This is a genomic window from Vibrio sp. TRT 29B02 (assembly GCF_050113655.1).
In the GTDB taxonomy this organism is placed as follows: Bacteria; Pseudomonadota; Gammaproteobacteria; order Enterobacterales; family Vibrionaceae; genus Vibrio.
Genome location: NZ_JBNJOJ010000015.1, coordinates 1 through 57,671 on the forward strand (window position 1 = coordinate 1; position 57,671 = coordinate 57,671).

Consider the following 57,671-nt stretch of genomic DNA (forward strand, 5'->3'; position numbering starts at 1 on the left):
GTCTCGATGATGTCAGGCGTGGTCTTATGTTGGAAAATCCGGCTGTTGTGGCGCAGCGAGAGACGTTCCAGCGCAGGCACCAGCGTCAAGGCATAGCGAGTATGGTGATGACCAATGTCGCCCTGCGTGAACGCGCGTGCTATCCCATGTACGCGCTGCACCAACACTTGATTGCGGTACATGCGCAGCTCGACCTGTCGATCCACTACTTGGTCTGCGGTTAAGTCATGCCGACGGCTGGCTAAGGTGATTTGATAACAAAAACCGTAACAAGGTCGATGATGAAACACGCTGGCAGACAAGGACTCTTGCCCATCGAACTGAGTCACAACCAAGGCATCATCGCCGAGTCCTTCTATATTGATGGTATACGCTAAAGTGGCCATTTTTTCTCCTCGGGGAAAAGGGAGAAAGCCATAACGTTAACGTACAGTACCACTCATGGCGGTTAAAGATTAAGGCTTCCTAGATACCCAACTAGCGAGGGGGATGTGTGAGCACTTGCCCTCGATCGCTTGTCATTTGAATCACACTGATTTTTCATCTTTATGCTGTTGATTGAGTATCAGAATTGTTTCAATATCAAACAATTTGATCTTGGTTCTATTGCTTGATGAGAAGATAATGGTCATTTAGTATCGAGGGGTTAACGTAGAAGTTGGTTAACTTACCTTGTTCGGTTGATTAAGGTGCTAATTTTTTACTCTTTAGCACCAGTAAAACGAATATCTTGCAAGTTAAACCCAAGCTCTATATCCGTTTTCAGAGCGGCTATTTGTTTGCATCGGCGCGCTGACTCTATATGTTCATCGAGTTTTTTTCTGTACTTAGCGGGGAGCGCTTCACTGGCGTAAGCTTGTTCGATATCTTCAAATTGATTCAGAATCTCTTTTGCGGCTTTAGGACCAATGCCTGGTACACCCGTTACCTGACTTGAGCTAATCCCAGTTAATCCCCAGTAATCCGCCAATTGCTTAGATTTAACGCCAAACTCATTCTCGATAAATGGTTCATCTAACCAACGATGTTGGAAGTAGTCACGGATTTGCAGAGTCGGTGAGAGTAACTGACAGTAGCCCTTATCTGTCGATACAATAGTGACTTTCTCATTGTGGTTGGCGACTTTCATGGCGAGTGTCGCTACCAGATCGTCAGCTTCATCACCTTCAGAAAGCAACGAATCGATTCCAATCTTCCACCATGCATCTTGGATCGACTCTAACCCTTTTAGTAAAGGCTCTGGCATTGGCTTCCGATTTTGTTTGTATTCTGGAAGTATTTCTGCTCGCCATCCTCGCTCTTGCAAGTGGTGGTCAAACACTGCGATGATATGCGTCGGCTTGGACTCAGACAATATCCTATGCAGGGTACGAGATGTGGTTGATATCGTTCTTGCTATATCGTTGGGATCAGGTTGGGCTGAATGGACTCGGCGGATCAGGTTTAGCGCGTCGATAATAACAAGATGAATAGACATACAAATCAAAAAAATAAGGGCACAGGGCCCTTATTGTATCGGATGAAGCTAAGAATGCCAGTCACTAACTACTGGTCTTAATCTGATAGCAAGGTTCGTATGCGGTGCCCCCTGGCAGTTTCATACGGTCTTGCTCAACGAAGTCTCTAAGCAACTTATCCATTTTTTTCATCAGAGTTGCATCGCCGTCCAATATAAATGGACCATGTCGTTCAATCTCTCGGATCCCTTCTGCTTTTACGTTACCAGCCACGATTCCAGAGAAGGCTTGACGCAAGGCTGCGGCGAGATTTTCTGGGCGTTGATTGAGGTGCAGATCAAGGCTCGACATATTGTCATGCGTTGGGTCAAACGGTAACTGAAACTCTGGCTCAATTTTTAGTGACCAGTTGAAGCTGTAGGCGTCACCTGTGTCTTTACGGTGTTGACGGACTTCTGCCATGCTCTGTTTCATGATTTGAGCGACTTTGGCTGGGTCGTCGACAACAATCTGGTAATGCTTCTGAGCATCTGGACCGAGCGTATCCCCAATGAAGCGGTCAATGGAGTTAAAGTATTCTGCACTCTCTTTAGGCCCTGTTAGCACGATACGTAGAGGTTGATCTGCGTTTTCTGGGTGCATCATGATACCCAAAATGTATAGCAACTCTTCTGCGGTCCCCGCACCTCCAGGGAAGATAACAATACCATGCGCCATTCGCACAAACGCTTCTAAACGTTTTTCGATATCAGGCATGATAACCAGTTCATTCACGATCGGGTTTGGCGGCTCTGCGGCAATGATCGATGGCTCAGTGAGGCCAAGATAGCGTTGTTCATAGTAACGTTGTTTGGCGTGTCCAATTGCCGCGCCTTTCATCGGCCCTTCCATTGCGCCGGGGCCACAACCTGTACAGATATTCAACTCACGTAGACCCAGTTCGTTACCGACTTCACGTGTGTATTGGTACTCTGTTGCATTAATCGAGTGGCCACCCCAGCAGACAACAAGGTTAGGTTCGATACCCGGAGTGAGTGCCCCCGCATTGCGCAAGATACCAAAAACAAGGTTAGTGATATGGCTAGCGTTGGTTAAGTTGAGACGCTGATTGTCCGCAAGGTGCATGTTAACGTAGACGATATCACGTAGAACCGAGAACAGATGTTCTTGGATACCTTTGATGATTTCTCCATCAACGAACGCATGTTCTGGAGCGTTACTTAGCTCTAGTTTGATACCACGCTCACGGCGCACCACGTTTACATCAAATGATTTGTACTTATCCAGCAGCTCTTTTGAGTTGTCAGTATGACTACCTGAGTTGAGTACCGCTAGAGTACAGTTACGGTAGAGTTGGTAAAGATCACTCGAAGCAGTTTTCTTAAGGCGCTCAACTTCAAGTTGAGAGAGTAAGTCCATACTGCCAGCTGGACTGATATGCGTGATCATAGTGACCTCCTTGAACAGTACTCTAGTCGAGTACATTATCGTTGTTATTCTTGTCCTTATGAGTTGCCAACAAGTAGTTATTGTTCAGCAACGGTCTTTTAAGCTTAGCAGGTTTTTGATGATATAAAAGCTAACTGTTTGATATATATAGATCAATCACAGTTTCATTGTGGCAGGAGAGTTGGCGACAGAAGGTTTAACGCCAAACGAGCTGGTTTTTACCGATACTTTTCGCTTCGTTGAGGCACAAGTTGATTCGCTCTAGCACTTCTTCTGGAGTGTCAGAGTCTTTGAAAGCTGTGCTCGCGGCGGAAAGTGTGATGGTTAAATTACGGTCACGGAATTTGAACGGCAGTTTAGAGACCTGAGTCTGTATAGTCTGAATAAGATTAAATGCGTCAGTGTCTGTGACTTCTGGCAGCAAAAGAATGAACTCTTCGCCAGAAAAACGTGCAACCGTGTCGGTATCTTGCAGCTCTTTCTTAATGGTACGAGCAATGATCTTAAGGGCTTTGTCTCCCGCAGCATAACCAAAGCTGTCGTTGATCGACTTAAAGCCATCAATATCCAGCAGCACCACCCGTAAGCAGTGTTGGGCGCGAATCCAACGTCGATACTCGAGTTCTAAACGATCACTGAAGGCGGCACGATTATATACCTTCGTCAGTGGGTCCAATAACATACGCTGAGCCTGATCTTCTAAACGGCGGCGGTAGTCTTGCGTTACGTCGTATAAGGCTTCCAGTTGATTCTTGCCATAGTCCATACGTTCAAGCAAGGCTTGCTCACGTTGTTCGGCATGCTTTAATCGTTCCGTCAAAGAATTGAGTTGAGCAAGTAGCGGTGTTACTTGTGATTTCAGCGACTCCAGATTGGTTGCCGACGTCACTTTTGCTTGAGTATCGCTCAGCAGATCGGTGAGTTCACCGTTCATTTCTTGGCGATGTTCAAAATAACTGTGTGATTGCTGGACGTTTTGCGCTGAACTTTTCAGTGTGGATGACAGAGACGCGTTGACTTGTTCTAGGAACTGTTCAGAGGTCTTACGCTCATAATGGGTGCCATCAATGACCAACTTGAGAGTTTGCAGCGTCATCTCAAGTAATACGTGGCTATTAACGCCAATAAGCAATTTAGCTCGAATATCGGCCAGCAACTCGCCTGATTCACCCTCAAAGTCCAGTTCGGTAATAAGGTGCTGTAACTCTTCAGACAACCTCAGCAGCAATTCACGGTCGGACCTGCTGGAGATCTTATTAATGCTGAAATCAGGATTAGAAGTGATGATTTTAACAGAGCGTTCGTAGAGACTGAGAAGACGCAGAGCTTGTTCTGCTTTTGAGTGCTCAAGACCGCTGGAGTAACTCAGTAGATCACGTAGATCGCGTTTTATCTTAGCGGGCAGCCCAGTAAGACGCAGCAGGGTTTCACCGCTGTGTTTAATTTGCGTGTCTAAGTGCTCTGTCTGTTTTTCCATAGCCAAGCCTTGTTGTTTAAGCAAGCGTTCTAATACCGCGAGTTTCGGTATTAGTGTACTGACGTCTTGTTGTTGCTCTATAGCTTGTTTTAGTTCTATTAGACCCGTCTGAAGTCGCGGGTTTTCACTTTTATAGGCGGCACTAAGCGACGCAATAATGCGTTGGAGTACCTTTTGTTCTCTTTTAAATTTGAACGAGGTATCCCTTTGTGTCAATCGAACCTGTTCCAATTGAGATTTCAGGTTGTGCAGCTGTGACTGAAGATCTTGTTCGAGGACGCCCATGAAAATCTAAACTTAAAGATAGAATCTAATTTATTTATTAATCTGTCGATAATATCAAATAAAACGAGGGCGTCACGACTTACCACGTTTGATTGACGAGCTTTTACTCATCTTTTAGTAGTTTTTTGATGCTGTCCTCATTCTTGAACGAAGAGTGTACTTTTATTAGCCCTTGGTTGATGGAATGCTTGCAAGCCTTGCGGATATTACCAGTGGCTAAACTTGCAGCAGGTGCGTTTTCAATGGCTTTTAAATAGACCCATTGACTTGAATGTTCTTTCATACTCAGTGTGCGAGCGGTACTGGTTGACATCAGTAGTACATCAATTAGTTCCTTATCATTAACCGCAGTATACGCTCTTGGAAGGAATGGATAGTCTGCCATACCAATACGAATGACGCGGTTAAGAATCCGATCAGGCTTGAATTCCATGATCCATTGTTGGATCTTTTCGAACATGGCCTCTGGATCGGTACTGTCTTTACTATTTGGTTCGATATAAAGCAGATTGGCATCGGAAAAATGGTAAATACGCGCAGGGTGCTCCACTTTTTGTTGTAGATAATCGCCAAATGCACGTTCTAATTTGAGTCCTTCCTGATAACCATGTTGAAGGTACATATTGCGCAGGAAAGGGACATCAATCATCACAAAACGTAAACGATCATTAAGTGGCTCATGTATCAGTTCCCCTACATGCCATTTTTCAAACTTGTGGCTGCTTTCTTCTAGTGAAGCTGGCAACTTCGCATTGAGCATCCGTAGGTTTTTCAGCCCTGAACGGGAATGCGTATAAAGATCTTCATTAAGCTCATCGAGCTCTTCTTTCTGGACATTGATTACGTGACCACGGCGCAACAAGAAGATAAACAGTAAGGCGCAGAGAAGAAACAGCGTAAAGGTAATGTTTTGGAACTTGCGATATTCATTGTGCGTCTTCTCCAACTGCTCTTTCTGTCCGTTGAGATGAAGAGTTTGCTCGACGAACTCCTTCTGCTGACGAAATGCGTCTTCGCTGATCAGATCGAGTTGCTGCTGCTCAATGGTCGCCAAGGAGTTGTATTGAACCAGATATTTGAGAGCAAGCTTATACTCTTTATTGAGTTCGTAGCCGAGGTAAAGCAGCTGACACGCTGATTTTTGCGTGCCGATATCCTGCTGCTGTTTGGCAATTTCTAGAGCTTTACGCGCTTTGGTAATTACCTTTTGTGGCTCCTGTTTATGAAGAGCTAAACCGGATTCAAGGAGATACGCATAGGACTTTAACCGTGGAATCTCCGCATAGGCCAGTAACTCTTGTGCTCGGTCTAAATACTGCTCAGCCAATGTGTAGTTGACTAGATGCAAGTAGGTAGCCGCAAGAGAGATGCGAATTTCAATCACGCTCTCAATATTGTTCTGTAGACGTTCATGATCCATTGCGTTGAAGTAATGAACTAATGCGAGATTATATTTTGCCTGCTGGAAATAGATGTCCCCCATGCTTTTGAGAATGGGAGCAAGGGCAGGGGAGTTCTGGTAGTTGTCGAAAAAGTCTGCCGCCTGTGAGTAGTGATCGTTGGCCTTATCTAATACCTTTCGTTCGTAGAAGAGCTGGCCCAGAGTGCGGTTGACCTCAGCGAGCTGTCGAGCTGAGTCTGTTTCTATCGATTTCCAGTAACTGATGAGTAATTCAGAGAGCGCTCGATTGTACTTCTTGTTAGCAAGCAGGTGCTGACCCACAGTTGTGTGATACTCGATCCATGTGTGGATTGACTTCGCACTTTCAACATACGGCTTAGCTGCTAGGTAATACTCATCTGCGATGGCAATTTCACCTTCTTTTGACGCAATGGCGGCTTTGAGCATGATGATGTTGTATTTTAATCCACGAGCGAGCTGTTGTGAATTGCCAATTTGGTCAAACTCTTGTTCGACTTTTGATAGCACGTCTCTTGCTTTGATCGCGTTACCATCAATAAGCCAGTTGAGCCTAAGTTCGTCGAGCTTGGTTTCGATAAGTAAATAGGGTAATCGATAGGTTTGAGCTAAGGTTTTCGCTTCTTGCAGATATTTTAGTGCGCCGGGTACATTACCGATATTAAAATCTGCTTGAGCCAATATTCTTAACGCATCGATAGTGCTACCCGGAGTGCGTGTCCGACTGTCGGTTTCATCTCGAGAAATGCCAGAAGGGCTCTGATCGGTTTTATCAGATAAGGTACGCTGGTTAAGATAATCCGTCGCTAATTGTTTCGCCTGTTTGGGAACAATATTGACCAGACTATTCGCTTCGTTTAGTGATGGTGAAGAATAAATCGTACTCGCCATCAGGGGTGAAGACACCATCAGCATCAAAGCGCAGATGTAGTGTTTCCAGCGTATTCTTATCATTCTGAGTAATTCCTATTGGCGAGCCATACGTTGATTATGATTTGGCTGGCTGTTCACATTTGAACGATATGGGTTGATGTCCAAGCCTCCGCGACGCGTGTAGCGTGCGTAAACGGTCAAGGTTTCAGGCTGACAAAATTCCATTATGTCAGTGAAAATACGTTCAACACACTGTTCATGGAACTCATTGTGTTCACGGAATGAAACGATATAGCGTAGCAGTGCTTCACGATCTATCTGCTTACCCTTGTATTGAATTTCAACGCTGCCCCAGTCTGGCTGGTTGGTGATTAGGCAGTTTGATTTAAGCAGGTGGCTGTGTAGGCTCTCTTCTACCACTTCGCCTGTAGCAGCACCTTGAATCAGTGTTCTGTCGAAGTCATAGCTAGTTATTTCGATGTCCTGCTCATCAATACACTCTCCATCCATAGTGACGATGAGTGAATCAGTGTAGTCGACAACAGAGCGAACCGTGACGGAAACCTCTTCGCCAGCGCATTGAGACAGATCTTTGACCAATACGCGCTCCACCTCGTCCCAAGATGAAAATTGGGTTTGATTGAAACTATTTAGGTAGAGCTTAAAAGATTTGGATTCGATTAGGTTGGCACTGGTCGCAGGGATTGAAACCTCGCCAATCGCAACTTGTGGCAGCCCTTTGTCATTTAACCAAGAGAGTTCGTACAAAGTCCAAATATCACAGCCTTGGAACGGCAGGCTATCGCCAAGCTCAAGATCATCTCGGTTGAGGCTGCGAGGAACCGGTTGCAGTAGGCTCGGGTCATACTGGTTAGAATACTCAGTCTTTTGGCCTAAGGTTAGACCGGCAAGTTCTTTGGCGTCAGAATATTTGCTCATACTTTTGTTCATTTTCTATTAGAATGTCGAGAATTTTACGCAATCCCGCTGTTAAAAGCGAATATTCATGTTGGAGAATCTAATGGCTGATAATGCCTTACAAGCGTTACTCTCATTCAGTGAAAAATATCGTCAGGCACACTTAGATGTATCAGGTCTGTTACCGACGAGTACTGAGTTGGTGGATCTCGTCTCGCCATGCGTTGAGAGAAAGAGCGATGAGGCGGTAGAGTGGCAAGCTTGTCAGCGAGACACTCCTGCGGATTTTACCAATGTTGAAAGCGCGATAGAGCTGAGCCTGCATCAAGATATCAAGACCTTTTACGGTTCTCAATATAGCGCAGATATGGAGGCGACTTGGCAAGGTAACGAACTGACTTTGCTCCAAGTTTGGAGTGACGACGATTTTGTTCGACTACAAGAAAACATCTTAGGGCACCTTGTTACTCAACGCCGCCTAAAACTTAAACCTACGGTATTTATTGCTGCAACGGATGCGGAACTGGACGTGATTTCGATCTGCAACCTTTCGGGTAATGTCATCCTCGAACGCTTAGGGACGGATAAGCGAGATATCTTAGCGCAAGATATCGCTCAGTTTTTAGCGAATCTAGAGCCAGTGGTGTAAGTATGTATGTTGTAGAACTTCAGTTCGAGTGCTTCGATAACACGACCATCTCGGCAGTGGACAAAGCAATTAATGGTTTGATGGATGCGTTTCGTTATAACGGTCAAGTGCTCGGCCGTGAATTTCCAATTGTGATGGGGGATGGCGAGTTTTATGTTCGCGTCGTCTGTCCAGAGCAAGATAGTTTGCACCCTAACTACCACTCTGATTTTGTCAAAGTGTGCCTTAATCGTTTAACTGAAGCTTGTCTGCTGGCACCCAAAATGCGTTTACTTGGGCGCGACCTAAACTCGGAAGAGGCGGCGGAACAAGAAGCGCCAAGCTGGCAAGTTTTGTATACCACGTATGTTCATACATGTTCTCCACTGCGTAGTGGTGAAACCCTGTTACCAATCCCACTTTATCGCAATGATCCGACGCTGAATGGTGACCATAAAGCCGTGATTAAGTGGCAGACAGAGTGGCAGGCATGTGACGAAATCCAGATGGCAGGTGGCTGCCGAGCAGAACATGCCGCTTTGCATGAGATTTGCGATACTGACAGCGTTCTATTTAAGCGTGGTTGGGATTTACGTGGTCGGATTGAGTACATCACTAAGATACCCACGTATTACTACCAATACCGTGTGGGTGGAAAAAGTCTTGCGGATGAGCAAGCGCGTAAGTGTCCAAAGTGTGGTGGAGAATGGCTTTTGGACCAACCCTTACACGATATCTTCTATTTCAAGTGCGACGATTGTCGTATCGTTTCCAATATCTCTTGGGATCACATCAAGTAGTCAGAGACATGATAATAAAAGACCCGCAATTATTGCGGGTCTTTTTCGTTGTGGCTATCGGTTTTACTCTCTGACTCTTTTGTGGAATCAGGCTTCTTGTCCATCTGACCAAACTTCATCTTGGCTGTATATTTTAGTGCGGCAATGTTACCAATGATGACACTCAGAACAATAAAGATGATAACCCAAGGGTTGGTGAGGAGTTCCATCACAATACCTACTGACAAATATTACTAATAAACTGATTGTAGATCGTTTCTAGCTGCGCTAACACCGCTTGCTGACCCAAAATTGGCGTTCTCTCAAGCTGTTGCTTAAGAGTCGAGAGCGTCAATAGTCGCAAGCACTGCTCTGCACTAGAACGATGACTTATGTGCCATGGCTCAAAGGCAACGCCACCAAGGTCTTTTGCATAGGGGAGAAAGAATCCGTGCTGAGCAAGATTCTCTTTCAACCAGAGATAGAACTTAGCTTGATGACCGCTAAGATATTCCCAAGGCTCCAGTTGCAATTGAGTATCGGCTGGCAGGCTGTCTCGGTCAAAAAGATCGAAGTCGGTTCCCCAATGGTGGCGGCTACCCCCTGGCAGGGCAGACCAGCGTAAAATGGCCATGACTTTTTGCTCTTCAGACAGGCCTCCCACCTCTAAAGGTTGGCTGTTACTGTCTAGAATCATGGTGTTTCCCGACATCTTGTTGTTCCAGATGGTTTTCTGACGCTCAAAGTCGCGAAATCCACTGGCGATGTTGAGATTAAAACCAGCCTGAGCAGCCGACGCTTTGAGGGACAACAGATCATGACTCACCTGTGGATGAACCAAAAAAGCTTTTTGCCCCACCATAGTTTCTACTAAATGGGAGCGGGTTTGTCCGGTTAGCTGCTCAGGTGTCATGATCACGCGAGTAAGTTCTCTAGAGTTTTCTGATACATAGCAGTGAGTTTTTCTAAGTCAGCGATTTTGACGCACTCGTTCACTTTGTGAATAGTCGCATTTACCGGACCTAACTCAACGACCTGACCACCCATTCTTGCGATAAAACGGCCATCTGACGTACCGCCTGTTGTTAATAGAGCCGGTTTAGTCTGATTAACGGCGTCTACTGCATCGACGACGGCGTCAAGCAGTGCGCCAGTATCAGTCAGGAATGGGTCGCCGTTGAACGTCCATTTAAGCTGGTAATCCAGATCATGTTTATCCAGAGTCTCAGTCACACGCTCAACGATAATCTCATTGCTAAGTTCAGTACTGAAACGCAAATTAAACTGCACGTTGAATTCACCAGGAATCACATTCGATGCGCCAGTACCGGCGTGTACGTTAGGGATCTGAAAACTGGTTGGCGGGAAATAGGCATTGCCTTGGTCCCACTCAGTGGTCGCCAATTCATGGATAGCCAGTAGTGATTGATGAACTGGGTTGCGCGCCAAGTGTGGGTAAGCAACGTGACCTTGAATCCCTTTAACCGTGAGATCACCAGTAATAGAACCGCGACGACCATTCTTGACCACGTCGCCGACCACTTCAGTACTGGATGGTTCGCCCACGATACACATATCGATGGTTTCGCCACGTTCCATGAGAGCTTCAACAACTCTGACCGTGCCGTTAATAAACGGACCTTCTTCATCTGAGGTGATGAGAAAGCCAATTGAACCTTTGTGATTTGGGTTCTCGGCGATGAATTGTTCTACTGCGATAATCATACTCGCTAACGAACCTTTCATATCCGCAGCACCGCGACCATGCAAAAACTCACCTTTAATGGTGGGCTCAAAAGGTGGCGTATCCCAGTGTTCTAGTTTTCCAGCAGGAACAACGTCTGTATGACCAGCAAAGGCAAAAAGTGGCGCTTCGGTGCCACGGCGAGCCCAAAAGTTAGTGGTGTCTTCAAACACCATCACTTCGATATTAAAGCCAAGAGCCTCAAGACGTTTAATCATTACATCTTGGCAGCCTGCATCTTCTGGTGTTACTGATTGACGGCTAATTAAATCTTTTGCGAGAGCCAGAGTCGGGCTGTCTGTCATCCTTGAAATCCTTTACTTATGTTATGAAAAAATAGCGGCGTACTGGTCGGCTTTAAAACCTAGGTGGTAGGTGCCATTGGCAACCAGAATAGGGCGCTTGATCATTGCCGGTTGTTCTACCAACAGTTCAATCGCACTGTGTTGGTCAAGATTGTCTTTTTGCTCTTGAGAGAGTTGGCGAAAGGTTGTGCCGCGTTTATTGACGATGTTCTCCCAGCCAAGTTGCTGACAGAATGTCTCAACCATCGCTTTGTCGATACCTTGTTTGCGGTAATCGTGAAAATGGTATTCCACTCCCTCTGCCTCAAGCCATTTTTTTGCTTTTTTGATGGTCTCGCAGTTAGGGATGCCATACATGGTGATTGTCATACTAGAACCTTCGAAAGTGACTTTTTTAATATGTTTTCTGCATCCTAGCAGGAACTACACAGCGAGACAAAAGTGTGATGGATATATTTCATTGAGCTAAAAAAAGATGTTTCAAACGATGACGATCGTAGAGTTTTTGATCGAACGCAACACACGCCGAGACAAAACAGAAATAATGACTCTAGAAATTTATAGGAGGTATCAATGGAATTGAGTCCTGTCTTTGCAAGGCGCTTGTATCTTGCACTGCTTGTTGAAAACTTAGAGCGCCCAAATGTGCCCAAGCTGATTGAGCAAACAGGCTGGCCGCGTCGTACCATTCAAGACGTGATTAAAGCATTACCGGGGATTGGCATTGAGCTGATGTTTGTCCAAGATGGGAGGCGTCACAACGATGGCTATTATCAATTATCGGATTGGGGACCGTTCGATAGCCAATGGGTTACCGATCGAAGATCGGATATTGCCGCCAGTTTAGGTTTTAGTGCTTAAACGAGGATTATCAACCTAGCGAGTTAATCGCTAGGTTTTTTTTATTTCTCAGCATTGCTAATCGGGCATATATACGCGTTGCCCATGACGGTGAACGAGGTCACAAAGTCTTGAGGGTGAACTAAGTAAACGGTATTCGCTCCCAGCTCTGAAGCGCGATTTTTGACATCATTTAGCGCTCCTTTAACCATTACGTCATTAGGATAAAACAGGTAACTATACCAGTGCCCTTCGCTGCCAGTGACTTCACCAAGCCAATGACACTCAGCCGCATTGAATTGGCTATCTAGCCTCAAATGCACCGCTGACGCGTCACCATTAATCTGAGTCACTGGCGTTGTACAGCCTGCAAGAAGTAGCGTGGCGAGTGAGGCAAGCAGCCCTTTATTTCTGAGTAACATAAATAAAAAATCCTATCCAACTTACGATGAGTAACAACCACGGAAGTATTGATGATTTAGCCGAAACTGGTTCTTGATCCCGTTGTGGCAATGGCTCTGATTGCTGAGTCGGTTGTTTGGCTTTCTGAACTCTTTTCTTCGCCTTATCTGCCTGACGAGAACGCTCTTTTTGTTGCTTTTTATACTGCGCAATGCCTTTTTCGATCCCTTGAGCAATCAGTTTAGTTTGCTCTTCTAATCTTAAATACGGGAAAATTATCAATTGAGTGAGTGTTTAAGTGTAATCTTTTTCAAATACAGTCACTTACAGGTTTTGAAAAATGTTTCCTTTACAAAATTAAGAGCGCTATGTAATGCTTTGATTGATTTGCCTCATTGTTGTGTAAAAACGACGTAAAAATTCTTTACAAAAAATAGGCGTCATTTCAAGGCACTTGTTAGTATTTTTAGCTCTTTTTTTTAGGGATATTTAGGTATCGCTAATTTCCCACAATTCCCAAGAGCGGATGTGAACCATGCAATGAAAACGACTAATGTCCAATCGAACAACCTTAGAATATCTGAAATAGATATGTTCGTATACTTGCTCTACTACGGTTTCGTCCATCAATATATCAGGCTGATATGGTTTGACTGTAAAGCTAAGCTTTTACAATTCCCAAAGCTTTAAGTGGCATTAGTCGTCTTCTCGATTTGCATTTTATACAACTTAGCATTCTTTTATTTTAATATGCCCTTGTTCAACCAATAAAATGAACCGCTCAAAATCATGCTGATAGGCATAAACAGGATGTGGTGCAGCTGAACCAGCTAAAAACTCTTCGAAAGCCAATCTATAGGTGATAGGTAGTTCACTTGGGTCAATGACTTTGAATGGAACATTGGGCAAATTAAAAGGGGTTAGTGTCGGGTATAACGTTGATTTGTTTGTTGTCATAGAGTTCTTCCTTTCCTTTCTTTTTGTTAGGTTACTATGTTACGTAGCACTAATCACAGTCGTGCATCAACATTTAGGTGACTATTTGTTGTTCTCAATGATAGACGGGACTCAACGCAACCTTAGGAGTTTGTTATGAATCAGAAAACTCGACTGCGCAATTTAGGCGGTGGGATCAATATTCTTTCCGATTTTTCGCGGCAAGACATTGATGTTGGTTTTTGGCAGGAGTGCTGTGCTGAAATTAAAGTTTATGCCGTTTTACGAACGAAAGGTGGGAGTGGTGAGCGTCATATTGTGCGAGTTCTACAGAAAGAATTAATGCAGCGTGGAGAACGCCCCCTTATTGTAAGAATATTTGGAACTCGCAAGGACGAGTATGGACCATACTTTGACTCATTAACTCGGTTAGAAGGTCCTGATAAATTGACAGGTTCTATCATATGGGATTGGAGCGAGAGTCACTGCAACTATCAGCTAGCTCTGATTCTACTCAAATCATCATTCACGAGCGTAATTTTAACTCAAGGGGGAAGCTCTGGAGTTGACTATAAAGATGTCATAAAAGCAGCCGAATTGGCTCGACATACATATTTAAGTGTCAATGTTGACTGTGATTCGTCTGTAGAATCTCAAAAAAACGTAGTGGAAGAGCTGAAAAACTCGATGCTAAATTTGGAATGTGTTTCTTCTGTGTTATGGAAGGGAAATCGACGGGATGAGCCACATTATGAGCTTATGAACCTGTCTAATGTAGGTGTCGAACACCCTTTGTCAGCTCAAAACTAAGCTCTCAATCTTTTCTCTGACTTCTTGCAAATCAGATAGGCGTCCTGAAGCGATGATACTAGTTGGGCTTCGTCCATTGAAGAAGGTGTTGTTGTTTGTATGACTCATAAAGCCATATACATTGTCTTCATTGCTAAATATTGCCCTTAAAGCGGTATGGATATTTAAAATGTGGCTGATTCTAATTTCAAGATTACCCTCTTCAGTTGGTAGAATAACTTGTATCTGTCCATGGGTAGCTCCCCATTTTAACAACAATGTTTCGGCGTATTTTAGCCCGATGGCTAGCTTTTGATTCATCAAAACTTATCCCTAATCTATTATCGTTATATTAAATATTAATGTATTTTCGCCAGTTTCTGCATCGAATAAAGCCTTAATGTGCAGAGCATTGGTGGTAGCACGTTGAGAGAAGGCATGTCCAATATATGATTTCATTTTCAACAGAACTGAGACGTAGAATCGACATATTGTCGATCTTATGTCTATCAAATTAAGGTTAGTGGAGCGACATAGAATCAACAAAATGTCGATTCTATGTCTATTGTCATGTGAGTAACAGCGTCGTTCTATATCTGTACTGTGAGTGTTATGTCTAGGCTGTATCGTGACGTAGAGTAGTTTGGGAGAATAATAAAATCGCAAGGAGCTACAGTTAACCTTCGTTATTCGAACACGTTTTTCTGCGACAACCAACTTGAAAAGCATCGATACTACTAACGATGCTCCAGTAACTGACATCGCTGTCAGAGCCCAATATAGTTTGAGTAATTCCAATTAAAATTGAATAATTACAATATAGTTTGATCATTTTCGACCTTTAAAGGTGTGACTTGCGAGACATAAGCTACCTCATAAATGCCCCAAACTGCGTTAGATTAACTATTCATTACATTTCGATGATGCACTCTTTGACCAACTTGGAGTAATGCTTCTATGGATAAATTTGTCTAGTAGAGCGGTGGTAGTTCACTGTTCTGTGGGACTTGACCTTCTCTCAATGGTTAAACAGTGCTACCTAAATGTAAACGAATATCAAAATTAGAACCTGTTCTTATGAAGCTGACAATAAAATTCCTATTTTATTATGATATTACTAGTTATCTTTATTTTATAATCGTTATTACAATTTTGTGTTTTTGGGACCTGGATGTAATAAAAATACGTTATGGTGACACCGTTATATCTTGATGTCGCTGTATACCGTTTTTCTTTGGCAGGGATGTTGAGTGTGTAAATAGTCATCAATATGGATTTAGAGATATCAAATGAACACAAATAATCATGCTCCGATTGCTCGTTATTTAGTTGATGAAATGCGTTACGAGTCTATGCCATATAGACTGTGCGGAAACAGTGGTTTACTTCTGCCAGCACTGTCACTTGGGCTATGGCATAATTTTGGTGAGTATGACTCGTATGCAAATGCGCGTTTTATTCTTCGTAAGGCATTTGATTTGGGAGTCACTCATTTTGACTTGGCGAATAACTACGGACCGCCGTATGGTTCTGCTGAAGAAACACTTGGCCGGATCCTGAGTCAGGATTTAGCCAGCTATCGTGATGAACTTATCATTTCCACTAAAGCTGGATATGATATGTGGCCAGGGCCTTATGGTGTTGGTGGGTCTCGTAAGTATCTTGTGGCGAGCATTGATCAATCTCTAAAGCGCATGAAACTTGATTATGTTGATATTTTTTATCATCACACTCCTGATCCTGACACCCCTCTGGAGGAAACGATATCTGCGCTAGATATTTTAGTTCGCCAGGGGAAAGCATTGTATGTGGGTATTTCGAATTACTCACCATAGCAAACTGATCAAGCACTGAAATTATTTGAGCAACTGGGTACACCGTGCCTTGTCCATCAAGCAAGATATTCAATGTTTGAGCGTCAGGTAGAAGATGGCCTGCTAGAAACACTAAATCACGCAGGCGTAGGTATGGTCGCTTTTTCTCCTTTAGCGCAAGGACTACTAACTGAGAAATATTTGCACGGCATCCCGCAGGGATCTAGAGCAGATAATCAGCGTTCTTATCTAGAAGCCAACTTAGTTGAACATTATCTACCAAATATTAAAGCCCTGTCGAATATTGCGAGCGAGCGAGGAGAATCTCTTGCACAAATGGCACTTGCTTGGCTTCTTAGTGATAAACGCGTTTCTTCTGTTTTGATTGGTGCAAGCTCACCGGGCCAACTGTGTGAAAATGTAGCCGCTGTGAGGCATTTGGAGTTTTCAGAATCAGAGAAAGAACAGATTCAAGGTATCCTTTTCTGAAATGACAATATCAGTATTTATTGCGGCTATAGATACGTATTAATTCAAACTATAGCTTCGTTCGCTCTTTTTGATTGTACCCCTCTAACCATAGAGGGGCTTGGAAAATACTCTGCTTTGAGTTATTCAAGAAAAGCGTCAAGAGCTTGAGTAGGCTGGCGCGTATTTGGATCCCATGCACCTAAAGTATAACCTTGCCAACTATATGCCTGTGGCTCCCAGTAGAAAATCCCAATGCCTTTATCTTGATTAACACTACGTACTTTTTGGATCATATCGGCAACGATAGTCTTTGCTTGAGGCTCATCCCAAGGCACACCAATTTCAGTGATCATCACTTCCGTTCCGTAGCGCTCGACCATATCATTGAGATTAGAGAGGCATTGATTGTTTGCTTCTTGCCAAGTAAGGCCAGTAGCATTCTTGGGATAGGAAGATGCGCCAATAACATCCCACCAAGCACTGTTGGATTGTAAGCCATCAAGAATCCACCGGAAATTAGCATTGTCGTGACAGTTGGCTAAATGGACGATGACCTTAGCGTCTGGGAATACTTCTTTGGCTGCGTTGCGTCCGCTATTAAACAACCATGCATAGTTACGCATGTTGCTTGAAGCCATTCCTTCATTCCATAGCATTCCGTTGTTGGTTTCATTACCGACTTGAATCCATTTTGGTGTGATACCTGCAGCTTTTAAGGTGTTGAGTGAGTCTCTAGTGTAAGACCATACTTGTCCCATTAAATCTTCGAAGCTCAGTTGTTGCCATGCTGCGGGTTTCCACTGGTTACCTGGATCGGCCCAAGTGTCGCTATAGTGGAAGTCAATCATCACATCCATATTCGCGTCTTTGGCCCACTGCGCTTTGACAATTACATCATTCAGTGAGCTGTAATAACCATCACTGGGGTTAACCCAGACACGAAGACGCACTGCGTTCATGCCATGGTCTCGTAATATTGAAAGGACATCTTGTCGATAGCCCCAATCGTTGTAGAACTCGTAGCCACTGTCTTCCATCTGAGTTATCCAACTAATATCCGCACCTTTAATAAAAGCGTGAGAATAGTTTGAGGCCACTAATGAGCCGAAGATGGCTAGTGTTTTTAGGGTATTGTTCATCGTTTCACCGTTTTTATATATTCACGTTTTAATTGTTTTTAAACGTAAATAATATAGCAAAGGATTTTAGTGTTGAGGTGATGTATAAAAGTGTTAGTGATTATTTTTATAAGGTGATTTATGTAGTTGTGATTGTGGGTAAATTATCTAAGTAAATTTACTTAGATAATTGTGATTATGATCCATCTACAAATTTATTAAGTCAATTTTATCATCCGTGATGTTAAAGAATCATAAATTAGCGCGCAGTTAGTTAATTTTAAAACTGTCTCGCCATATAAACTCATGACCAAATAAAACCGTTTTTTTGTATTTTCTGCCTTCCATTTTTTCAATAAACATATCTATTGCTACTTCTCCCATTTCAAACGGGAACAGTCGCATTGTAGTAAGGCTTGGACTCATATGTCGGGCTGACGAGATATCATTGGTGCCGATGACTTGTATATCGGTTGGAATGGTTAACCCTGCCTCATAAATGGCTCGATAAACACCAACGGCCACCATGTCTGTCGCGGCGTAGACCACGTCGGGAAGCTCATCGAGTTGTAGCATTTCTTTCATTGCTTGATACCCCGACTCGATGCAATACTCTTTACTTACTTTACATAGCGCATCGTGATACAAGCCGTTTTCTTTGGTAACTTTACGAAAAGTATGTAACCGCTCCTCGTTATTGCCAATAAAAGCAGGTCGTTTACAACGGCTTTTTAGTACATTTTGCATAACGTCATTGGACAACGCCAACCGGTCAATTAAGACTGCATCGGTTTTGCTACCTAAAGGGTTAGAATCAACAAATATGATATTGTGGTTAGCTTGATATAAGGTATCTACAATATGTTTGGAGAAATGTCCGACTGCAATGACGGCTGGAGCGTTTTCTATTAGATTTATATTAGTATCGATCTGGTCTAAATGGAGTGTTCTTAAATCGACTCCTTTTTCTAAGCATCGATTTTGAATGCCAGCACGAATAGAAGTGAAATACGGGTCGTCTATTTCCTGTGTCGGCGTTAAAAAGTTCAACATAACAACATCACGTACGCCAAATGGCTCATTCGTTTTGGTTACTTCATGATGAACAAACTGTTTTTTACTGCGTTTAGGGGATTGATAGCCAAGAGACTCTACTGCCTCCAAAATGGCCCGTTTTTTGTCTTCACTTACAGACAAAGTAGGGTCTTCGTTAAGAAAGCGAGAAATAGTGGAAGTAGAAATCTTCGCTCTTTGTGCAATGTCTTTAAGTGTAGCCAAAAGATTACCCTATATTGTTTTTATCGGACGGTCCTAGCATGCCAAAGAGCATTCTGAATGCTCTTTGGCACTAAAGCGCTAATGTGTTGATTGTACAGAATCAAATTTAATGACGTTTCCATCAGGTTCAAAAATGTGTAAATGGGAAGGTGATGTAAATAGCGAAATTGACTCACCAGGCTGTACTTGTGTGTCCCCATGATGAAGGTATTTGAAGTCATCCACGCCGCCACATTGGCCAAAGATGTAAGTCATGCCTCCCAGTCTCTCGACCACTTCACATTGGAATGCAAGTGTGATCATATCTGGATTTGTCGTGAGGTGTTCTGGTCTAATACCTAACGTTAGATTTTTACCTATTTCAACCTGAGCTGTTTTTATCGGTAAAGTGATTGAATGACCCACATCTAGACTCACTGTTAAGCTCGTTTCATCCCAAGCTTCAACGGTACAAGGAAGAAAATTCATTTTAGGCGAGCCAATAAATCCGGCAACAAATCTGTTAACAGGGTTATGGTAGAGATCCATTGGTGAGCCAACTTGCTCAACTTTACCATCACGAAGCACGACGATTTTATCTGCTAATGTCATGGCTTCGACTTGGTCGTGCGTTACGTAGATCATGGTTGACTTAAGTTCTTGATGTAGCTTTGCAATATGTAGACGCATATCCACACGTAATTCTGCATCAAGGTTTGATAGAGGCTCATCGAATAAAAACACTTTAGGATCTCTCACGATAGCACGACCGATAGCAACGCGCTGACGTTGCCCGCCTGACAGTTGGGCTGGTTTACGATCAAGTAGATGTTCTAACTGTAGTGCTTTACCAACCAGCTGTACTTTTTTATCTCGCTCTTCTTTTGGAACTTTGTTTACTTTTAGTGAGTAACCCATATTTTCTGCAACAGTCATATGCGGGTATAGAGCATAAGACTGGAATACCATAGCAACCCCTCGTTCTGATGGTGGAGTGTCGTTAACGACATTTCCCGAAATAGATATTGCTCCATCACTGATGTTTTCTAGGCCTGCAATCATACGCAAGAGCGTTGATTTTCCGCAGCCAGATGGACCAACAAACACCACAAACTCACCTTCTTCTATCGACAAGTTTACGTTGTGAATGGTTTGGGTATCGTCAAAACGTTTTACGACATTGGATAACTGGATCGAAGACATTTTAATTCCTCTTAAATGATAATAAATAAAGTATGTGATCTAATTCAATTTTTATTTAGTAAATTTTATTTTCACTTGTCTGATTAATCACAATAACTGCTAGACTTAGTGATTTAAATCACATCAATGAATAGCCTGTATGGAAAAAATAACACAAAGGAGCATATTTGCACCATAAATTTTATTTTTACCAAAACGAAAAGGCGTGAAACTTTATGGATAATAATAAATTTAGTAAAAAACTATCTGCTCTTGCAGTTACCGCTCTATTTTGTTCGCCAATGGCGTTAGCGCAGCAGTCCTTATTAGTCTGGGAAGACATTCAAAAGTCTTTGGGTAATGAAGAGGCGGTCGCAGCGTTTGAAAAGAAACATGATGTGAAAGTGAATGTGCTTGAAATGCCATATGGCGGTCAGGTCGAATCTCTGCGCATGGATGGCCCAGCAGGTACTGGCCCTGACGTCGTCTTGATCCCACATGATCAGATCGGTGGGGCGGTTATCCAAGGTTTACTTGCTCCAATTCAGGTCGATAAAGCCGTTACCGATACATTTAGTCAATCTTCTATTAACGCATTGACTTACAATGGCGTGCTATACGGCTTGCCAAAATCCGTTGAAACCGTATTTATGGTTTACAACAAAGATCTTATTGCTGAGCTACCAGAAACGATGGACGAAATATTTGAGCTGTCTAAGAAGTTTCGCGAAGAAAATAAATACGGTTTGCTAGCAAAATGGGATGAGCTTTATTACACCTACGGAATTTTAAACGGTATGGGTGGTGATGTTTTCGCTAAAAAAGACGACGGTTCGTATGATCCTAATAAAATATTATTGAATACTCCAGGGGCAGTAGAAGGCGCGAAATTCATTCAGAAGTTCTATGACTCTAAAGTATTCCCTACAGGCATCATTGGTAATAACGGGCTTAATGCTATCGATTCACTATTCACGTCGGGCAAAGCAGCGATTGTTCAAACTGGTCCTTGGGCGCTCCAGCCTTACAAAGAAGCAGGGATCAACTATGGTGTAGCCCCACTTCCAAAATTGCCATCTGGTGAGCAAATGGGGTCATTTATGGGGGTTAAGAGTTACAGTATTTCCACTTTCTCGAAAAACAAACAATTAGCACAAGAGTTTATTACGTTCGTCAATAATTATGACAACGCTAAGCGTCGATTTGAACTCACAGGTGAGGTTCCGGCAGTGACAAAATTGGTAGACGATCCTGTTATCAAGAATGACCCAGGTGCAAGTGCTGTGGCGATGCAATCCATTCACGCTACGTCTATGCCTTCCATTCCTGAAATGAACGAAGTGTGGGGCCCTGCGAACAGCGCACTTCAGTTGATTGCAACGAATAAACAAGATGCGAAAAGTGCACTCGACTCTGCAGTAGACAGCATCAATATGCAAATAGAAGCTAACCACGCAATGATGGGCCAATAATTTAAAGATATTGTTCTGGCGAAAGCAATTGTCGGCCCTATATAACCATCTTGGGCTGGGGCTGACAGACGCCAGAAGTTTTCCGAAATGGAGTTGTAAGTGATGTCTGACATGAGTGAACATTTTGAGCATAACTCGGGGCTGTATCGATCCCAACGGTTTACTGCCTCTTTATTTTCAGTAATTCCTGGCTTTGGCCAGTTTTATAATCGACAGTTTGTAAAAGGCATGATGTTCTTCATCTTGCTAACAAGTTTTTATGCAGTAACTCGTGATTTTATTTCCCACGGTATGTGGGGGCTTGTCACACTTGGCGAAAACCTACCAGAGGACAACTCAGTTTTCCTACTCGCAGAAGGTATTATTGCTTCGCTAGTGGTGGTATTTGGTTTAGCGATTTATGTGCTCAGCATTAATGACGCCTACAAAAACGGTAAACTACTGGATGAAGGCCGTCCACTGAACTCACTGCGTGTTCAGTATCGCAATGTCATCAACGCTGGCTTCCCGTATCTGATGATAAGTCCGGGTTTTATTCTTTTAGTCTTTGTTGTTGTGTTTCCGATCATCTTTGGTTTTGCTATTGGCTTTACCAACTACAACCTTTACAACTCACCGCCTGCGAAACTTGTGGACTGGGTTGGGCTGAAGAACTTTTTCAACATTTTCCAAATTAACTTATGGCGTAACACCTTTATCGATGTGTTGCAGTGGACAATCGTTTGGACATTAGTAGCATCAACATTGCAATGCACGGTCGGGGTTCTGTTGGCGATTCTGGTGAACCAAAAAGACCTTAAATTTAAGCCTCTTATCCGTACTATTTTTATTCTTCCTTGGGCGGTACCTGGCTTTGTCACCATCCTTATTTTTACTGGGATGTTTAACGACAGCTTTGGTGTCATCAACAACGTGATTCTCGACTTCTTTGGCATTGAGCCAAAAGCTTGGTTGACTGATCCGTTCTGGACAAAAGTTGCGTTAATCATGATCCAAACTTGGTTAGGTTTTCCATTTGTATTCGCCATGACAACGGGGGTTCTACAGGCGATCCCTAATGATCTTTATGAAGCTGCGACGATGGATGGTGCGAGTAAATTCCAGCAGTTAAGAACGATCACTTTACCGTTGGTGCTGTATTCAATCGCGCCTATTCTGATAACTCAGTACACTTTTAATTTCAATAACTTCAATATTATTTATCTCTTTAACAATGGTGGCCCAGCGGTGATTGGCAGTAATGCTGGTGGTACCGACATTCTAGTGTCATGGATTTACAAATTGACGATGTCTTCATCGCAATACGGTATCGCATCTGCAATCACCTTATTACTATCGATTTTTGTGGTGGGCATTGCCTTGTGGCAATTCCGCATGACCAACTCATTCAAAGAAGAAGCGAGATAACAAGATGAGTATTAAACGAAGTAATCGCATCCGATTGACATTGAGCTACGGTCTGATTCTACTAGTTTCAGTGATTATAATATACCCGCTAGTGTGGACAGTTGGCGCGTCATTTTATCCAGGCAACAGTATCATGGGTGAGTCCATTTTCCCGGATAACCCGACGTTAAGTCATTACGCAACGTTGTTTGCGAACGACAAAGTAGCTTACCTGACCTGGTTCTGGAACAGCCTGAAAATAAGTTTTTTGACGATGGTTCTCACACTTATCAGCGTGTCATGTACGTCATATGCGTTCTCACGATTTCGTTTTAAGGGCAGAAAAAATGGCTTAATGCTGTTCCTTCTGTTGCAGATGATCCCGCAATTCTCCGCCCTAATTGCGATATTTGTCTTAGCTCAGATGTTGGGATTGATTAATAGCCATCTTGCATTAGTACTGGTTTATGTTGGTGGCATGATCCCGATGAACACGTATTTAATGAAAGGTTACTTGGACGCGATACCGAAAGACCTGGATGAATCAGCAAAAATGGATGGTGCGAGTAATATCCGTATTTTTTTGGAAATCATACTGCCTATTTCAAAACCAATTATTGCAGTAGTAGCCTTATTCTCTTTCACGGGTCCTCTAGGCGATTTTATTCTCGCTACAACTATTCTAAGAACACCTGAAAATTATACGTTACCTATCGGTTTATATAATTTGGTCGTAGAAAAAATGGGGGCGAGTTATACCACATATGCAGCGGGTGCTGTGCTTATTTCAATACCTGTAGCGCTTCTTTATCTATCACTACAAAAATACTTTGTATCTGGCTTAACAGCAGGTAGTACAAAAGGCTAATACTAGAGAGAAAAATATGAATACAAAATTTAAGGTTGCACTTATTAGTGCGGCAGTGGCTTTGGCTGGCTGTCAATCTGTAAATACTTCAAATAATAACAGCTCTGATATTAATGCTGATGTGGATAATACTGTTATAACTGCTCCTGTTATAACTGCTCCAACACTGAGAGCTGATTTTATTCGTGGTATGGATATCTCCATGTTGCCTGAAATAGAAAAATTGGGTGGGAAATATTACCAAGTTGGCAATGAAAAAGATCTGATTAAAATATTAAAAGATAGTGGAGTTAATTCTATTCGCGCACGTTTGTGGGTAGACCCAATGTCAGCCACTGGTGATGTATTTGGTGGCGGTAATAACACGTTAGAGCGTTCCATTGAGCTTGGTAAACGCGCACAAGAAAACGGTATGTCATTCCTGCTTGATATCCATTACAGCGACTTTTGGGCTGACCCTAAAAAGCAACAAAAGCCAAAAGAGTGGGAGCAACTTACGTTTGAGAACCTAACACAGAAAGTCTACGACTATACAGCAGAGGTGATGAAAGCACACCAAGCTGCGGGTGTCGTGCCAGACATGGTTCAAGTTGGTAACGAACTGAATGGTGGCATGCTTTGGCCGGAGGGTAAGAGTTGGGGTCAAGATGGTAAGGAGTTCGACCGCCTGTCACTGCTTTTAAAAACCGGCATCCAAGCGGTTCACGACAACGACAGTGGTAAAGACATTCAAATCATGTTGCACCTCGCTGAAGCCGGTGATAACGGTCTTTTCCGTTGGTGGTTTGATGAAATCACCCAGCGTGGTGTCGATTTTGATGTGATTGGTATGTCTTACTACCCGTGGTGGCACGGCCCAATTGATAAAGTAAAAGCCAATATGAATGACGTCATCAGTCGCTACAACAAGCCTGTTGTCTTGGTCGAAACGTCTTTCCCGTTTACCACTGAGAATGGTGATTCGTTAGGTAATAGCTACTCCGAGGCGGGGCCGATTGAGGGCTACAGTGTGTCAATTGAGGGCCAGGCGCAATACCTGGCTGACATCATGACGCTGTTGAATGAACTGCCTAACGAACTAGGTTTAGGGATTTATTACTGGGAACCCGCATGGTTACCAATCGATGGGGCAACCTGGTCAACAGGCGCTGGCATGGACTATAGCGGGGACAAATGGGACATGGGCAATTCATGGGAGAACCAAGCACTGTTTGATTTTGAAGGTAACGCACTACCGTCATTGAAAGTATTTAAAGGTCAATAATGAACAATAAAAAACACATCATTCCAAAGATAAAAGGCTTGCTCCATGGAGCAGATTACAACCCTGAGCAATGGTTAGACAGACCTGATATTTTAGCGAAAGATATTGAACTGATGAAGCAGACGAATTGTAACGTTATGTCTGTCGGTATCTTCAGTTGGTCTGCTCTTGAGCCTGTTGAAGGTGAGTTTCAGTTTGAATGGCTCGATAACGTACTGGATAACTTGGCAGACAATGGGATTTCTGTATTCCTGGCGACACCGAGTGGCGCGCGTCCTGCCTGGTTGTCTGAACGATACCCTGACGTCCTTCGAGTCAACAGCGCACGTATTAAACAACTGCATGGAGAACGTCATAACCATTGTTACAGCTCACCGAATTACCGTGAGAAAGTGAGCATCATGAACGCTAAATTGGCTGAACGTTACAGTCAACATCCTGCGGTGATAGGCTGGCACGTTTCAAACGAATATGGCGGCGATTGTCACTGTAATTACTGCCAAGAAGAGTTTCGTTTGTGGCTGAAAAACAAATACGGCTCCCTATACAATCTTAATAAGCTGTGGTGGAGTGCGTTCTGGAGTCATACTTACACCAGTTGGGAACAAATTGAATCACCATCTCCCGTTGGTGAGAACTCCGTTCACGCACTGAAGTTAGATTGGAAACGATTCTGTACTGACCGCGTCTCGAACTTCTGTGAGCACGAGATTGCACCGCTCAAGTCGATTAATCCTGATCTGCCTACGACGGCAAACTTCATGGAGTACTTTTACGACTACAACTATTGGGAATTGGCAAAGTCAATTGATGTTGTTTCTTGGGACAGCTATCCGCTTTGGCACCGTGACGGCGATGAAGTTGCGCTCGCTTGCTATACCGGGATGTACCATGATTTGATGCGCACACTGAAAAACCAGCCATTTTTACTCATGGAATCAACCCCAAGCCAAACTAACTGGCAGCCAATCACTAAGCTCAAAAAAGACGGTGTCCATCTGCTTTCCTCATTGCAAGCAGTCGCTCATGGCTCTGATTCTGTTCAGTACTTCCAGTGGCGAAAAAGCCGCGGCTCTGTAGAGAAGTTCCATGGTGCGGTGATCGACCACGTTGGTCATGCAAATACTCGCACTGGTCGAGAAGTGACAGCCGTTGGTGAGTATCTTAAACAAATTAATGATGTGGCGGGAACGAACACGCAGGCCGAAGTGGCGATCATTTTTGATTGGGAAAACCGTTGGGCAATGGATGATGCTTCAGGTCCTCGCAATGAAGGCATGCACTACGAGCAAACCGTGTGTGACCATTATCGAGGTTTTTGGCAGCAAGGTATTAGCTGCGACATTATAGAGCAGCTATGTGATTTTACTCCTTACAAGATCATTGTTGCACCTATGCTGTACTTAATAAAACCTGGCGTAGCAGAACGTCTGGAAGCATTTGTGGAGCAGGGTGGGACGTTAGTCGCGACTTATTGGAGTGGCATCGTTGATCAGAATGACCTGTGCTTCTTGGGAGGTTTCCCTGGTGGAGAAGGCAGCCCATTGCGCCGCACGTTGGGTATTTGGACTGAAGAGATTGACTCACTCTATGACCATGAACGCGTATTGTTTGAAATGGAAACGCACTCTGGTTTTGGCTTCAGTGGTGAATTTAAGGCCAAGCACTTAATGGAACATATTCATTTAGAGACGGCAGACGCTCTGGCTTATTACCGTGAGGATCTATTTGATGCTTGTCCGGTCATTACTAAGAACCAGCTTGGTAAAGGTTGTGCTTATTACATCGCTGCACGTACAGAGACAGAGTTTAACGAGTTATTTTACATCTCTCTTGCTAATTTACATGGAATCCGCAAGCCAATTGAAAACGTGCCTTACGGGGTGTCAGTGACAACTCGTGAAGATGAACAGTCTCGCTATTTGTTCATTATGAACTTTTTGAATGATCCGCGAGATTTGAAAGTTCCGCACGGGAATTGGATAAATGCAAGTACAGGTGACGATATTCAGGAGAATATTAAACTTCAACCCTATCAAGTCATCGTTATCAGAAATTATAAATAGCTATCCCGCCTGATTATTTAGGCGGGCAATGAATAACAATATTTAAAAATAAGATGAAATTCATCTTACGGGTAAGTATTGCCTAAACAAAGGATATGGCGATATTTACCCAGCCAATAACTCAAAAGTAATACAAAAGGAAATTAAAATGAAAAAAGCAACATTGACAGTCGCTATTTTAGGTTCTTTATTCGCCACTCAAGTTTCAGCAGTCGATTTCTACGGTTACGTACGTGCTGGTTTGGGAGCCAGTGCTGATGGAGGCGGTACCAAAGGAGGAGATGAGTTTTATAAAACGACATTGGGTCGCTTGGGTAATGAGTTTGATACTTATTCGGAAATTGGATTAGGCCAAGAGTTATTTAATGCAGATGGTCGTTCAATGTACTTTGAAAGTATGTTCGAAATGTCTTCAGACGGCAACCTCGAAACAGAGTCGAGTCAAAAAGACAGTGCTAACTTTGCGATTAAACAGTTAAATATTCAAGCTAAAGGTTATATTCCAGCATCTCCAGAATCTGTGATTTGGGCTGGGAAACGTTTTTATCAACGCCATGATATTCATATTATTGATACCAAATATTGGAATGTTTCTGGCTACGGTGTGGGTATCGAAAACATCAAGTTAAATACCGGCGCGATTTCAGCAGCGGTTATCCGAGCTGATAATGAGTTGGCCGAGTGGGATGATACTGGTAACAAAACGAGTTATGGAGATCTGAATACTTACTTCTTAGATTTACGTTACGCAGGCTTTAGCCCATGGGAAGGTTCTTGGACTGAATTCGGTGTTGATTATGCAATGGTTAATCCAACGGATGAGCAAGAAGACGCCGCTGAAAATTTCGATAACGGTTTAATGTTAACTGCTGAACTTAGCCAGAGTTTCGCATTGGGGTATAACAAGTTTGTACTCCAATATATGGACAAAGGACTTGCACAGAACGCTATCTCACAAGGTGGTGGCTGGTATGACATCTGGAGTGGCGATGTAAGTGAAGCAGAAGGCTATCGCTTCATTAGTACTGGTGACTTAAACGTCACTGACAATTTCAAGATCAATCATGTGTTGACATACGGTCAAGCGCAAGACCATGGCGACTGGTTAGATAAGGAAGAGTTGTTCTCCTTTGTAGCTCGTCCAACTTACAACTGGTCTCCATACAACAAGACTATGCTAGAGGTCGGCTACTTTGACCAAGAAAAAACGTGGGATTCAGGCTCTGAAGATAAGTTTAGTGGCACAAAATTCACTATTTCACACGCTATCTCAACGGGAGAGTCCTTCTTCGCTCGTCCAGAAATTCGATTCTTTGCTAGTTACTTCAAAGATAATGAAAACGATAATTCCTTCGATAATGGGAAGAGCGCTGACACCATTAACTATGGTGTTCAAGTTGAAGCTTGGTGGTAAGTCAAAAGCAATGAATTAAATTTTTCTACAGGTCAGGAAGCAAATTCCTGACCTATTTCCTGGCTTTTATTTTGCCTGTCTTTCTATGACTGATTGTTTATGCCAATGAACATTCCGATTAGAACTATGTTGTATGTTTGATAATCTTTTATTTTGGATTTTTATGAAACCATTTTCGCTAAAAAATAAGATTATAGCTCTGTTTATTGTTTCTTTGTTGATAACCATTATTGCAGCTTTTTTTAGTGTTAAGTTTGTAATTGGTGACTACATTAATAAATCATACGACAGTCGTATGATTAGTAATGTAAATTTAATTAGTAGTGAAATTAAGCAATCAATTGAGAGAGACATCTCAGTTATAGAAAGTCTAGATTTTGGTATAATAGGTATCCGTGACACCCAAAAAAAACTTGGCTATGAACAGGTTGTTAAGTTAATTAATAAAACTGCACTAAGTGATAAAGGGAGTTTGAGCAAGGAGCAGTCTCAGTATTTTATAAATTTAGCTCGTGATCATGAAGATGGAATAAAAATCACTCAAATTTTTTCTGAAAGTGGTCAAGCAAAAATTATTGTATCTAAGAAGAAAAACGGAGTTATCGACTTTTTTACTATCGATCTTAGTTTAATTGAAGGTTTAATTAAACGATATAGTATTCCAGGTGTTTATTTTGAGCTGATTGATGAGCAGAACAACTCTATTTATTCCATAGAAAGAGAAAATTTAGACTTAAAGAAAACTGATACAATCACTGTTGCTAATTCGAGATGGTATTTACGTTCTTATATTGATTACAGTTATATCGATAGCACTATAGGTGGTATAAACAAAGATATTACGAAATATATGTCGTTTTGTGCATTTGTGATGTTGGTTGTTAGTTTATTAATACTGAATATTCAATTGAGCCCGTTGTCGAAGTTAAAGGTATTAGTTGAAAACTTAGCGGGTAGTGATGCAGATTTAACGCAAAGGATAAAACTCAATCGAACAGATGAGATTGGGGATATTTCTAAATCAGTAAATGCCTTTATTGATAATCTTCAGTTTTTATTTGTTAACATTTCAAAGTCTAATTTTTTGTTGAATTATGCGAGAGAGGAACTAGACCTGCATATAGGAAGGAATGTATCAACCGTTGCAAGCTATAATGCTCAAAGTAAAAAACTTTTGGAAGCTATTGACAATATTCGTCAATCCTCTTTAGATGTCCAAAAACAAATAAATCAGTCAATGGAACTTGCTGATAAGGTGAGCAATCAGGTGCGTGAAGCGGCCAGAAAAGGAAGTTTTGTAGAAAATATCGTAATTACTTTAAGTGAGGATACTGAGAAAATTTCTACTTCAATAGATGTTATGGATACCGTCACTAAAGGTATTAGTAGTATCTTGAATACCATACAAAAAATAGCCGATCAGACTGATCTTCTTGCATTAAATGCATCCATTGAAGCGGCTCGTGCTGGTGAGTCAGGAAAAGGGTTTGCTGTAGTGGCAGAAGAGGTAAGGATATTAGCTTCTAGGACAAGAAGTAGCACTATAGAAATAAATGAATTTCTAGACCAATTCTCTGATTCGTCAAGCCAAATAGTACGTCAAATGTCAAAGGTTTTGAAAAATAGTGAGTTAAATCGCAACAGTACTTTAGAGATTATTGGTCAAATTCAGATGGTGGAAAAAGCTGTAGATCAAATCAGCATGATCAGTTCAAGTGTTTCTATAGCCGCTATCGACCAATCTTCGAAAATGGACAAGTTGGATGCTGAAATACAATTAACTAATGATCTCAGTGAAGATATTACTGATAGCGCAAGTTCGATTGCGCGTGTTCATGGAGATATTAGCCAAGTCTCAATGGCTTTAACAAAAGATGTGTCAATTTTCAAAGTTTAAGTAAGCAACCCAATAATTTAAACTCAGTTTAGGAGATCCAGCAGTGGTAGTTCTTATTACAGGCGGTATGGGTTACATCGGTAGCCATACATGTGTGCAGATGATGGCAGCCGGTATGGAACCGGTCATCGTCGACAACTTATGCAACGCGAAGGTAGACGTCTTAACCCGCATTGAAGCGCTCACGGGTAAGCAACCAACCTTCTACCAAGGTGATATTCGTGACGAAACCTTTTTGGACTCCGTGTTCACCAAGCATGATATTCAAGCAGTGATCCACTTTGCTGGCCTCAAAGCGGTTGGCGAATCGGTGGAAAAACCACTCGAGTATTACGACAACAACGTCAATGGCTCGTTGGTACTGGCGCGCAGCATGCGCAAAGCCGGCGTGAAAAGCATTGTCTTCAGTTCATCGGCAACGGTTTACGGTGACCCACAAGTTGTGCCGATTACCGAAGATTCACCAACCGGCGCAACCACCAACCCATACGGTCGCAGCAAATACATGGTGGAGCAGTGTTTAAGCGATCTGTTCCACGCGGAAAATGACTGGAGCATCACCTTATTGCGTTACTTCAACCCGGTTGGTGCGCACCCTTCAGGCAGCATGGGGGAAGATCCACAAGGCATTCCCAATAACCTGATGCCGTTTATCGCTCAAGTGGCCGTGGGTCGCCGTGAAAAACTCTCGGTATTTGGCAACGACTATCCAACCCCTGACGGCACTGGCGTACGCGATTACATCCATGTGATGGATCTGGCCGATGGCCACATCGCCGCATTGAAATCGGTGGGGGAAACATCGGGTTTGCACATTTACAACTTAGGCACAGGTAAAGGTTCGAGCGTACTTGAAATGGTTGATGCGTTCGCGGCCGCTTGCGGTAAGCCAGTCCCTTACGAGCTGTGCCCGCGTCGCCCTGGTGACATTGCCGAATGCTGGGCGAGCACAGAAAAAGCCGAGCGTGAACTTGGCTGGAAGGCAACACGCACGGTGGCTGAAATGACCGCTGATACGTGGAACTGGCAGTCAAACAACCCCAATGGCTATTCCCCGGAGTAATTGAAATCGCCGCGTTGTCATCCGCGCTTCTCACGGTTTTGGGAAGCTGAGTTTGAAGAATTTTGAAGAGTTGAGTAAGTCATATGTCGAATGTTGAGTTTAACCCTGTAGATCACCCACACCGTCGTTTTAATCCACTCACGGGGCAGTGGGTTTTGGTTTCCCCTCATCGTGCAAAACGTCCTTGGAGCGGCGCAGATGAGAAGCCAGCCATTGATGAACTGCCAAGTTATGATGAGAAGTGTTTCCTTTGTCCAACCAACGAACGTATCTCTGGCGATGTCAATCCAGATTACCAAGGCACCTACGTGTTTAAGAATGATTTTGCTGCTTTGATGGTGGACTCACCGGATGCGCCAGAGTCAGATAATCCGCTATTCAAAACCCAAGGTGTGCGTGGTTTGAGCCGAGTGATTTGCTTCTCGCCAGATCACAGCAAAACCTTACCTGAGCTGCCAGTGGAAAAAATCCGCGGCGTGATTGAGACCTGGAACGAACAAATTGAAGAGCTCGGCAAGGAATACGTTTGGGTTCAAGCGTTCGAGAACAAAGGCGAAACCATGGGCTGTTCTCAGCCGCACCCGCACGGTCAAATCTGGGCGAACAGCTTCTTACCAAATGAAATTGAGCGTAAAGAGCACAACCTAAAAGCGTACTACCAAGAACATGGTAACAACTTGCTGGTGGATTACGTGCAAGCGGAACTAAAAGATGGTTCACGCATCGTGGTCGAAACCGAACACTGGTTGGCTGTTGTGCCTTACTGGGCGGCGTGGCCATTTGAAACCATGTTGCTGCCGAAAACGCACGTTCGCCGTATGAGCGAACTCAGCGATGCGCAACGAGACGATTTAGCGCTAGCGATTAAGAACCTGACCAGCCGTTACGACAACTTATTCCAGTGCTCATTCCCATACTCAATGGGCTGGCACTACGCGCCGTTTTTTGACCAAGGCACCGACATCGACCACTGGCAGCTGCATGCACTTTTCTATCCGCCACTGCTGCGCAGTGCGACAATTCGCAAGTTCATGGTGGGCTACGAGATGCTGGCAGAAAACCAACGCGATCTCACCGCAGAGCAAGCGGCGCAGCGTCTGCGTGATGTGAGTGATGTCCACTACAAAGAATGCTAAGTCTTTAAATTGGACTGATTCCGAATAACGGGATAGCGCGACGTTACCGATAGAAAGTTAGGCTCAACGCGCTGTTCCACATCAAATTAATGTTTTAAGAGAACGTCTCTATGTCTGAACTTATCCAAAATGTGAAAACCGCTTTTGAACAAGTGCTGGGTTACGCGCCAAGCCACATCATCCAAGCGCCTGGTCGTGTGAACCTGATTGGTGAGCACACCGATTACAACGATGGTTTTGTATTGCCATGTGCCATTAACTACCAAACCGTGGTTGCAGCCGCAAAGCGCGAAGACAATATCGTGCGTGTGGTCTCGGTCGATAACGGTAATGCAGTGGACGAATTCGATATCACGCAAGCCATTACTTTCCAGCAAGACAAAATGTGGGCGAACTACATTCGCGGTGTGGTGAAGTGCCTTCTTGCTCGCGGTTACTCGTTCACGGGAGCGGATATTTCAGTCAGCGGTAACGTGCCTCAAGGTGCGGGTTTGAGCTCATCGGCGGCGTTGGAAGTGGTGATCGGCCAGACGTTCAAAGTGCTGTTCAATCTTGAGATAAGCCAAGCGGAAATCGCCTTAAACGGTCAGCAAGCCGAGAACGAATTCGTCGGTTGTAATTGTGGCATCATGGATCAAATGATTTCAGCAGAAGGGCGTGAAAATCACGCGATGCTATTGGACTGCCGTAGCCTAGAAACGGAATCGGTTTCTATGCCCGAAGAGATGGCCGTCGTGATCATCAACTCGAACAAAAAACGGGGGTTGGTCGATAGTGAATACAACTCGCGCCGTCAGCAATGTGAAGAAGCAGCGCGTATTTTCGGTGTGAAAGCACTGCGCGATGTGACGATTGAGCAGTTCAACGAGAAAGAGGCTGAGTTGGATGAAATGGTGGCAAAACGTGCCCGTCACGTCATCACAGAAAACGATCGTACTGTGGAAGCGGCGCAAGCGCTACGAGCACATGACATGAAGCGTATTGGCGAGCTGATGGCCGAGTCTCATGCCTCAATGCGCGATGATTTCGAAATCACGGTAAAAGAGATCGATACGTTGGTGGAGATAGTCAAAGAGGTGATTGGTGACCAAGGCGGTGTGCGCATGACCGGCGGTGGCTTTGGTGGCTGCGTCGTGGCACTGGTTCCTCCCGCACTGGTTGATGAGGTGAAAGTGACCATTGCAGCGAAATACCAAGCGGCTACAGGCTTAAAAGAATCCATCTACGTGTGCCAAGCCAAAGATGGCGCTGGTCTTGTTGAAGTCTATAAGTGAAACAGGTAAGTTACTAAGTAAAGCCAGCTTGCAAACGCTGGCATAGTTCAATCTGGGAAAAGAACAACAAAGAGAAAAGTTCACGATTTTATGAAATTCGATTAGGCAGAACGTGATTTATCAAGTCGTCTAATGAAAAGGCACTATCCGTTTTGGAATAGCTATCGGCACCATCAAAAAGATAAATCCGTAACTGTGCTGTCTCAGCGATATGGTTGAAGCTTGATTTATTAAGGGCAAACGCTACGTTTAAAATGTCATCATCACTTTCAATCTGACCTAAAAACAGGTGTGAAAAGGATGCTATATAGCGGAGTCATCGTTCAATTGTATATACGATAAGAGTACAAGCTCCATAGATTGTGCAAAAGTAAGACATAGGTCTAGTGGGGAAGTGATATGTAATTTTCTGCCGTTTAAACGAAAGTCATGACTAGTGATTAGATTAGAGGACGGTTAACCAAATAAAGTTGATTATTATTTGACTGTTCTTAATAGCTCTCAAATTTTGCGTAATAAATTCTTAATTTAAAGACCTAGTAGGAATTCCTCGCTTTTCTAAAGCTAAGATCGTTGAAAACTTACTTTGTTCTGAGCTGCCTCGTTAGACGGTTTGGCCTCTCGCTGAATTATGCAACAAGGCCTCTTAATGTCGACCTTAGTATCTTCAACTAAGCCCGCAACATGCCGAACTAGAGTAAGGGTTAAATTTAAAAAGTCTCTCACAGAATGGAAGAGACTTTTTGTGTAAAAATCACCGTTTGAGACCGTATTTTACCAACGATATAACAATTTGAATTGTGTGTATGATTCTACTTGGCCTTGTAGCGCTATACTTTAAAGTCAGCTATCAAGGCATTTAACGCAATAGCTAGCTTAGATAGCTCTTGACTTGATGAGTTGGTTTGATTGCTAGATGCAGCTGTTTGCATAGATAAATCGCGAATGCTAATTAAGTTTCTATCAACTTCTTTTGCTACCAATGATTGCTCCTCGGATGCTGTTGCAATAGAATGATTTCTCTCATTAATTAGTGACATTGACTCTGATATAGAAAGTAGTGCTTGTTCTGCATCTTTTGAAAGCGTCATAGTACTGTATGCACTTTGTTTGCTCTTATTCATTGAGTCTACGGCCCTAAATGTTCCTTGGTTCATATCGCTGATGATCACTTCAATATCATCTGTCGATGTTTGCGTTCTGTGTGCAAGTTTGGCGAAATATAATGCACTGTAATCAGTGTCAGGCTGCCACGGAGAAAAACATTATGATGAAAAATAACGTTACCAAAACGTGACCATATTGGTTTGTTCGAGTTGGGTTGTGTGGAGTCAACAACGAATCTTCTGACAGGTTATTCCACTCTTTAATAACTGAGTTAATGTGAGTAGACAGCTCACTGTTCTGCAGTAGCCCCATCTTTTGTTTGAGTTGTAGCTCTTCGATATCCCGAGCCAAGTTAGCGTAGCGAGCTCCTGATGAACGATGCATTTCAGCCCTTTCTCCGAATCTAGCTTGGCTCACTATTCCTGAGATTACCGCTGCGATACACCCAATGAAAATGACAATGTGTTGTTTAGTAATGCACCAAAACAAAACTTGTTCAGGGTTGTGGGTGAAAAACGAAAAAGCTGTAACAAATATAGTTGAATAGATGAGCACGTAGCCAAGGAGTTGCGACAAATCGAAGAGCTTCTCTGCTCTCTTATAATGACCATCACGAGCATCTTTACAACGTTGTAGTCACGACACCAATGCGCTCTCAACCGGAGACGCTGTATTTTCACTTTGTTCTATAGCTTCTTCTTGCATCGTTTATAACTTGTTGAACTTATTGCGAGGGATATTCTATGGCGGTATTAAGTGATGATGAAGATTGTGTGTTGATAAATCTGGTATTTGGATTTTTCACTTGAAAAAACGGGAGTACCATACATTCTTTCCAGGTTTGTTACAGTCGGCACTTTGCTAACTTCAAAGTGCCTTAAAGCTTTCGCATGTAACATTTCAGATAGCTGTTCTTTGACCAAATTTTACTAATCCTGCACTATGCGCATAGTGGCTATTAACAGACATAGAAAAACAATAGCCTGACTCTAGACAAACCTTTAAAAAGGTCAGAAATGGACCCCAATGGTTGGACACATAAGCTAATTCCTTAAGTGGTTGATCCAGCTTATGCAGCGTATCTCTGCCTACCGAAGTAAGCTTCATCAGGGGTGAGGTTATTGAGTCCTTGATGGTTACGCTCTTCATTATAAAACACCATGTAGTTTCCGATTTCAAGCTCTGCTTCTCGGGGCGTGGTGTAAGCCTTTAGGTAAACCTCCTCATACTTTAAGCTTCGCCAAAGTCTTTCGATAAAAACATTGTCCACCCAGCGGCCCTTGCCATCCATGCTGATCCGTATCCCACGGTCGAGCAGGGCTTGAGTGAACTCTGTGCTCGTAAACTGACTCCCTTGATCAGAGTTGAAAATATCAGGTGGCCCATAGTGTTGAAGTGCCTCCTCAAGTGCTTCAAGACAGAAGCTTGTATCCATCGTATTTGATAAGCGCCAAGATAAAACCTTACGGCTAAACCAGTCGATAATAGCAACTAAATACAAGAAGCCCTTAGCCATTGGTATATAGGTGATATCAATAGCCCACGCTTGATTTGGGTAGGTGACTTCGATATCACGCAATAGGTAGGGATAAACCTTGTGCGCTTTGTTTCCAATGGTCGTTCTAGGCTTGGGATAAATCGCCCCAATGCCCATATCACGCATGATCCGAACGATACGTTTACGATTAACCTTATGACCTTTCTTGAGCAGTTCAGTTCGAATGCGTCTGCTGCCCATGAACGGATACTGGAGGTGAATTTCGTCAATCATACGACGCAACTCAATCTCTTCGGTTGAGAGTCCTATCGGCTGATAATAAGCCGTAGAGCGAGCAATATTGAGTAGCTCACACTGACGTTTTATCGGTAATTGGGTGGATTTATCCAGCGAACTCTTTCGCTGTGCCCGATCTAACGACCGAGCACTTTCGCCAAAAAATCATTTTCCATGGTCAATTGACCGATCTTCGCATGGAGTTTATCGACTTCTTCAGTGTTGTCTTTGCCTAGCTGACTTTCAGAAGCAAAGATGATTGCTGCATTTTCAAGCAACTCCTTCTTCCAAGTCGATATTTGGTTGGCGTGTAAATTATACTTCTGCGCTAGTTCAGCGACAGTTTTATCACCTTTAGCGGCAGCAAGTGCCACCTTAGCTTTAAACTCAGGTGAGTGGTTTCTACGTTTTCTAGTCATAATCTGTTCCAGTCATTCTGTGTACTATCAAAACAGATCAATCACTTAAAGTCATGTCCGAAAATAGGGGGCCACTTCTCTTCTGTGATACCGACGGCTTTACCATCAGAGATAATGTAGCCGAGACCACGTGCAATTTGCATTGTCGCCAGAGTGGTTATCAAGGCGTTAATTTGCAGTTTGGCAATCACAAAGCCATTAAGCAAACCAAAAGCAACTCCAGACAACAGTCCAGCACCCACACCAAGAACAACACTGCCAGTGGCATTGATTGCAACGGCAGTGACAACACCAGAGCAAGCTATGATGGAAGCAACGGATAAGTCAAGATCGCCACATGCCAAACAGAATAGCATTGCACACGCTACCATCCCACTCATTGAAATGGCTAAGCCAAGACCTTTCATGTTGATGAAAGTAGCAAAGTAAGGTACGAAAAACACACACAATAAAAATAGACCCGCGAACACCATCAGCATACCGAATCGGTCCCAAATCCCAGCAAAATTCCATGAACGCTTAGCGCCCTTTTCTTCTAGTACTTTTGTAGAGGTTGTTACAGACATAATGATATTCCTTAGTTTTAAGCGGCAGCTGACTCTTCTTTATCTAGCATTGCCAGACGAAGCGCTGTTTGTTCATCAAATTCGTCGCGTTGTAGTTCACCGGTGACCTCACCTTCTTTCATCACAAGAACACGGTCAGAGATGCCCAACACTTCCGGTAAATCGCTGGAAACGACGAGTACGGTTACTCCGTTTTCTGCCAGCTTAAAAATCAGTTCGTAAATCTCAGATTTGGCACCCACATCGATACCACGAGTCGGCTCATCCAACAAAATAACGCTCATTGCTGTTGATAACCAACGTCCAAGAATCACTTTTTGCTGGTTACCGCCAGATAACTTGCCAATGGGTTGCTCCAATGAAGACGCTTTGACATTCAGCGCTTCTTTTTGCTTAGCCGCGTTTGCATTTTCCCATTCAAAGTTAATCAAACTCTTAAGTTTTAAATTCCAAGGACGAGCGCTGATATTAGTGTTTTCTTGCACCGACATAATAGGAACGATGCCATCCGCTTTACGGTCTTCAGAACAAAGAGTAATACCTGCTCTTATCGCATCTTGCGGTGTTTTAATGCCAATTTTCACGTCATGTAAATAAAGGTCACCGGCTGTCTTCTTATCAGCACCAAAAATAAGACGCGTCAGTTCAGTTCGACCGGCCCCGACGAGACCAAATAGACCCAGTATCTCGCCTTGCTTGATATCCAAAGAAACTGGTGCAGTGAGACCTGGCCCTTCGAAATTTTCCAAACGCAGGCCACTTTTACCTAGTTCACGAGAACGGTAGTTATAGATGTCGTTGATTTCACGGCCAACCATCAGTTCAACCAAGCGGTCATGAGTCAGCTCCGACATATCGTGGAAGGACTGCACATGTTGACCATCTTTAAAGATGGTGATGGCATCACACAAGTCGAAAATTTCTTCCATACGGTGTGACACGTACATGATAATCTTTCCAGAGTCTCGCAATTCGCGTATTACCTTGAATAGATTCTGAATTTCACGCTGTGACAAGCTACTTGTAGGCTCATCAAAAGCAATAATTTGTGCATTGCGGCTGAGCGCTTTTGCAATTTCAACCATTTGCCATTGACCAATGGACAGCTCTTTTAGTTGGCAAGAAGGGTCAAATGTTTCACCTAAACGCTCTAACTGAACACGTGCATTGTTATTAAGAGTTTCAGTATCCACTCGGCCTCCTTTTGTCGGTAATTGACCAAGGTAAATATTTTCAGCAACCGTAAGCTCAGGTACTAAGTTGAGCTCTTGATAAATAATCGCGATGCCGTAATCAAGAGCATCATTGGTGGAGTTTAGAGCGACTTCTTTACCATCAATAGCGATGTGGCCTTCGGTAGGCTGGTGAAAACCACTTAAAGTTTTGAGTAGAGTCGATTTACCAGCACCGTTTTCACCCATTAAAGCGTGAACACTCCCCGCATCCGCGCGAAAGCTAACGTTGTTCAAGGCTTTAACACCTGGAAAGTGCTTCGAGATATTTCGAAACTCTAGGTAAGAGGGGGACTTCGCCATGACATTCTCTCCGTTAAATCAGTTGGCGACGGCCAAAGCAGCCGTCACCCAAGTTGAGCTTATAGCCCTTTTTTAGCTAGTTCGTCTTTGAAGTTTTCACGTGTAATAAGAACAACGTCAGTAACCTCAACAAACTTCTCTGGCTCAACGTCTTCTTTAACCCACTTGTAAAGCGATTCGATACTCTTGTAGCCATGAACGTCCGGGCTAGGTAGTAATGAACCATAAAAACCTGTTGGTTGAGATTTTGCCAGTTCGTTCACTGCATCTACGCCGTTGATACCGATACCGATGACATTGTCAGCACCAAAGCCTTGACCTTCCGTCGCGCGGATGCCGCCAAGCACGGTGTTATCGTTCATGCCAACCACAAGCCATTGCTTGACATCTGGGTATTGAACCAGCAGTGAGTTTGCTGCATCCAATGCACCAGGAATGTCATTGGTTTTGGTTGGTACACGATAGATTTGCCCTTCAGGGAAACCAGCAGCTTTTAGGGCAGAAATAGAACCATCTACACGGCGACGTGCTGTATCAAGCTCATCGGCTGTAATTGCCATGACACCTGTTGTAGAAGCATCCCAGTTACGTTTCTGCATCTCTTTGTATAGTTCGTTACCTTGGCGTTCGCCGATTGCGGTAGCCGCCATCATGACAAGAGGGACATTTGTCATCGGCTCGCCTTTCGCGTTAAGGAATTGGTCATCCACGGTAACCACTTTCAGATCATAGCTTTTTGCTTTTGCCATAATCGCAGGACCTAATTTCGGATCTGGAGTACAGATCACGAAACCTTTCGCCCCTTGCGCTGCTAGCGTATCTATAGCGTTTAGGGTTTTTTCGCCATCAGGCACTGCCATCTTAACCACTTCAAAGCCGAGATCCTTACCGGCTTTTTCTGCAAACGACCATTCGGTTTGGAACCAAGGTTCTTCAGGTTGTTTAACTAGGTAGCCAAGTCTCATTCCATCATCTGAGCCGAAAAATGCGTTAGCAGACGCGCTGAGCATTGTCATGCCAGATAGAGCTGCAATTGTGAGTAGTTTTTTTAGTTTCATTGTTATCCATCCACTGGTAGAGGTGAGTGTTCGCTATACATATTTGAGCATTCAGACAAGATTATTAGTGACGAGAATCACAGCAAAAAATATAGCAATTTTGTCCATTCATATAGCCACAGAGGATATGACACAGTTCCCAATCATTCTCCATTATGAGAATAAATCACGATTAGAGCGTGGCAAACGTTAAAATTTATCTTTTTTGAGCAAAAAGTAAACACCTTCAATAATTTGATGCAAGTACCACAAAACATCACGCTCGACGTTTTTGTCCATGAATATAGCGGTGTTCTTTATGGGATAAATGGCAAGCTCTAGCTATAACTTTATGTAGATTTAATTTGCTGACCAAACGTTGGAGTTGTCATGGATACATTGAACACACAGCAGCATGTAATTGGTTTGGATTTCGGATCGGATTCCGTACGTGCTCTTATCGTAAATGCAGTAACAGGCCAAGAAGTTTCCTCTTCTGTCGTTTACTACCCCAGATGGATGAAAGGGCTTTACTGCCAGCCAGCTCAATCGCAGTTCCGACATCACCCGCAAGATTATTTAGATGCAATGACTAGCGCAATTCAAGAAGTGCTAACCACGGTTCCAGCATCAATTGCGGCTTCAGTTGTTGGTATCGGCGTTGACACAACTGGGTCAACACCAGCTCCAGTTGATGAGAACGGTACCATTCTCGCGCTATTACCCGAATTCGAAAACAATCCAAATGCGATGTTTGTGCTGTGGAAAGACCACACATCAGTGACCAAAGCGGATCTGATTAACGAGCTTGCACATTCAGGCCAGTTTACCGATTACACACGCTACATCGGTGGAATTTATTCATCTGAGTGGTTCTGGGCAAAAGCTGCATGGGTAAGCGAACAGGACGATAAAGTCGCCGAACGAGCTTATAGTTGGGTTGAACTCTGTGACTGGATTCCAGCAACTTTGGCAGAAACTCAGCATCCAGAAAAACTGCGGCGCGGCATTTGTGCGGCAGGACACAAGGCAATGTGGCACGACAGCTGGAGTGGTTTGCCAGACCAAGAGTTTTTAAGTGCAATTTCACCAACTTTGGATGGCATGCGTGAACGCATGTTTACCGAAGTGTTTACTTCGGATCAAGCTGCTGGTTACCTGTCTCAAGGCTGGGCAGAAAAATTAGGGCTGCCAGAAGGTATCGCCATTGCGATTGGTGAATTTGACTGTCACATGGGCGCCGTTGGTGCGGGTGCAGGTGCCAATGATTTAGTGAAAGTTATCGGCACTTCAACCTGTGACATTCTCATGGTTGACGCTGACCAAGTGGGCGACCGCACAATTCACGGCATCTGCGGCCAAGTAGAAGGCAGTGCGATGCCTAACCTGCTCGCTCTAGAAGCTGGTCAATCTGCTTTTGGTGACATGTATGCGTGGTTCAAAAATGTCCTGATGTGGCCATTGCAAGCTTATGCGGAGAAACATCCAGACTTCGCTAAAACAGCAGACGAAATTGCTTCTGAGCTACTGCCAATGTTGTCAGATGCCGCTGCACAGCAAGGGATCGATCAATACACACCAGTGGCCATGGACTGGCTCAATGGACGAAGAACGCCTTACGCCAATCAACGCCTAAAAGGTGCAATTTGCGACTTAAACCTTGGCAGTGCTTCACCCGCGATTTTCTCAGCCTTAGTTGAATCTACCGCACACGGCGCTAAAGCTATCGTTGATTGTTTCATCGATCAAGATGTCAACGTAGAGCGCGTCATTGCTATTGGCGGCATCGCCCAAAAATCACCTTACGTAATGCAAATGTGTGCTGATGTGATTGGTCGCGAGATCATCGTTGTCGAATCTGATCAGTGTTGTGCTCTCGGTGCAGCGATATTTGCCGCGGTTGCCGCTGGTGTTTACCAAGATACCAATGCAGCGCAAGCCGTCATGGCAAGCCCTGTCCGTCAAACATACCAACCAAATCCAGGCGTTCAAGAACTGCGCGCGCAGCGCTACGATACTTATCGCCAATTTGGTCAACATATGGAGCAAATTGCGGAATTCCATCAAAAGCAGGAGCGAAAAGATGCCTGAACAAAGCATTTTGAATGAAGTGTCGTCACTATCTGACAGGCTCAAAGCACTTCGTCATCAAGTATGGCAAGCCAATCTCGATTTGGAACGCCATAACCTCGTGACCTTCACTTGGGGGAATGTCTCAGGGATTGATCGCGAATCTGGGCTCGTAGTCATCAAACCAAGCGGGGTGGAATACAGCGATCTCTGTGCAGAAAATATGGTGGTTGTTGACTTGCAAGGGCAAATTGTCGAAGGCGATCTTAATCCATCGTCCGATACCACTACACATCTGGAGCTTTATCGTCAGTACCCAGAAATCGGTGGCATCGTCCATACCCATTCACCACAAGCAACAGCGTGGGCTCAGGCAGGTAAAGCTATTCCAGCTCTAGGTACAACGCATGCAGATTATTTCTACGGACCAATTGCATGTGCACGCGCATTAAGTGATGAAGAGATTGCGACGGATTATGAGCTCAATACTGGCAAGGTCATTGTCGAAACCATCGGTGATTCTGATGTCATGGCGTCACCTGGGATTCTTGTTAAAGAGCATGCGCCGTTCACTTGGGGCAAAGATCCCCATCAGGCGGTTCACAACGCAGTTGTGGTTGAGGTTGTTGCAGGTATGGCACTGCAAACCCTGCAAATCAACGCTAACGTCAGCACAATAAATCCAGCTCTTCTCGATAAACACTATTTACGTAAGCACGGCGCCAACGCCTACTACGGTCAAACCAAAAAATAAGGACACAAGATGAAAGCTTTCAATGAAAAACAAGTATGGTTTGTAACAGGCTCTCAGCACCTTTACGGCCCCAAAGTACTAGAAAGTGTTGCCAACAACAGCGAAGAAATTGTTGCTGGACTTAATGCGGCTGAAAGCATCTCGGTTTCTATCGCAAATAAAGGGACGGTAAAAACACCTGACGAAATCCTAGCGGTATGCCGTGCAGCCAATAACGACCCTGACTGTGTCGGTTTGATGTTGTGGATGCATACGTTCTCTCCAGCAAAAATGTGGATTGCTGGCCTAACACAGCTCAACAAACCATTTTTACACCTTCACACCCAATTCAACGCAGCACTGCCGTGGGATGAAATCGATATGAATTTCATGAACCTAAACCAAAGTGCGCACGGTTGTCGTGAGTTTGGTTTCATCGGCACGCGTCTTAACATTGAACGTAAAGTCGTCGTAGGTCACTGGCAAGACGAGCAAGTGCATAAAGACGTTGATGATTGGTGCCGTGCTGCAATCGGTGTGAACGCGGGTCAACAACTGAAGGTCGCACGCTTTGGTGACAACATGCGTCAAGTAGCGGTCACAGAAGGCAACAAAGTTTCTGCGCAGATTCAGTTTGGTTACGAAGTCAATGCCTACGGACTCGGCGAGTTGAGCGATGTGGTGAATTCAGTTTCTGAAGCTGACGTAAACAGCCTGTTGGATGAATACGCCTCAACATACGAAATGTCTCCAGAGCTATTCAGCGATGCTGAGCTGAAAAAACTAATGGTTCAAGAGGCGCGCTTAGAACTCGGTATGGAGTCGTTCTTGACGTCAGTCGGAGCAACTGCTTTCACAAACACATTTGAAAACCTAACTGGCATCACAAATCTTCCGGGCTTAGCAACACAGCGCTTGATGAGCAAAGGCTTTGGTTATGGTGGCGAAGGCGACTGGAAAACCGCAGCGATGACTCATATTATGAAGGTCATGGCGCAAGGTAAAGAAGGCGGTACGTCTTTCATGGAAGACTACACCTATAACTTTGGAGGTAAAGGCCAGGTACTTGGCGCGCACATGTTAGAGGTTTGTCCGTCGATTGCTGCTGCAAAACCAAAACTGGAAATCCACCGTCATACTATCGGTTGCCGTTGTGATATTCCACGATTGATTTTTAGCGGCGCGTCTGGCGAAGCACTCAATGTCTCCATCATTGACCTTGGTGACCGCTTCAGAATGGTGGTGAACTTATTAGATACAGTAACGCCACCACAATCACTGCCGCACCTACCAGTCGCACATGCTCTGTGGGAACCACAACCGAATCTAAATATCGCGGCGGCAGCTTGGATTCATGCTGGCGCAGCACACCACTCGGTATATAGCCAAGCGGTAACATTGCCAATGCTTGCTGACTACGCAGAGATCCTGGGTATTGAAATGGTTGTTATTGATAACAACACCAACCTACGTCAATTTAAACAAGACCTTCGTAACAACGGGGTTTACTACCGTTGTTAATGTACCCAATGAACGTGCTCCCTGAGGGGAGCACTTTGGAGCCTACTTGTGAATGATACAGATGTAGTTACTACTCCAATTTATCAATTGGATAAATCATGCTGGGTACTTAAGCTCGCCAGTGCGCACCCCACGAGTTTTGAACTTCAATACGATGGTGAAACTCATTATGTTGGTGTTATTGAGGTTATGAATAACGGAAACCTGATTTCTGTATCGGAAGCTAACTGGAAGTTTCGTCACAAAACGGATCGGCTAGAGCAGTGGTGTCAGGTGCAACATTCAGAAACGTTGTCGATTAACATGAATTACCATTTTTCGGGCGATGCACTGGTGATTGAATACCTAGCGCGCAATAGCGTACCTACACGTTTAGATATCCGCCACGAAATCCAACATCTACCGCGCCCTATTGATAAGGAAGCAACCCCTAAACCTCACTTCCCTTGGCAACATAGAAGAGACGGTCTGCCGAGTGACTTTCTATCCAAAACGGAGAAGACCGATTTTTTCAGAGAAGCGTTTTCTGCTAAACAGTGGATTATTCTGGATAAACTGTGAGGAATCACGGTGACACTTTATTGTAGCCAGAATAAACTGACATAAACCTCAATGTAGATAACGCATGCAAAACAATGATCCATTAAAGCCCGGGTATAACTTTGACGCTCACCTTGTGGCTGGCCTCACTCCTATTATTGAAGGAGATGAGCTAGATTTTGTCATTGATCGACCAAATGGTATGAAAGGTTTCATTATTAACCTCACCAGCCAAGGAGAGGGTACTATTTTCCATGGTGATGAGGCTTTCGATGTAAAAGCGGGTGACTTACTGCTCTTTCCACCGAGTACGACTCACTTTTATCATCGCAAAGAAGACAATGCCTCTTGGTTCCACCGATGGATTTATTTTCGTCCACGTGCATTTTGGAACGAGTGGCTTTGCTGGCACGAACAGCATAAAGGGGTATATCTAACCAAGGGAATAGAAAGCAGCACGGTTTCAATGCTAGAGAAGCTATTTATCGATATAGAATATATTTCTAAATCCGATATGCCTTATCGCGATGATTTAGCGATCAACCTTCTTGAACAACTGATTATTCGCTGTAAAAGTATCCAGCCAGATGTCGTCAATAAACCTCTCGACCCACGTGTGATTGAGGCGATGAACTATATGACACAAAATTTAAGTCAAAGTTTCTCTCTAGAAGACATTGCGGATTTCACTTGTTTATCCGCTTCACGTTTAGGTCACCTATTTCGTGATGAAGTTGGTATGACGATTACTCAATGGCGAGACGATCAACGAGTCAGCCGAGCTAAGCAACTCTTGGTGACCACCAACTATTCGGTTAACAGGATAGGCAGGGTTGTCGGCTATACCGATCCCCTCTATTTTTCACGAGTCTTTAAACGCAAGTCTGGTGTTAGCCCTAAGCTTTATAGAAAGCAAATCACTTAGTCGCGCAAGAAAATTTCTTGCTTTTCCACATAATAAACTCGGCATATCGCATGAATTACCAATTGCTCGCTTTAGACCTTGATGGTACGGCACTCAGAAATGATCATACTTTAAACCCTTGGGTGAGAGACTATGTTCAAAAAATTGTAGATAAATATCATATTGTGGTCGTTACAGGTCGCCACCATACAGCAGCAAAACCTTATTATGACCAATTGGGTGTTACCTTGCCGATTATCTGTTGCAACGGTGTTTATCAATACAACTATTTAAATCAGCAGGTTGAAAGCGGGACACCAATTCCCCCAACTTTGGCTAATGCGTTCCTGCAACTCACTTTTGACTATGACTTAAAAATAGTGATGTACACTGATTCGGGTATGGCGGTTTGGGACCAAGACCCTATGCCATATATCTTACCTCTAAAACAATGGGCTGATAGTTATCCCATCGATAAACGACCTAATATTTACTTTGTGGAAAACCTAGTTCAAGAACAGCAAAGAGCGGAATGTATTTGGAAGTTTGTGGTTCAAGGCAGCACGAATAACTTCAACCAGTTTTTGCAAGAAGAGCTGGTCACCACTCATTTTTCTGGTTCTATTTCAGGAAACAACCGAATTGATTTAGCCATTAAAGGACACAGTAAAGGCCGAGCGCTACTGGACTATGCATCAAATATGTCGCTTGATATGAATGGAACTGTTGCGATCGGGGACAATTTCAACGATGTTTCAATGCTTTCTATGGCGGGTTGTGGTGTCGCGATGCTAAATGCTAGCGAGAAAGTACAAAACTCCGCTGATCGTTTGACGAGTACGGACAATCAAGGAAAAGGGTTAGCGTTATTATTAAAAGAACTCTTCCCAATGTAACATACTAGGGGTTATTTTACGATTCAGACGTAATCCATGATTCGTTAATTTACGTAAAAACTCTAAGAAGGTTTTGTCCAAAACCTTGCTAGATATTGATCTGCACTAAGGGAGAGCAAGCAAAGGTGAGGTTAGAAGGCTATGCAATCAGCTATAGGGCCATAGGCTTGTGATCCTATCACTAAGTTGAATATGAAGCCGTTGCTTAAATGTGAGTAAGTTTTTACGGGTCGTTTAGATTGAACAAGATTGCGCAAGTCTAAGCAAGTTTGCCATAACTATATTGTTCTACGATATCTGTATCTTTTTGAACACTATGGTCTTGTATCATATTGGGTTACGATGTGGTGGACAAAAGGAAGTTATTCATGCGAAATAAATCAGACATTAAACCTTCAGAAAAAACAGTTGAAGAAGCAATTCAGATAGCGAAAGCAACTCAGCGCCCTGGTCAAAAAAAGGCTGAAACGCAGCTTATTGCCCAAGGGATTGAAAAAGGGATTACCCTCTACAAGAAGCAGCAAAAAGTTAAAGCAAGGGCTGCGGATAAAGCGAAAAAGCAAGAGGCTCACAGTAAAGCCAGAGCGAAAGATAAAATGGATAGTGTTGAGTTACAAGTTACTGAAACAAAAACTTCCGTTCTACCTTGGGTGCTATTAGCTTTGTCCTGGGTTGGATTTATTGCTTTTTACTACTCAAATACTTAGATCTTACAGTTCTAAGTACCTCTTTTAACACTGGGTTTGTTTCTGACTCGCAATTGATTGCATTTAGCATACCTTTGAGTAGCGCATTTTGCTTTTCTAGGTTCCCATTATCGAGTCTCAGTTCATCAATTGTCTGAATTAATTCTGCTTGTTTGAGAGTTACGTTTGGACTCTTTTTAACCGCTTTAGGTATCCCTCTAAGGCGATCTTTTGCGTCGGCGAACCCACCTGCAATAGACTTATACGTACATAAAGTTTGGCGAGTGGTCGTGATGCCGTGGCTTTCTTTAAGGTGCTTAACCAAAGTCTCCCAACCTAATTTGCCTTGCCATGTGATTAATGTCTTTTCTACTTTTCGAACATCACTCATGCTCAAACTTGGTTTTGCCATTATAGATCTCCCCACAGTTTATCTAAGAATGCATCCGTTTCTTTGTCTCTTTGTGTTTTTTCTTTCTTGTATTCAAGGAGGCTTAAACCTTCTTGAATTTCTTCATCCATAATATCAAGTTGTAGTTTTCTGTTTGATATGGATTTTGTGGTTAAGTCTGCAATGCGTATTTGCTGCACATCGGTGATAACTCGCACTACTGAACCAGGGCGAATAGACTTATCTTTCAGAGTGTCTATTAGTTGATGTAACAAGTAAGTATTTGCCTTATGCATTTTGAACCATTGCTTTTGATTCTTATTGTTTTTCTTGGGCGACGATAGATGAGAAATCAAACGTCCACATTGAATCTCGTAATCATCTTCTAATACCCTTATGCCTGCTTCATCATGAGCAACATGACAAGAATTCTCACAGAAGGTGCATTGCGTTTCAAATTCAGAAAGGTAAGTGCATGGCGAGTAGCGTAAATCTTTGCTACAGAAGCCTACAGAGGTTCTACTAGTAGCGCCGTCTACTAGCCTTCGTTGCTTGGCGTACTCTTGCTCTGAAGTTACAGTGATGTTTTCCACTTTAATTTGCTCAGTCACCATTGGGATACGAGCCAATTTATCCTCTTCGCTTTCATGGATATAGTGAATTAAATGCTCGGAGTCTTGACGCCCAGACCACATGTTGAGAATGTAGTCAGGAACCCCATTGATATACCCATTATGATTGATGAAGTGTCGTAAATTGTGAGGTGTAACTTTTAAGCGTACAGAGAAGTTAAAGTCTTTGAATAAATTACCCTGAGTTAATTTTTTGCGAACTAATCCTACGATTGTATCTGCTTTGATTAGTTGATAATAACCACCATCACCATTTATCGAGTAGCCTGTTAAGCACCACATGGCATTTAAAATTAATGTTTTGTTTTGACTTTCACCCATGGATAAATCTGGAAAGCTTGGCCAGTCACGAGTCATAATTTGGTATATGTACTGTTGAAGCTCATTAATTGTTGTGAAGTTCCTGAATTTTAACTTCGTTTGTGTAATTAGGCTTGAGTTTGAGGATAACTGTTTGTAACCGAGCAATTTACCTAACCCAGAGGTTCGGCCGAAGAATACCTTAAAATCGCCACTAAACTCTGAGACGTGTACCGTGGATTTATTTTTATTGGGTCCATCGATGTTTAGTTTAAAAGTATCGCCTTGGTAGAAGCCTAATAAGTATCCAAGTTGTATAAAGTTTGGTGTGTCAGACAATGTTAGTTTGGCTGTATCTAAACGCTCGGTTAAAGAATCATTTATGACAGGGAATAGTTCCTTAATGGTGCTTTTTTGATTTGTCCAAAAAGCGGCTAAAATGCGATAAGGTGCTGTAACTAAATCGAAATATTCTATTCCACGTTCAAGTTGTTCAGCAATCCATGAGCCCACGTGGTTCTCGTTATCCTTGTAATTTTTACTCCCTTGCCACATTAGGGAGTGCAGGGTTACATCGTTGCCTTCCTTATCTTTAGTTTGGAACTTTAGAAGCTCTTGCTTTTGAAGTGTAATAACCTCAGCACACATTCGGTTTGGAGAAGCTAGGCAGAGAGCTGAATAAATCGACATTAGTGCATTCGCTTGACTTGTATTAGGTGAGGTATCCCATAATGTTCGATCCGTAGGGATGGTTTGACAAAAAATATCGCCCAGAGCGAGCACGCTTGATACATCGGGTAATTTTTTTAATCGACGTTTATGTCCATCATATATTCCACCATCCGAGATTGCTTGTGGTCTAATTAGCTCACAATACTCATTTTTTACGCACCAGTTAATAAACGCATTAAAACGTGCGAGATTAGTTTTAGAGGAACTATTCTCTATGATTCGAGAGTAATTATTTTGAGTTAACTCATGTGGTTGAAGGTTCAAAAGTGTAAGGGAACCCATTACTCTCCGAGATGCACTTACAACAGTATCAATATTGCACGACTGCAACTTATGGTTTAGGAATAGTGCCAAAGCCATTTTGGTTTCATTAGGTATTAACCATGATCGCTTTAACTTGGTTTTTGGGTATACTTTCTGGTCAGTATTGTGTGTATTGTGAAATATTAAAACGTTAGATTTGTCATTAGTGGGTTTTATCTCCAATTTATTACTCAAAACTTTAGGGAAAGGACTGCCATCAAGATTCTTTATTCGAGAATCCCATTTAGCATTCTTAAAGTCTTTAATGAGCTTGTTAAGGTATCGATTAATCATGCTTTCCTAACTCTACTTGCTTGTATTGTTGGCACTTTTTAATCGTAATAGCAATGTAGTCAATAGCTTTCTTAAGACGCTTTAAGGACTGTTCCGACTGACCATTTTTTATGTTATATTCATATTTCTTAGTGGCTCTATTTAGTTCTGATTGGTGATCTGCATTGCTAAATGCATTAAAATTATCACAACCATAGCAACTTAAAGGCACAGGAAGCACTTCTCTACAGCCAGAGCACCTTGTACTCTCTTCATGAGCCCCAAAAGCTTCCCCATATTCATTAAATGCCACGTCATCGTCATTGTTCATTTGGTCTTGAATACGTACTTTACCAAAATCAGCTAACGCTGCGTTTTTTCCTAATGTTTCATCAATCCAAAGCCGCTCATCTGGCGTCATATCAACGTAAAATCTAACGGTACTGACACTAACACCAGTAATTGCAGCTAATGTGTGAGCATCGACACCTTCTCGCGCCATTGAAGTCAGTACCGTATGGCGGATACGGTTGTTACCTGTAACATTTTTTTTAGGATTAGGAACTCGCTCAGAGAAATACGCAGGTCTTAAAATGTCGTTAGCAACAGTAGTTGCTGCATATTCCAATGACTCTTTTGTTATATGTCCCGCAAGTGTGTCAGATGATAAATAGCTAAAAATATCTTCTTTGGAATCAAATTGCGTTGAGCATAAAAGATCATTGTATGATGGAAATAGCGGGTATCGTTTGAACAGTTCTTTCTTTTCTAATTCGGTCAGTGTAATTCCTTTTTCGTTCAGTCTGTACAGTTGCTCTTGAAACAGCTTGATGCTGAACTTCATGATAAGCTGACTATGCTTGCGATTAAGCAAGTGTAAATCCAAATCTAAATCTGTACGTGGAGGTAAACTATTTTTTGCTCGGTAGGTTTGCAGCTTTAGCTCATCGTAGTCCATGAGAATATCCGCATTGTTGAATTCTGCATCAAAATCGCCATTGACCGTTCTGAAATCACCCATTTTAATCTGGCGTAGCTGTATAGGTCTTCTTAATATCGATATCATCAGAACCCAGAGCATGCCGCCTTGTAAAAAGGCAACGTAACTATCTCCATGCTCTGCATAGAAAGGACGCTCTTTATTTAATACCTGATTCATTTTTTGAGTCAGGAGCCGCATTCCCTCCATTATTGAGTCAAATTCCGTTGAGGTATGTGCTCCTACCTCTGGATCTAGATGCTTTCGTGAAACCGAGGCTGGTTTATAGCTTTCGCATTGGTTGAGATAAAATACATTGAGTGCTTGACTTTGAAACTCCCCACTTTGATTTATGTACTTTCTTATTGCTGTTTTGAATCCGCTTTTGTAGCTATCTGGAGCATACTTATCAAAAGCCTCTTCGAAATCTTTAGGGGTGTATGAATCAATTGTATTATTTAGAATTAGTTTTAGTACTTGAATGTTTTTTATAAAAGAACCTCTGACAAAATGAATTGCTCGAAAAGCCAGAAACGAAATCATGTCTTCTTTTTGTTCTAGTGAGATTGGAGCATCATGAATAAAGGACAAATTTTCTTTCCATTTGATATCGAGTTGCCATTCAAGTGCAGCAGGGATAAACTCAAACGCTTTGTTTTTAGCTGTACGCGGAAGATAAAGCTCTTCCCTTAGTTTTATTACTTGCTTCAATGGCATAACGACTTAATCTCCAAAATACATTTTGTTTTGGTAGCGCTGCTTGATATCTCTCACTTTCTTGAGTGAATGCCTAACATTATAAACTTCAGCCATTTCTGACTTCGCACTCCAAGTCATCTGATCTTTGCGTAGTCTATCGGTTTCAGTATTCGATAACCCTGCAGCCTCAGTATCCTCACTGAACTTTTGGTTCCAGTGGTGTCGGATTTGATGTGGTCCAATCGTCACCTTTCGGCCTAATTTTTTAGAAATGGCTTTTGAAAGTACTTCAAATATGTAATTAAACCCAGTTATCGAAAGTGGCTGACCAGCCGTGGTTCCCCATTCAGAAATTAAAATAAAATCATGGTTCTCTGACATTGGGTATTTAACCCTCTCTTCTTCGATGTATTTTTTGATGTTGAGCATAATTTCGGGTTCGATTGCTACCTGACCAGACTGACTTTTTTGTGTAGGGCGGTGCTGTCTTATGTCATCTCTATTAACGCGATTTTCGATAACGATTCGTTCAATATTTTCATCACGCAAATCAGTGATTTTAGTTTGGAGAAGAGCTCCTCGACGTATGCCAGTGTCGAAAATAGTATCAATGATGATTCGATTTCTTATTTGCCCTGATTTGAACGGATTCTCAGGATTACCAACTTGAATCATATCAAATAAAGCCTCTAAAACTTCCTCATCAAAAATAGGTTTATCGATATCAATGACTTTCTTATTTTCGGTTTTAGCTTTTTTGATTTCTAAGCTTAAGTTCCTCATCGTATTTTTATAATTAAGCACAGTGTCAGTATCAGTAAAACTCGTGTGGATGCGTTTGTGCAAGTATTCGATGAAGCTTTTCATTGATAGCATTCTTGCTGCTGCTGTACCATTCGCAACTTTCTCTGCCTCAAATGTCATACTTTTTAGGGCTGGAGATATAAAGTCTTTCGTAGAAAAAGAAACAACCTTACTGCTCGTTTGTTGTTGAATGATTTTGGCTTTCTTGAAACAGTGGGTAGAGAAATCTAAAACTTCATTGAATGTAATGTATCTACCAGATTCAACGCGTCTTGTTACATCAATTCCATTAGTAATGAAGTATTTAAGAGAAAAGAGTAAGTGCGCGCTCTCTGTTTCTCGTGAGCGAATAGTGTTGTGCTCTTTTTCTTTACAGATGTAGTTGTTTGCCCAATTTATGGTTATGTTATCCGTAATAGGCAGACCTAGTTCATCAACAAAGAATACCTGCTGTACACCATTAACATTTACTTTGTTGATCATAAAATCCATTACAAAAAAAAACCGTACATTATTTAGGTTATTTGAGTCTAGTTTGCTTTGTGTTTTTTGTAAAGTTAAGAACTAAATTGGCCTTTTTAAATCGGATTTTGAGAGGATAATAGTCTAATTTAATTCTTTACGGAAAATTTTCAGTACCGAATGGTTTGACCGGGCTTTTGCGTAGCCTTGGCAATTTTCATTGCTTCTTGTTGTGTTTCCTGAGAGGGAACAACTTTGTTTTTCATGTTGATAGGTCTAGCTAGATCAAGGATGCGGATATCCTAACACGTTATAGTTATCAAATGATGATCAAAAGCTTGGGTATGCCAATGAAACGAACCTTGATTGCGAGTTTAATGCTGGCAATACCTTTGTCTTTGTGGTGGCAGGGAGACAAACCATCCCCCTCTGAGCCGATCGAACAAATCACTTCCTCTGATTGGATGAGCTCATTGCAGCAGCAACTCAAGCAAGATCCCAACCAAGCTGAATTGTGGTTCCAGCTTGGTCATGGTTATATGAACAAGCAGGAGTTTCTATCCGCTCTTACCTGCTTTGACTACACGATACGGCTAAGCGACACACCGTCAGCGAGTCAGTTAGCTGCCAAAGCCAGTGCGCTTTATTATTTAGAAAAACAAGTGATGACTGACGAAGTGGATGCTTTGCTTGCTCAGGCCCTAAACCTTGAACCCAACAATCTCACAGCATTAGCTCTGATAGCGGGCGACCACTTTATTAGTTTGCGTTATCAACAAGCGATCGATATTTGGACACAAATGCTGGATTCTAACAGCACGGATTTAGATCGCGTGTCGATTATTCACTCTTTGAACCAAGCGAAAGCGATGCTCTAAATAGCCCGAATTGAGAGAGTGTTTGAGCCGTGTGAAAGGCTTATAAAAAAACCGGCGTATTTCGCCGGTTTTTATTTTCATGCTTTAGTTAGTATTTTGATTCACGTGCTTCTGCCGCTTTTTCCCAGTATGGAACGACGGTTTTGAGGAAGTTTTCTTTCTCAGCATTCATCTTATCCATATCCATACCAAGTGCTTTTTGAGCAGCCGCTTTAGTTGAAATGTCAGGGAGTTCAACGGGTTCTGTGATGCCTTTCTTCGCTAGAAGACGGACGATTTTAGTACGAGCATCCGCAGCGCGGTCTACCGCAGTACCGAGTACTTCAAGTGCCACTTCAGGTGCGTGCATATGAACACCGTGAGAGGCGATAGCGTAGTCCCAGCGCCACTGAGCATGACGGATGTCTTGAAGGATGTCTTTCATTTCCTCTTCGGTTGCACCCGCATCCCACGCAGCGCCTGCTTCAAAGTGAGCCGCGACAATTTGTTTTTCGGCAGTCAGTTTCATGTTTAGTACTTGTGCCTTACGGGTTGAAACGATGTCACGTAGCTGATCTTTAGACTGAGTGTGGCAGTTTGCACAGGTATCTTCGAAGCGGTCAAATGGGTTACCGACTTTGTGGTCTGTGTAGACGGTACCGTCTTCCTTGGTCACTTTAGGCATATGACAATCGACACAAGCGACTTTGTTCTTACCGTGAATACCATCACGCCAAGTTTCGTAACCAGGGTGCTGCGCTTTTAGCATTGGGGCTTTAGATACTTTGTGTGTCCAGTCTTTAAAGCCAAGTGCGTCGTAGTACTCTTCCATTTCGCCAACAGTGGTGCCGCGATCCCATGGGAACTTCACAGACTTGTTAGGGCCAGTAAAGTAGTACTCTACGTGACACTGTCCACATACCGAAGCTTGCTGATCCAGGCGAGATTGTTTTTCAAATGGTTTATCGATGGCCTGAAATGCACGTTCAACATATGGTTTGGCTAATGCAAGCGCAGGTTCACCATTTTTGAACGCTTCGCTACGAGTGTCGTGACAGTCGGCACAACCAATTGGGTTAGCAATCTGATCACCTAGACGAGCCCATTTGCCTTGGAAGTAGCCATCTTCACCACGCTCGTCAATCACACGACCGACGTCAGGGCTTTTACAGCTCCAACATGCCATTGGCATTGGACCGGAGTTTTCGTCTTGTGGTGCACCCGTACGCAGAGTCTGACGAACATCGTCTAATGCGTAAAAGTGACCACGAGCTTTGTTGTAATCTTTAGCAAAGCCATAACCAGCCCACATGATAACCATGTTGGGATCTTCTGCTAGCGCGTCTTCAATATGTTCGCTTTCTGACGTCGCTTTCCAAGACTCGTACTGGTCGGGGTGCTGTTGTTGGTAGGCGTCATTACGAGGATCAATTAAGCCTTTTTCGTCGGACGCAGCAAAGCTAGTGACGCTCATTAGTGAGCTAACCACAATTGCTAATGCTGCAGCGGATTTTGGTATCCAATGCAATTTATTCACAGTGCTATCTCCGTATTCTGTTTTTTATTAGCAGCGTTGTGAACTGGCTATATTCCAAACTAAGAACTGGAGAAACTGAAATACATTGTAATAAATAGAAATAAATTAAATAACTTATTAATAATCCATCATTGTTCAAGATCAATTTTGGACAGTGATCCAGTTCAAATTAGTGTCCCTATACCTCTTTAGGGGTATCTGTTTGGTTGTCTTTACTTAATGAAACTTATTATCATCAATAACTTAGTGCGGGTTGGTGAAGATATATTCGGTGATTCAGATCGAATTTTGAACAGTTTAATGTACCTCTTTAGTGTAGGAGGAGTACTATATTCTTAATAGCGTTGTGGCTTATCCAAAATAAGAATTGATCTCATTCGGTGTGTTTTTATCGCACATCGAAAGACTTTAATTTTAAACCGTATATCAACTTATTGTTTAATCAGTAAATGGTACGGGAATAAGGAAAGGATAATATGGGCAATATAAAGTTGGCCATAGTCATAATGCTTAAGTCCCTTCTAGCATTTTGCCTCTATGGTTATTCTCTTCATGCCGTTGCCGACACTTCAACTGTGCAGTCTGAAGGAACATCAGCACGTCATGAAGTCACGCTTATCCGTGACAAAGATTACAAGTGTATTCAATGTCATAAGGATTCTAAACAAACACTCGCGGGTTCTCATGGCGAAGACGCACTTAAAATACTGGGTCGAGAAGTCAACTGTACTGAGTGCCACAACAATATAGGACCAGACCACCGAGAGGGTGCGCCGCAAGTTACTAAATATTCTAGTGCTCAATCTGCATCGGGAACCGATAAAGTCTTCCTTGATCCACAAAAGATTCTTAAAGCGAATAGTCAGTGCACCGATTGTCACACACCAGAAAGACTGCGTGATGACAGCTGGACTCATGATGTTCATGCAAAAAATCTTACCTGTTCAAATTGTCATGATGTTCATGCAAACAAAACTAAAGTGTTGGCTCTTGAGAAGAAAGAGCGCATCAAGCTTTGTGTGGATTGTCACGCCGATTTTAACCAGTTGAAGAAGGAGAAGTAGTATGAGTTGTTCTAGACGAAACTTCTTAACCGGCGCAGGTGCTGTGATCTTCACTACAGGTGTGGCAGGAACCGCGGTGTTCAATAGCCGAAAAACGTTGGCGAATGTTGAGCAGGATGGCAACAAGTTATACGGCATGATTCACGATGAAACCGCTTGTATCGGTTGTACTGCGTGTACCGAAGCGTGTCGTGAAGTAAACAAAGTTCCGGAAGGTGTATCTCGCCTTGAGATTATTCGCAGTGAACCACAGGGTGAGTTTCCTGATGTTGATTACCGTTTTACTCGCAAATCTTGTCAACATTGTGAAAACCCACCGTGTGTTTATGTTTGTCCAACTGGGGCGGCATACAAAGATGAGAAGACTGGCATTGTTGATGTACACAAAGAGAAGTGTGTCGGTTGTGGCTACTGTTTAGCGGCCTGTCCTTATCAAGTTCGCTTCTTTAATCCTGTCGACCATTCCGCTGACAAGTGTAACTTCTGTCGTGACACAAACTTAGCACAAGGCAAGCTTCCTGCTTGTGTTGAGTCTTGCCCGACGCAGGCGTTGACCTTTGGTGATCTCAATGATCCAAACAGTGAGATAAATCAGGTATTGAACAGTGAAGTTGTGTACCGCGACAAGGTACATCTTGGCACTAAGCCTAAGCTATACAAAGTGCCTCACCAGAAAGGGGAGATCTGATAATGAATGGTTTTGAAAGTGCATTCCACTTTGACTCTCTGGTTTGGGATTGGATCATCGCAATCTATCTATTCCTCGCTGGTATGTCTGCTGGTGCGGTGATGATTTCGCTGTATCTAAAACGTAAAGTGATCGAAGGCGATCCGGCTAATAATGGCATTATCAAGGCGATGGCTTG

The 57,671-nt window shown here is 43.1% G+C and carries 51 protein-coding genes and 4 pseudogenes (1 of these 55 running past the window's edge); 26 read left to right on the forward strand and 29 right to left on the reverse strand.

Annotated features, from left to right (window positions below; all coding sequences use genetic code 11):
- The 6 genes from ACQEXT_RS10815 to queF form a co-directional block, all read right to left on the reverse strand.
- Positions 1-386, reverse strand: a 386-nt coding sequence (locus tag ACQEXT_RS10815) for a contractile injection system protein, VgrG/Pvc8 family (protein WP_426952018.1), incomplete at its 3' end; no start/stop codon positions are given.
- A gap of 314 nt (positions 387-700) precedes the next feature.
- On the reverse strand, positions 701-1,477 hold the full coding sequence (xni, locus tag ACQEXT_RS10820) for a flap endonuclease Xni (protein WP_138971815.1): 777 nt from the start codon (positions 1,475-1,477) through the stop codon (positions 701-703).
- A 64-nt stretch (positions 1,478-1,541) separates the two neighbouring features.
- Positions 1,542-2,906, reverse strand: coding sequence for a nucleotide 5'-monophosphate nucleosidase PpnN (gene ppnN, locus ACQEXT_RS10825; RefSeq protein WP_331416449.1), 1,365 nt, complete (start codon positions 2,904-2,906; stop codon positions 1,542-1,544).
- A gap of 196 nt (positions 2,907-3,102) precedes the next feature.
- Positions 3,103-4,668 (reverse strand): GGDEF domain-containing protein, encoded by a 1,566-nt coding sequence (locus tag ACQEXT_RS10830; RefSeq protein ID WP_426952020.1) that lies wholly within the window; start codon positions 4,666-4,668, stop codon positions 3,103-3,105.
- 103 nt (positions 4,669-4,771) lie between these two features.
- Positions 4,772-7,042: a tetratricopeptide repeat protein gene (locus tag ACQEXT_RS10835; protein ID WP_426952021.1), complete on the reverse strand. Its 2,271-nt coding sequence runs from the start codon at positions 7,040-7,042 to the stop codon at positions 4,772-4,774.
- Positions 7,043-7,054: 12 nt separating this feature from the next.
- Positions 7,055-7,900, reverse strand: coding sequence for an NADPH-dependent 7-cyano-7-deazaguanine reductase QueF (gene queF, locus ACQEXT_RS10840; protein ID WP_269377894.1), 846 nt, complete (start codon positions 7,898-7,900; stop codon positions 7,055-7,057).
- An 82-nt stretch (positions 7,901-7,982) separates the two neighbouring features.
- On the opposite strand from queF, the gene syd reads away from it, so the two are divergent.
- Complete coding sequence (syd, locus tag ACQEXT_RS10845; protein WP_426952024.1) at positions 7,983-8,528, forward strand: SecY-interacting protein; 546 nt, start codon at positions 7,983-7,985, stop codon at positions 8,526-8,528.
- 2 nt (positions 8,529-8,530) lie between these two features.
- On the forward strand, positions 8,531-9,307 hold the full coding sequence (locus ACQEXT_RS10850) for a Zn-ribbon-containing protein (RefSeq protein WP_269377892.1): 777 nt from the start codon (positions 8,531-8,533) through the stop codon (positions 9,305-9,307).
- A 29-nt stretch (positions 9,308-9,336) separates the two neighbouring features.
- On the opposite strand, the gene ACQEXT_RS10855 is transcribed toward ACQEXT_RS10850, so the two are convergent.
- From ACQEXT_RS10855 to ACQEXT_RS10870, 4 genes are read right to left on the reverse strand one after another with little or no spacing between them, the layout of a single operon-like run.
- Positions 9,337-9,516 (reverse strand): DUF2897 family protein, encoded by a 180-nt coding sequence (locus ACQEXT_RS10855; RefSeq protein ID WP_269377891.1) that lies wholly within the window; start codon positions 9,514-9,516, stop codon positions 9,337-9,339.
- Positions 9,517-9,524: 8 nt separating this feature from the next.
- On the reverse strand, positions 9,525-10,199 hold the full coding sequence (locus ACQEXT_RS10860; protein ID WP_426952077.1) for a M15 family metallopeptidase: 675 nt from the start codon (positions 10,197-10,199) through the stop codon (positions 9,525-9,527).
- Positions 10,200-10,201: 2 nt separating this feature from the next.
- The gene (gene dapE / locus ACQEXT_RS10865) at positions 10,202-11,335 is read right to left on the reverse strand and encodes a succinyl-diaminopimelate desuccinylase (RefSeq protein ID WP_426952025.1); all 1,134 of its coding nucleotides are present in this window, start codon (positions 11,333-11,335) and stop codon (positions 10,202-10,204) included.
- A gap of 21 nt (positions 11,336-11,356) precedes the next feature.
- Positions 11,357-11,704, reverse strand: a complete 348-nt coding sequence (locus ACQEXT_RS10870) for an ArsC family reductase (RefSeq protein WP_426952027.1) — start codon at positions 11,702-11,704, stop codon at positions 11,357-11,359.
- A 204-nt stretch (positions 11,705-11,908) separates the two neighbouring features.
- Between ACQEXT_RS10870 and ACQEXT_RS10875 the strand changes: the two genes are divergently transcribed.
- Positions 11,909-12,196: a winged helix-turn-helix domain-containing protein gene (locus ACQEXT_RS10875; protein WP_138973720.1), complete on the forward strand. Its 288-nt coding sequence runs from the start codon at positions 11,909-11,911 to the stop codon at positions 12,194-12,196.
- A 41-nt stretch (positions 12,197-12,237) separates the two neighbouring features.
- On the opposite strand, the gene ACQEXT_RS10880 is transcribed toward ACQEXT_RS10875, so the two are convergent.
- From ACQEXT_RS10880 to ACQEXT_RS10890, 3 genes are all read right to left on the reverse strand, one after another.
- Positions 12,238-12,597 (reverse strand): DUF4156 domain-containing protein, encoded by a 360-nt coding sequence (locus ACQEXT_RS10880; protein WP_269377888.1) that lies wholly within the window; start codon positions 12,595-12,597, stop codon positions 12,238-12,240.
- Positions 12,581-12,859, reverse strand: coding sequence for a DUF2956 family protein (locus ACQEXT_RS10885; RefSeq protein ID WP_426952029.1), 279 nt, complete (start codon positions 12,857-12,859; stop codon positions 12,581-12,583). The genes ACQEXT_RS10880 and ACQEXT_RS10885 overlap by 17 nt, the downstream gene beginning before the upstream one ends.
- A gap of 447 nt (positions 12,860-13,306) precedes the next feature.
- Positions 13,307-13,534 (reverse strand): hypothetical protein, encoded by a 228-nt coding sequence (locus ACQEXT_RS10890; protein ID WP_050633996.1) that lies wholly within the window; start codon positions 13,532-13,534, stop codon positions 13,307-13,309.
- A 135-nt stretch (positions 13,535-13,669) separates the two neighbouring features.
- On the opposite strand from ACQEXT_RS10890, the gene ACQEXT_RS10895 reads away from it, so the two are divergent.
- The gene (locus tag ACQEXT_RS10895) at positions 13,670-14,323 is read left to right on the forward strand and encodes a hypothetical protein (RefSeq protein ID WP_264403536.1); all 654 of its coding nucleotides are present in this window, start codon (positions 13,670-13,672) and stop codon (positions 14,321-14,323) included.
- Here the strand turns inward: ACQEXT_RS10895 and ACQEXT_RS10900 are convergent.
- Positions 14,309-14,623, reverse strand: a complete 315-nt coding sequence (locus ACQEXT_RS10900) for a DUF2384 domain-containing protein (RefSeq protein ID WP_264403535.1) — start codon at positions 14,621-14,623, stop codon at positions 14,309-14,311. The two genes, ACQEXT_RS10895 and ACQEXT_RS10900, sit on opposite strands and share 15 nt — an antisense overlap.
- A 1,031-nt stretch (positions 14,624-15,654) precedes the next feature.
- Between ACQEXT_RS10900 and ACQEXT_RS10905 the strand changes: the two are divergent.
- A pseudogene (locus ACQEXT_RS10905) lies at positions 15,655-16,605 on the forward strand (aldo/keto reductase).
- 122 nt (positions 16,606-16,727) lie between these two features.
- Here ACQEXT_RS10905 and ACQEXT_RS10910 read toward each other — a convergent pair.
- From ACQEXT_RS10910 to ACQEXT_RS10920, 3 genes are all read right to left on the reverse strand, one after another.
- On the reverse strand, positions 16,728-17,726 hold the full coding sequence (locus ACQEXT_RS10910) for a glycoside hydrolase family 53 protein (RefSeq protein WP_138955000.1): 999 nt from the start codon (positions 17,724-17,726) through the stop codon (positions 16,728-16,730).
- 249 nt (positions 17,727-17,975) lie between these two features.
- The gene (locus tag ACQEXT_RS10915) at positions 17,976-18,983 is read right to left on the reverse strand and encodes a LacI family DNA-binding transcriptional regulator (RefSeq protein WP_025789584.1); all 1,008 of its coding nucleotides are present in this window, start codon (positions 18,981-18,983) and stop codon (positions 17,976-17,978) included.
- Between the two features lie 78 nt (positions 18,984-19,061).
- The gene (locus ACQEXT_RS10920) at positions 19,062-20,165 is read right to left on the reverse strand and encodes an ABC transporter ATP-binding protein (RefSeq protein ID WP_025789583.1); all 1,104 of its coding nucleotides are present in this window, start codon (positions 20,163-20,165) and stop codon (positions 19,062-19,064) included.
- A 215-nt stretch (positions 20,166-20,380) separates the two neighbouring features.
- Between ACQEXT_RS10920 and ACQEXT_RS10925 the strand changes: the two genes are divergently transcribed.
- The 10 genes from ACQEXT_RS10925 to galK all read left to right on the forward strand — a co-directional run bounded on the left by ACQEXT_RS10925 (position 20,381) and on the right by galK (position 33,984).
- Positions 20,381-21,616, forward strand: a complete 1,236-nt coding sequence (locus tag ACQEXT_RS10925; protein WP_426952033.1) for an extracellular solute-binding protein — start codon at positions 20,381-20,383, stop codon at positions 21,614-21,616.
- A gap of 102 nt (positions 21,617-21,718) precedes the next feature.
- Positions 21,719-23,023: an ABC transporter permease subunit gene (locus ACQEXT_RS10930; RefSeq protein ID WP_426952035.1), complete on the forward strand. Its 1,305-nt coding sequence runs from the start codon at positions 21,719-21,721 to the stop codon at positions 23,021-23,023.
- 133 nt (positions 23,024-23,156) lie between these two features.
- Complete coding sequence (locus ACQEXT_RS10935; RefSeq protein WP_269465938.1) at positions 23,157-23,870, forward strand: sugar ABC transporter permease; 714 nt, start codon at positions 23,157-23,159, stop codon at positions 23,868-23,870.
- Positions 23,871-23,886: 16 nt separating this feature from the next.
- Positions 23,887-25,134, forward strand: a complete 1,248-nt coding sequence (locus ACQEXT_RS10940; RefSeq protein WP_025789579.1) for a glycoside hydrolase family 53 protein — start codon at positions 23,887-23,889, stop codon at positions 25,132-25,134.
- On the forward strand, positions 25,134-27,200 hold the full coding sequence (locus ACQEXT_RS10945) for a beta-galactosidase (protein ID WP_025789578.1): 2,067 nt from the start codon (positions 25,134-25,136) through the stop codon (positions 27,198-27,200). The genes ACQEXT_RS10940 and ACQEXT_RS10945 overlap by 1 nt, the downstream gene beginning before the upstream one ends.
- A gap of 148 nt (positions 27,201-27,348) precedes the next feature.
- Positions 27,349-28,614: a maltoporin gene (locus tag ACQEXT_RS10950; protein WP_206624419.1), complete on the forward strand. Its 1,266-nt coding sequence runs from the start codon at positions 27,349-27,351 to the stop codon at positions 28,612-28,614.
- Between the two features lie 133 nt (positions 28,615-28,747).
- Complete coding sequence (locus ACQEXT_RS10955; protein WP_206624418.1) at positions 28,748-30,511, forward strand: methyl-accepting chemotaxis protein; 1,764 nt, start codon at positions 28,748-28,750, stop codon at positions 30,509-30,511.
- A gap of 43 nt (positions 30,512-30,554) precedes the next feature.
- Positions 30,555-31,574, forward strand: coding sequence for a UDP-glucose 4-epimerase GalE (galE, locus tag ACQEXT_RS10960; RefSeq protein ID WP_206624417.1), 1,020 nt, complete (start codon positions 30,555-30,557; stop codon positions 31,572-31,574).
- Between the two features lie 83 nt (positions 31,575-31,657).
- Positions 31,658-32,710: a UDP-glucose--hexose-1-phosphate uridylyltransferase gene (locus ACQEXT_RS10965; RefSeq protein WP_108653829.1), complete on the forward strand. Its 1,053-nt coding sequence runs from the start codon at positions 31,658-31,660 to the stop codon at positions 32,708-32,710.
- A gap of 110 nt (positions 32,711-32,820) precedes the next feature.
- On the forward strand, positions 32,821-33,984 hold the full coding sequence (gene galK / locus ACQEXT_RS10970; RefSeq protein ID WP_426952038.1) for a galactokinase: 1,164 nt from the start codon (positions 32,821-32,823) through the stop codon (positions 33,982-33,984).
- Positions 33,985-34,814: 830 nt separating this feature from the next.
- Here the strand turns inward: galK and ACQEXT_RS10975 are convergent.
- The 6 genes and pseudogenes from ACQEXT_RS10975 to ACQEXT_RS11000 form a co-directional block, all read right to left on the reverse strand.
- Positions 34,815-35,186: pseudogene (locus ACQEXT_RS10975) on the reverse strand (methyl-accepting chemotaxis protein); the annotation flags it as partial.
- Positions 35,187-35,226: 40 nt separating this feature from the next.
- On the reverse strand, positions 35,227-35,667 hold the full coding sequence (locus ACQEXT_RS10980) for an SLATT domain-containing protein (RefSeq protein WP_406708072.1): 441 nt from the start codon (positions 35,665-35,667) through the stop codon (positions 35,227-35,229).
- A gap of 493 nt (positions 35,668-36,160) precedes the next feature.
- A protein-coding gene (locus tag ACQEXT_RS10985; protein ID WP_176703863.1) for an IS3 family transposase occupies positions 36,161-37,284 on the reverse strand; the annotation gives its coding sequence in 2 pieces (ribosomal slippage) (positions 36,161-37,032 and positions 37,032-37,284; 1,125 coding nt in all).
- A 71-nt stretch (positions 37,285-37,355) separates the two neighbouring features.
- Positions 37,356-37,850: pseudogene (locus tag ACQEXT_RS10990) on the reverse strand (ABC transporter permease subunit); the annotation flags it as partial.
- Between the two features lie 17 nt (positions 37,851-37,867).
- The gene (gene araG / locus ACQEXT_RS10995; RefSeq protein WP_176703864.1) at positions 37,868-39,385 is read right to left on the reverse strand and encodes an L-arabinose ABC transporter ATP-binding protein AraG; all 1,518 of its coding nucleotides are present in this window, start codon (positions 39,383-39,385) and stop codon (positions 37,868-37,870) included.
- A 59-nt stretch (positions 39,386-39,444) separates the two neighbouring features.
- Positions 39,445-40,443, reverse strand: coding sequence for an arabinose ABC transporter substrate-binding protein (locus ACQEXT_RS11000; protein ID WP_176703865.1), 999 nt, complete (start codon positions 40,441-40,443; stop codon positions 39,445-39,447).
- A 369-nt stretch (positions 40,444-40,812) separates the two neighbouring features.
- Here ACQEXT_RS11000 and ACQEXT_RS11005 point away from each other — a divergent pair, with 369 nt between their 5' ends.
- The 7 genes from ACQEXT_RS11005 to ACQEXT_RS11035 all read left to right on the forward strand — a co-directional run bounded on the left by ACQEXT_RS11005 (position 40,813) and on the right by ACQEXT_RS11035 (position 47,793).
- A complete protein-coding gene (locus ACQEXT_RS11005) occupies positions 40,813-42,513 on the forward strand; it encodes a ribulokinase (RefSeq protein WP_176703866.1) in 1,701 nt (566 codons plus the stop codon).
- Positions 42,506-43,246, forward strand: coding sequence for an L-ribulose-5-phosphate 4-epimerase (locus ACQEXT_RS11010; protein WP_176703867.1), 741 nt, complete (start codon positions 42,506-42,508; stop codon positions 43,244-43,246). The genes ACQEXT_RS11005 and ACQEXT_RS11010 overlap by 8 nt, the downstream gene beginning before the upstream one ends.
- Positions 43,247-43,255: 9 nt before the next feature.
- Entirely contained in the window at positions 43,256-44,746 is a 1,491-nt protein-coding gene (gene araA, locus ACQEXT_RS11015) for an L-arabinose isomerase (protein WP_176703868.1), read from the forward strand.
- A gap of 48 nt (positions 44,747-44,794) precedes the next feature.
- Positions 44,795-45,307 carry a hypothetical protein gene (locus ACQEXT_RS11020; protein WP_176703869.1) on the forward strand — a complete coding sequence of 171 codons (513 nt, stop codon included), beginning with the start codon at positions 44,795-44,797 and terminating at the stop codon, positions 45,305-45,307.
- A 64-nt stretch (positions 45,308-45,371) separates the two neighbouring features.
- On the forward strand, positions 45,372-46,211 hold the full coding sequence (araC, locus tag ACQEXT_RS11025; protein WP_176703870.1) for an arabinose operon transcriptional regulator AraC: 840 nt from the start codon (positions 45,372-45,374) through the stop codon (positions 46,209-46,211).
- Between the two features lie 50 nt (positions 46,212-46,261).
- Positions 46,262-47,086 carry a Cof-type HAD-IIB family hydrolase gene (locus ACQEXT_RS11030; RefSeq protein WP_176703871.1) on the forward strand — a complete coding sequence of 275 codons (825 nt, stop codon included), beginning with the start codon at positions 46,262-46,264 and terminating at the stop codon, positions 47,084-47,086.
- Positions 47,087-47,454: 368 nt separating this feature from the next.
- Positions 47,455-47,793 carry a DUF2956 family protein gene (locus tag ACQEXT_RS11035; protein ID WP_050634003.1) on the forward strand — a complete coding sequence of 113 codons (339 nt, stop codon included), beginning with the start codon at positions 47,455-47,457 and terminating at the stop codon, positions 47,791-47,793.
- Here ACQEXT_RS11035 and ACQEXT_RS11040 read toward each other — a convergent pair.
- The 5 genes and pseudogenes from ACQEXT_RS11040 to ACQEXT_RS11060 all read right to left on the reverse strand — a co-directional run.
- Positions 47,765-48,184, reverse strand: coding sequence for a hypothetical protein (locus tag ACQEXT_RS11040; RefSeq protein WP_264403528.1), 420 nt, complete (start codon positions 48,182-48,184; stop codon positions 47,765-47,767). The genes ACQEXT_RS11035 and ACQEXT_RS11040 overlap by 29 nt on opposite strands.
- On the reverse strand, positions 48,184-50,424 hold the full coding sequence (locus ACQEXT_RS11045; RefSeq protein ID WP_264403527.1) for a hypothetical protein: 2,241 nt from the start codon (positions 50,422-50,424) through the stop codon (positions 48,184-48,186). The genes ACQEXT_RS11040 and ACQEXT_RS11045 overlap by 1 nt, the downstream gene beginning before the upstream one ends.
- Positions 50,417-52,099: a hypothetical protein gene (locus tag ACQEXT_RS11050; RefSeq protein ID WP_349954044.1), complete on the reverse strand. Its 1,683-nt coding sequence runs from the start codon at positions 52,097-52,099 to the stop codon at positions 50,417-50,419. The genes ACQEXT_RS11045 and ACQEXT_RS11050 overlap by 8 nt, the downstream gene beginning before the upstream one ends.
- A gap of 6 nt (positions 52,100-52,105) precedes the next feature.
- Positions 52,106-53,368, reverse strand: a complete 1,263-nt coding sequence (locus ACQEXT_RS11055; protein ID WP_349954043.1) for a site-specific integrase — start codon at positions 53,366-53,368, stop codon at positions 52,106-52,108.
- A gap of 161 nt (positions 53,369-53,529) precedes the next feature.
- Positions 53,530-53,613: pseudogene (locus ACQEXT_RS11060) on the reverse strand (DUF2956 family protein); the annotation flags it as partial.
- A gap of 60 nt (positions 53,614-53,673) precedes the next feature.
- On the opposite strand from ACQEXT_RS11060, the gene ACQEXT_RS11065 reads away from it, so the two are divergent.
- Positions 53,674-54,225: a TPR domain-containing protein gene (locus tag ACQEXT_RS11065; RefSeq protein ID WP_426952079.1), complete on the forward strand. Its 552-nt coding sequence runs from the start codon at positions 53,674-53,676 to the stop codon at positions 54,223-54,225.
- An 88-nt stretch (positions 54,226-54,313) separates the two neighbouring features.
- Here the strand turns inward: ACQEXT_RS11065 and nrfA are convergent, their stop codons facing one another.
- The gene (gene nrfA / locus ACQEXT_RS11070) at positions 54,314-55,678 is read right to left on the reverse strand and encodes an ammonia-forming nitrite reductase cytochrome c552 subunit (RefSeq protein ID WP_426952080.1); all 1,365 of its coding nucleotides are present in this window, start codon (positions 55,676-55,678) and stop codon (positions 54,314-54,316) included.
- Between the two features lie 539 nt (positions 55,679-56,217).
- On the opposite strand from nrfA, the gene nrfB reads away from it, so the two are divergent.
- The 3 genes in view from nrfB to nrfD are tightly spaced (at most 2 nt apart) and all read left to right on the forward strand, a layout consistent with a single transcriptional unit that may run on beyond the window.
- Positions 56,218-56,805 carry a cytochrome c nitrite reductase pentaheme subunit gene (nrfB, locus tag ACQEXT_RS11075; protein WP_426952041.1) on the forward strand — a complete coding sequence of 196 codons (588 nt, stop codon included), beginning with the start codon at positions 56,218-56,220 and terminating at the stop codon, positions 56,803-56,805.
- Between the two features lies 1 nt (position 56,806).
- Complete coding sequence (gene nrfC / locus ACQEXT_RS11080) at positions 56,807-57,493, forward strand: cytochrome c nitrite reductase Fe-S protein (RefSeq protein ID WP_138973724.1); 687 nt, start codon at positions 56,807-56,809, stop codon at positions 57,491-57,493.
- Between the two features lie 2 nt (positions 57,494-57,495).
- Positions 57,496-57,671: the 5' portion of a cytochrome c nitrite reductase subunit NrfD gene (nrfD, locus tag ACQEXT_RS11085; RefSeq protein WP_426952042.1), read on the forward strand. It continues 796 nt past the right edge of the window; only the first 176 of its 972 coding nucleotides appear in the window; the start codon lies at positions 57,496-57,498; its stop codon lies beyond the right edge, outside the window.

Bases quoted from the DNA above. Each gene is read 5' to 3' on its own strand.
- ACQEXT_RS11000 (WP_176703865.1), bottom strand. From the start codon at position 40,443: ATGAAACTAAAAAAACTACTCACAATTGCAGCTCTATCTGGCATGACA.
- queF (WP_269377894.1), bottom strand. From the start codon at position 7,900: ATGAGCAAATATTCTGACGCCAAAGAACTTGCCGGTCTAACCTTAGGC.
- ACQEXT_RS11035 (WP_050634003.1), top strand. From the start codon at position 47,455: ATGCGAAATAAATCAGACATTAAACCTTCAGAAAAAACAGTTGAAGAA.
- ACQEXT_RS10890 (WP_050633996.1), bottom strand. From the start codon at position 13,534: ATGACAACAAACAAATCAACGTTATACCCGACACTAACCCCTTTTAAT.
- nrfC (WP_138973724.1), top strand. From the start codon at position 56,807: ATGAGTTGTTCTAGACGAAACTTCTTAACCGGCGCAGGTGCTGTGATC.
- araG (WP_176703864.1), bottom strand. From the start codon at position 39,385: ATGGCGAAGTCCCCCTCTTACCTAGAGTTTCGAAATATCTCGAAGCAC.
- ACQEXT_RS11065 (WP_426952079.1), top strand. From the start codon at position 53,674: ATGATCAAAAGCTTGGGTATGCCAATGAAACGAACCTTGATTGCGAGT.
- ACQEXT_RS10950 (WP_206624419.1), top strand. From the start codon at position 27,349: ATGAAAAAAGCAACATTGACAGTCGCTATTTTAGGTTCTTTATTCGCC.
- ppnN (WP_331416449.1), bottom strand. From the start codon at position 2,906: ATGATCACGCATATCAGTCCAGCTGGCAGTATGGACTTACTCTCTCAA.
- ACQEXT_RS10925 (WP_426952033.1), top strand. From the start codon at position 20,381: ATGGATAATAATAAATTTAGTAAAAAACTATCTGCTCTTGCAGTTACC.
- xni (WP_138971815.1), bottom strand. From the start codon at position 1,477: ATGTCTATTCATCTTGTTATTATCGACGCGCTAAACCTGATCCGCCGA.
- dapE (WP_426952025.1), bottom strand. From the start codon at position 11,335: ATGACAGACAGCCCGACTCTGGCTCTCGCAAAAGATTTAATTAGCCGT.
- ACQEXT_RS10930 (WP_426952035.1), top strand. From the start codon at position 21,719: ATGTCTGACATGAGTGAACATTTTGAGCATAACTCGGGGCTGTATCGA.
- ACQEXT_RS11050 (WP_349954044.1), bottom strand. From the start codon at position 52,099: ATGCCATTGAAGCAAGTAATAAAACTAAGGGAAGAGCTTTATCTTCCG.
- ACQEXT_RS10830 (WP_426952020.1), bottom strand. From the start codon at position 4,668: ATGGGCGTCCTCGAACAAGATCTTCAGTCACAGCTGCACAACCTGAAA.
- araC (WP_176703870.1), top strand. From the start codon at position 45,372: ATGCAAAACAATGATCCATTAAAGCCCGGGTATAACTTTGACGCTCAC.
- ACQEXT_RS10910 (WP_138955000.1), bottom strand. From the start codon at position 17,726: ATGAACAATACCCTAAAAACACTAGCCATCTTCGGCTCATTAGTGGCC.
- galK (WP_426952038.1), top strand. From the start codon at position 32,821: ATGTCTGAACTTATCCAAAATGTGAAAACCGCTTTTGAACAAGTGCTG.
- ACQEXT_RS10860 (WP_426952077.1), bottom strand. From the start codon at position 10,199: ATGACACCTGAGCAGCTAACCGGACAAACCCGCTCCCATTTAGTAGAA.
- nrfB (WP_426952041.1), top strand. From the start codon at position 56,218: ATGGGCAATATAAAGTTGGCCATAGTCATAATGCTTAAGTCCCTTCTA.
- ACQEXT_RS10965 (WP_108653829.1), top strand. From the start codon at position 31,658: ATGTCGAATGTTGAGTTTAACCCTGTAGATCACCCACACCGTCGTTTT.
- ACQEXT_RS10945 (WP_025789578.1), top strand. From the start codon at position 25,134: ATGAACAATAAAAAACACATCATTCCAAAGATAAAAGGCTTGCTCCAT.
- ACQEXT_RS10855 (WP_269377891.1), bottom strand. From the start codon at position 9,516: ATGGAACTCCTCACCAACCCTTGGGTTATCATCTTTATTGTTCTGAGT.
- nrfA (WP_426952080.1), bottom strand. From the start codon at position 55,678: ATGAGCGTCACTAGCTTTGCTGCGTCCGACGAAAAAGGCTTAATTGAT.
- ACQEXT_RS10880 (WP_269377888.1), bottom strand. From the start codon at position 12,597: ATGTTACTCAGAAATAAAGGGCTGCTTGCCTCACTCGCCACGCTACTT.
- ACQEXT_RS10875 (WP_138973720.1), top strand. From the start codon at position 11,909: ATGGAATTGAGTCCTGTCTTTGCAAGGCGCTTGTATCTTGCACTGCTT.
- araA (WP_176703868.1), top strand. From the start codon at position 43,256: ATGAAAGCTTTCAATGAAAAACAAGTATGGTTTGTAACAGGCTCTCAG.
- ACQEXT_RS10870 (WP_426952027.1), bottom strand. From the start codon at position 11,704: ATGACAATCACCATGTATGGCATCCCTAACTGCGAGACCATCAAAAAA.
- syd (WP_426952024.1), top strand. From the start codon at position 7,983: ATGGCTGATAATGCCTTACAAGCGTTACTCTCATTCAGTGAAAAATAT.
- ACQEXT_RS11045 (WP_264403527.1), bottom strand. From the start codon at position 50,424: ATGATTAATCGATACCTTAACAAGCTCATTAAAGACTTTAAGAATGCT.
- ACQEXT_RS11055 (WP_349954043.1), bottom strand. From the start codon at position 53,368: ATGATCAACAAAGTAAATGTTAATGGTGTACAGCAGGTATTCTTTGTT.
- ACQEXT_RS10920 (WP_025789583.1), bottom strand. From the start codon at position 20,165: ATGTCTTCGATCCAGTTATCCAATGTCGTAAAACGTTTTGACGATACC.
- ACQEXT_RS10935 (WP_269465938.1), top strand. From the start codon at position 23,157: ATGGGTGAGTCCATTTTCCCGGATAACCCGACGTTAAGTCATTACGCA.
- ACQEXT_RS11030 (WP_176703871.1), top strand. From the start codon at position 46,262: ATGAATTACCAATTGCTCGCTTTAGACCTTGATGGTACGGCACTCAGA.
- ACQEXT_RS10895 (WP_264403536.1), top strand. From the start codon at position 13,670: ATGAATCAGAAAACTCGACTGCGCAATTTAGGCGGTGGGATCAATATT.
- ACQEXT_RS10900 (WP_264403535.1), bottom strand. From the start codon at position 14,623: ATGAATCAAAAGCTAGCCATCGGGCTAAAATACGCCGAAACATTGTTG.
- ACQEXT_RS11040 (WP_264403528.1), bottom strand. From the start codon at position 48,184: ATGGCAAAACCAAGTTTGAGCATGAGTGATGTTCGAAAAGTAGAAAAG.
- ACQEXT_RS10955 (WP_206624418.1), top strand. From the start codon at position 28,748: ATGTTTGATAATCTTTTATTTTGGATTTTTATGAAACCATTTTCGCTA.
- ACQEXT_RS11010 (WP_176703867.1), top strand. From the start codon at position 42,506: ATGCCTGAACAAAGCATTTTGAATGAAGTGTCGTCACTATCTGACAGG.
- ACQEXT_RS10940 (WP_025789579.1), top strand. From the start codon at position 23,887: ATGAATACAAAATTTAAGGTTGCACTTATTAGTGCGGCAGTGGCTTTG.
- ACQEXT_RS10835 (WP_426952021.1), bottom strand. From the start codon at position 7,042: ATGATAAGAATACGCTGGAAACACTACATCTGCGCTTTGATGCTGATG.
- ACQEXT_RS10850 (WP_269377892.1), top strand. From the start codon at position 8,531: ATGTATGTTGTAGAACTTCAGTTCGAGTGCTTCGATAACACGACCATC.
- ACQEXT_RS11005 (WP_176703866.1), top strand. From the start codon at position 40,813: ATGGATACATTGAACACACAGCAGCATGTAATTGGTTTGGATTTCGGA.